The following is a 56,600-nucleotide window of genomic DNA, read 5'->3' as shown; positions in this document are numbered from 1 at the left end:
CCCGACATCGCCAGCCAGCAGGAGCCGCCCGGCGACGATGCCCTGATGCAGGCATGGGTCGAAGGCGATGTCACGGCGTTCGAGACGCTCTACCGCCGTCACCGCGACAAGCTCTACCGCTTTCTGGTGCGCCAGCTGCGTAACAGCGCGCTGGCCGACGAGATGTTCCAGGACATCTGGCAACGCGTGATCACCGCGCGCGCGGGATGGCAGCCGGATGCGTTGTTCACCACGTGGCTTTATCGCATCGCCCACAATCGCCTCGCCGATCACTGGCGCGCCGCGCAGCACCGCCCGCCGCCGCCCGAGGACGCGGACCTGCGCACCGCGCGGATCGTCGATCCGGACTCGCCCGAGCGGCAGTTGTCCCAGTTCGAGCAGCGACGCCAGTTGCAGCTAGCGCTCGAGGCGCTGCCTGAGGAGCAACGCGAGGTGGTGCTGCTGCGGCTGGAGCAGGAACTGACGCTCGAGGAGATCGGCGCGATCACCGGCGTCGGCCGCGAAACCGTGAAATCGCGACTGCGCTATGCAATGGACAAACTGCGCACGTTATTGAACCCATGACCCCCACCGACCGCCAACCGCTGACGCCCGAAGAACGCCTGCTGGCCGATCGCCTGGCCCGTGACGGCAGTGCCGTGTCGCCGTCGGCCGCGCTCGACGCGGCCATCCTCGGCGCTGCGCGCGAAGCCGCGGATGCAGGCGCGCCGCAGCCACACGTCGCCGTCGCACACCGACGGACACCGCCCCGACGCCGAGGATGGCCGTTCGCCGCCGGCATTGCCGCGTCGCTGGCGCTAGCGGTCGGCATTGCCTGGCAGTTGCGCCCGGCTCCCGAAACGGAAATGCGTGCGGCATCCGAGCGGCCCGGTGTGGCTGCATCCGATACCGCACCTGCACCGGAAGTGCTCCGGTCCCACGAAGAGACAGCGCCGGCCCCCATGCAAGCGCCAATGCCGGCACGCGCCAACCCCCGGGTGCCGGCTGCAGATGCAAGCGTGGACGAAGCACCACGGCCTGCGGCAAGGCAGCGGGAAGCGGTCGCGGTCGAATCGGTAGAGGCGACATCGACGCCTGCGCCCGCAAACGCCCAGCAGCAGGCCGCGGCCGCGCCGGCACCCTCGGTACCCGCACCTGCACGACCGCCTGCACCGCCCGCCCCGCCCGCGCCGATGCAGGCGCCTGCGGCGGAGGCGACAGCACGTTCGGCGGCGGCTCCAGCGGCGAGTGCGGCTGTGCAACAGCGCCGCGCGGAATCGCAGGCGCTGATGCTCGACACGATCGACGACGTGCCCGATGACGGCGATCCCCCCGCCTCTGCCGATGCGCCCGAAGTGCGCGCCGCCTGGCTGGCGCGGGTGCGTGAGCTGCTCGATGCCGGGCGCATCGCTGAGGCCAAGGCGAGCCTGGCCGAGTTCCATCGCCGGCATCCGCAGGCCGAACTGCCGCCGGATCTGCGCGCGTTGCTGGACTGATGCCGCTCGACACCCTGGCCGGCCCCGTCAGCCACACTCTCGACGTCAAGCACAGCCGCTTCATCGCGCACGCGGCGCCGGTCGACGATGCTGACGGCGCCGCCGCTTTCATGCAGCAGGTGCACGTGGCCGATGCCACCCACAACTGCTGGGCCTGGCGCATCGGCGATCAATACCGTTCCAGCGACGATGGCGAGCCGGCCGGCACCGCGGGGCGCCCGATCCTCGCCGCGATCGATGGTCAGGGCTTCGACCGCGTCGCGGTCGTCGTCGTGCGCTGGTACGGCGGCATCAAGCTCGGCGCTGGCGGGCTTGTCCGTGCTTACGGCGGCTGCGCAGCCGAATGCCTGCGCACCGCGCCGCGCGTCGCGCTGATCGAAATGGCGACGCTGCGGCTGCATGCGCCGTTCGACGCGATCGGCAGCGTGCACGCTGCGCTGCCGGCCGCACTCGCGGTCAAGCGCGAAGAGACCTTCGACACCCAAGGCGTGTCAGTGGTGCTGGACCTGCCGGCCGATCGCGTCGACGACTTGAAAACCCGCCTGCGCGATGCCACCCGTGATCGGGTCCGCATCGACGACAATGGCTGATGGCATTCCAATCCCCCCGCTCGACGCCTGACGCCGGCGAACCGAAGGCGCGCATCGGCGCGCTCAAGACCCTGTGGCCGTTCGTGATGCGCCAACGCGGCCTGTTCGCCGCCTGGATGGTCGCGCTCGCGCTGTCATCGGCGGCGACGCTGAGCCTGCCGATGGCGGTCAAGCAGATGATCGACCACGGTTTCACCGGCGGCGACCAGATCGACCAGGCGTTCGCCCTGCTGCTGCTCGTCGCGATCGCGCTGGCGGTGTTCACCGCGGCGCGGTTCTTCTTCGTCTCGCTGCTCGGCGAGCGTGTCGTCGCCGATCTGCGCAACCGGCTCTACGGTCATCTGCTCGATCTCGACCAGACCTTCTTCGAGCAGACCCGCAGCGGTGATCTGGTTTCGCGGCTGAGCGCGGACACCGAACTGCTGCGCGCGGTCGTGGGCTCGACGATGTCGGTCGCGCTGCGCAGCACGGTGATGGTGATCGGCAGCGTCGCGATGCTGGTGGTCACCAGCCCACGGCTCGCGGCGTTCACCCTGATCGGCATTCCGTTGTTCGTACTGCCGCTGGTGCTGGGCGGGCGCAAGCTGGCGAAGATCTCGCGCCAGAGTCAGGACCGCGTGGCCGATGCCAATGCGCTCGCCAATGAGACCCTGACCGCCATCCGCACCGTGCAGGCGCATGCGCGCGAGCCTTGGGAGCGCGGACGCTTCGGCGAGGCGGTCGCGCAGTCGGTCGCCACCGCGCGCCGGCGCATCGGCCTGCAGTCGATCATCACCGCGGTCGCGATCACCCTGATCTTCGGCGCGGTGACGGTGGTGCTGTGGTCGGGCGCGCACGATGTGATCGAAGGCCGCATGACCGCGGGCACGCTGGGCCAGTTCGTGCTCTATGCGCTGTTCGGTGCGGGCTCGGTCGGTGCGCTCGCGGAAGTGTGGAATGAACTGCAGCGCGCCGCCGGCGGCATGGGCCGGATCGGCGAGCTGCTGGTCGAGCACCCCGGCATCCGCGCGCCGGACGCGCCGGCCACGCTGCAGGAACCCGTGCGCGGCGAACTGCGCTTCGAAGACGTGCGGTTCCACTACCCGTCGCGTCCAGACGCGCCGGCACTGGAGCACTTCAACCTGCACGTCGCACCCGGCGAGACCGTCGCCCTGGTCGGCCCGTCCGGCGCCGGCAAAAGTACGGTGCTGTCGCTGCTGCTGCGTTTCCATGACCCTGCCGAAGGCACGGTGTCGATCGACGGCGTCGATATCCGAGGGCTCGATCCCGCCGCGCTGCGCGACCATCTCGCGCTGGTGCCGCAGTCGCCGACCATCTTCGCCACGACTGCGCGCGAGAACATCCGTTATGGCCGCCTTGATGCCAGCGATGCCGACATCGAAGCAGCGGCGCGCGCCGCTGAAGCCGATGCCTTTATCGGTGAACTGCCCGACGGCTACGACGCCCAGCTCGGCGAGCGCGGCGCGCGCCTGTCCGGCGGCCAGCAGCAGCGCATCGCGATCGCCCGCGCCCTGCTCCGCGACGCGCCGGTGCTGCTGCTCGACGAAGCGACCTCCGCGCTTGATGCGCAGAGTGAGTTCGCCGTGCAGGAGGCGCTGGCGCGGCTGATGGAGGGCCGCACGACGCTGGTCATCGCGCATCGGCTGGCGACGATCCTCAAGGCCGACCGCATCGTGGTCATGGATCGCGGCCGCATCGTCGCCCAGGGCACGCATGCGGATCTGCTGGCGCAGGGCGGGCTTTACGCGGAACTCGCGCGCTTGCAGTTCATCGACTAAGCCGATTCCGCTTCACCTGTACGAGCGCGCTTGCGCGCGACGGAACTGCCGGGAGCCGCGTCATCGCGCGCAAGCGCGCGCCTACAGCGATCGCGAGGCGTGTCGCGTGTTCGCGTTCCGCTGTAGCGATTCCATCGCGTGGTCCACCGCATGCCGCAACATCGCCGGCGCGATATAGCGGCGGTGCACGCCGCTGATCGCGGCCATGTAGACGCGACCGAACAGGTTGCGGGTGCGCACGCGCGTCGCCATCGTGCAGACGAGCCTGTCGTCGGCGCCAATACGCACCCCGATGCAGGTGCGGAACATCAGGTGTCTGTCGTCAGCGCCCAGCACCACTTCCACCCGGCGGCCGTCGCTGCTGCGTCGCTCAACCAGAACCGGATGTCGGCCGGCGAACTTCAATGGCGCCTCGACCGACAGCAGCGAAGATGCCGGACACCCCAGGGGCGACGTGCGCAGGCCCGCAGGGCGCACCAGCACATTGCGCAGCGCCATCAAGCGCGACACGCCGTCCGGCGGATTCTCGACGAAGCCGGCCAGCAGATGGTCCATCACGTCCGCAGGGGCGATGCCGGCGAAGGCCGCTGGGCCTGTCTGCAAGACCACCTGGTCCTCGTGGGCGATCGGGCCGGGCAACTGCGCCTGCAGCAGCGAATCCACATCGACTGCGCCTGTGATCAGCGCGTGGCCGCCGCGGGTGTCGGCACAGAATCCTGCTGCCTCGCGACGCTGGGCGCCTGCCGCGCGCAGGCGGCCCATCGCGCCGCGCGCAGCGTTGCAGCATCGCGCAGCAAACGAGGCAGGCGGCACATGCAACGACAGCGCGGTCGTCGCGATTGACGCCGGCTCGCGCAACGCGTCATCGAGCAGCACCTGCACCGATGACGGCAGCACCTCCGTCAATGCCGGAATGTCCGCCGTATTGCCGAGCACGCGCGCCTGCGTAGCTGCATCGAGCGCACCGGCGGTTTCATCAGGGTGGCAAGACATCGCGAACAGCGCGGGATGCGTCCCGCCCGGGCGTGCGGCGATGAACTGGTGCCAGGTGCCGCCGCCGAAGCGCACCGAGAACAGGCAGTCCGGCGGGACCTCGACGACGTGCAGCGCGTCGAGGAATGCGCGCGGATCGGCCTCGATCTGCGCCTGCGACGCGGTGGAAAAGCGCAGGTGCGCGCCGGCGCTGCCGGACACCGCGGTGAACATGCGGCTGCCGGCATGCCGATGGAACGGGTGCCCGTTGCCGCCCACGCCGAAGGTGTACAGCGATGACGGATCGCCGCGGGCGAGGTCCATTCCGCCGATCCGCGCGGACGGCTCGTCGAGCGCATCGACGAATGCGGGATGCGCCCGCTGACGCCGCAGGGCGTCGCCGATCACCGCGTCACCCTGTCCGGACGCGAACTGCGCGATCAGCGTGACTTCGACCGGCAGTCCACTGCAATAAGACGGCAGACGCACCGACGGAAACGTGGCCGATGCGCTGATCGCAGCGAAAGAGGCGGACGCAGAGGACCCCGCACGCCGCGCAGCCCCGGCTGCGGCGCTCACGCCGCGCCTGCCTTGCGCCGCTCGCGCTTGAGCGGTCCCCCGACCGGACACACCTCGGCCGCCCAGGCGAAGATCGTATTGGCCAGCCTGTCCGGCACCAGCCGGAAGAACACGAACTGGCCGCGCTTCTCGCGCTCGATCAGGCCGGCCTGCTCCAGCACACGCAAGTGACCCGACAGTGCCGGTTTGCTGAACTCGAACCGCGCGCCGATCTCGCCAGCGGTCAGCTCGCCGGCATTGAGATACGCCAGGATCTGACGACGCGGCGTCGATGCGAGGGCTTCGAAGACCCGTTCCATGGTGGCATCCAGTTAACTAATTACCTAATTAATTACGCCGTTGGTGAAATGGTGTCAAGGCTGCTCTGCGCGAGCGGCGACTGACACGGCCTGGCACGGCCATCAGGCAGCGGCTTGCCGGACGAATGTGCTGGCTGCTATCGGTTTCAACTGCGCTTTGCGGTAAGTTCCGGCTCCGGCTCCCGCTTGGCTTCGACCTCGGTTTTGGCTTTTACCTTCGCATTTACCTTTGCCTTTGCCTTTGCCTTGCCTTTGCCTTGGCTTTGGCTTTGGCTTTGGCTTTGGCTTTGGCTTTGGCTTCCAGCTTTTGATTTGAATCGAGCCGTAAAGCGAGCCGAGCATCGCAGGACGGCGGGGTCGAAGAGCAGCCCATGTCTGAGCGCAGCGAGTTTGGGCTGCGTGCCCCGTCGTCCGAGAAGCGCAGGGAACCGGCACGGCATAGCCGTGTCGGATCGCGTCCGGCGAAGACGGTTTTGCTTACTTTTGCCAAGACAAAAGTAAGCCGCGCGACAGCGCGGAAGCCCTGTACTTGATCTTCGCTTTGCGAGAATTTTGTCTGGCGGCGCATCGAAATCGAGCGCCAAGGCTGAAAAGCGAAAAGCAAGTGCAGGGCTTTCGCCCGCTGCGCGTGCGAGTCCCTTTTGGATGGACCCAAAAGGAACCGAAAGGTCCCTTCGCCGGACGCGAGCCGATGCGATGAAGCCGCATCGGTCCCCTGTGCTCCTCGCCTGACGCGGCACGCAGCCCAAACTCGCTGCGCTCAGACATGGGCTGCTCTTCGGCCACGCAGGCTCCGGTGCTCGGCTCGCTCTACGGCTCGATTCAAGTCAGAAGCTGGAAGCCAAAACCAAAAGCAGATCCGAGACCCGAGGCCAAATCCGAAAGCCTGAGCAACAACAAGAGCAAGACAGAAGCACGAATGGCGCGCCTAGCGCGAAGAAACCCCTGGCGCCCAGAATCCACCCAAGGCCTCCACGAATTCCGGCGCCAACGCCAGCGATCCAAACGCGCCGTGCTGCGTGCCGCTGAGCACCCGCAACATGTGCCCGCGCCCGCCAGGCAGGCGGCCCATCGGCTGGAACGCGACGTCGCGCGCCTTCGCGATCACGTCGCGTTCGGACTGGAACACCGGCGTCAGCCAGCGGCTCCAGAACTGGTAGATCGCCACGTGCCGGCGACGCACGCGGGCGTACGTGCTCAACGCATCCGCAAGTGCTTCCGCGCGCAAGGCATCACGCAAGGCTTCGGCATCGAGCAGGGCCATGTTGACGCCCTGCCCCAGCTGCGGACTCATCGCATGCGCGGCGTCGCCGAGCAGCACCCAGCGGCCGCGATGCCACTGCGTCAGCGTGACATCGCGATAGGTCGCGCGTGCCAGCTGCGCGTGTGTGGTCGTCGTCGCAAGCAGACGCGACGCCTCGGGCCAGATCGAGGTCACCGTGTCGCGCCAGTCATCGAGCGCGGCGGACTGCCAACCATCGAACGCCGCGACCGGCAGACTCCAGAAGAAGCTGAGCCGGGGGGTGGCATCGCCCGGACGCGTGCCGACCGGCAGCAGGCCGATCATCCGGCGCGCGGCGACGTAGCGCTGGCGCAGCTCGTTGAGGTACGGCCAGTCGTCGGCATCGAGCAGGCACCACAGCGCGCCCCACGGATACACCGCGTCACGACGCACGCCGCCGAGCCTGCCACGCAGGCGTGAGGCCGCGCCGTCGGCCGCGAGCATCAGATCGAATGGACCATGACGCCCACCCTCAGCGTCGCGCAACCAGCGGTCGTCCGTATCGTCCGGCCCTTCGATGGTGATGCCCGCGTGCAGCCGCACCATATCGCCGCACGCCTGGTCGAGGATCGAGAACAGCGCGCCGCGCTGCATGCCGACGCCACACAAGCGCGGGTCGAGCCCCGCGTAGCGCATGTCCATCACCGCGCGGCCGCAGGGCGTGTCGCCATACAGCCGTTCGACACGCGCGCCATGCGCGCGCACAGATTCGAGCAGTCCCATGCGCCACAGCACCTGCAGGCCGGTGGGCTGGAGCAGGAAGCCGGCGCCGACCGGTCCGGGCTCGGAGGCGCGTTCGAAGACCTCCACCCGATGCCCATCGCGGGCGAGCAGGACCGACGCGGCCTGCCCGGCCGTGCCGTAACCGACGATGGCGATATGCAATGGCCTCATGTGGGCTCCGGAACGGGTCGCCAGCATAACGGGGCGTCCGCGGGGCCGGCAGCGACCGAAGCGCGCGCCACCTGCGAAGGGCCGCCCTGTTGCCGGGGCGGCCCTTTCAGATCAGAGGTTGCGGCAATCAGTGCGCCGGTCGCTCGTCACCATCGTGTTGCAGACGACGGTCGTGCTCGCCTGTGTCGAGACGCGGATCCGGCTCGTCGAGCTTATCGCCCAGCACGCGACGCACGATGATGAAGAACACGGGGATCAGCAGCAGACCGAGGAACGTCGCGAACAGCATGCCGCCGATCACGCCGGTGGCCAGTGCATGACGTGCGCTGGAACCGGCGCCGCTCGACAGCGCCATCGGCGTGACGCCCATGATGAAGGCGAACGAGGTCATCAGGATCGGGCGGAAGCGCAGGTTCGCCGCTTCCACCGTCGCATCGCGCAGCGTCTTGCCTTCCTTGTACTGCTGCACCGCGAACTCGACGATCAGGATGGCGTTCTTCGCCGCCAGACCGATCACCGTCACCATGCCGATCTTGAAGAAGATGTCGTTCGACAGACCCGGGCGCAGCATCGTGAAGACCACCGCGCCGAGGATGCCCAGCGGCACCACCAGCAGCACCGCGACCGGTATCGACCAGCTCTCGTAGAGCGCGGCCAGACACAGGAACACCACGACCACCGAGAGCAACAGCAGCAGCGTCGCCGTATTGCCCGCGATGATTTCCTGGTAGGACATGCCCGCCCAGTCGTAGCCGAAGCCTTCCGGCAATTCGTTCTCGACGATCTCTTCCATCGCCGCCATCGCCTCACCCGTACTGCGACCGGGCGCCTGCGAACCGACGATGTTGATGGCCGAATAACCGTTGTAGCGCGTCAGCGACGGCGTGCTGGCGCCCCACTCCGGGGTCACCACCGTGCTCAGCGGGATCATCGTGCGGGTACCGTCGCTATTGGCCGCGGTTGCACTCGGCGTGTAGAAGCGGCCGATCGACCCCGGGTCGGTGCGGTACTGCGCATCGGCCTGCATGTTGACGCGCTTGATGCGGCCGTCGGACACGTAGTCGTTGACGTACACCGGCGCCAGCATCAGCTGGATCGCGCCGTAGATGTCGGTCACCGACAGGCCCATCGACTGCGCCTGCACACGATCGACGTGCAACTGCAGCTGCGGCGCGTCTTCCAGCGTGTTCGGGCGAACGCCCTGCAACACGTCGGTCTTCTGCGCGGCCGCGCCCAGCAACTGGTTGCGTGCCTGCTGCAGCGCCGCGTTGCCGGCGCCGGTGCGGTCCTGCAGATACATGTCGAAGCCGCCGAACTGGCCCAGGCCCTGCACGGTCGGCAGATTCACGACGAAGATCGTCGCGTCCTGCACGCCCTGCAGCGCACCGTTGGCTTCGCCGAGGAACTGGTTGATGTCGGCGTCGCGCTCACCCCAGTCCTTGAGCTTGATGAAGCCCATGCCGACGTTCTCGCCCTGGCCGACGAAGCTGAAGCCCGCGACCTGCAGCATTGCTTCGTACGAGGGGTTCTGCTCCAGGCGTGCGCGCACGTCCTCGAACACCGCGTTGGTGCGCTGCAGGGTCGAACCCGGCGGCAACTGCACGATCGCCAGCGCGTAGCCCTGGTCCTCGTCGGGCACGAAGCTCGTCGGCAGCTTGATGTAGAGGAAGCCGCAGACCACGCACAGCACCGCGAACACCGCCATCCAGCGCGGTGCATGCCGCACGGCGCTGCCGATGTGACCGACGTAGGTCCGGTTGACCTTGTCGTAGTACTTGTTGAACGTGCGCACGACGACGTTGCTCTTGCGCTCGCCGGGCGGCGCATGCTGCTTGAGGAACGTCGCGCACAACGCCGGCGTGAAGCCGAGGGCGAGGAACGCCGAGAAACCCATCGAAATCGCGATCGTGATCGCGAACTGCTTGTAGATCTCGCCCGAGGCGCCGCCCTGCAGGGCGCTAGGAATGAACACGGCGGCCAGCACCACGGTGATCGCGACCACCGCACCGGTGATCTGGTCCATCGCCTTCATCGTCGCTTCGCGTGGCGGTAGATGTTCCTCCGCCATGATGCGTTCGACATTCTCGATGACCACGATCGCGTCATCGACCACGATACCGATCGCCAGCACCATCGCGAACAGGGTCAGCTGGTTGATCGTGTAGCCCAGCATGCTCAGGCCGAGGAACGTGCCGAGCAGCGCGATCGGGATGACCAGCGTCGGGATGATCGTGGCGCGCAGATTCTGCAGGAACAGCAGCATCACCAGGAACACCAGGACCACGGCTTCGATCAGGGTCACGATGACCTCCCTGATCGACAGCGTCACGAACGTCGTCGTGTCGTAGGGCTTGAACCACTCGATGCCCTGCGGGAACGTCGGCTGCAGCTCGTCCATGCGTGCTTCCACGGCACCTGCCACCGTCAGCGCATTGGCGCCGGGCAGCAGCTGGATCGCGAACGCACCGGTGGCCTGGCCGTTGTACTTGGTGTCGAAACCATAACCCGACGCGCCGATCTCCACCCGCGCGACGTCCTTCAGCCGCACGGTCGCGCCTTCGTTGTCGGCGCGCAGGATGATGTTCTCGAACTGCTCGGGCGTGCTGAAGCGACCTTCGGCGGACACGGTCGCGGTGAAACCCTGGCCTTCGGGCGCAGGATCGGAGCCGACCGAGCCGGCGGCGAACTGCACGTTCTGTCCGCGCACCGCGGCCATGACTTCGGTCGCCGACATGCCATAGCCCTGCAGCTGGTCCGGGTTGAGCCAGATGTTCATGGCGTACTCGGAACCGAACTGCTGGGTGCTGCCGACGCCCGGCACGCGGGCGATCTGTTCGAGCACGCGCGAACCGATCAGGTCGTTGAGCTGGTTGCGGCTGACGGTGGGATCTTCCGAGCGCAGGCCCACGACCATCAGGAAGCCGGCATTGGCCTTGGCCACCACCACGCCCTGCTGCACCACTTCACTGGGCAGGCGAGGCGTGGCCAGCGAGACCTTGTTCTGCACCTGCACCTGCGCGATGTCGGCGTCGGTGCCGGTCTCGAACGTCAGAGTGACGCTGGCGCGGCCCGAGGAGCTCGAGGTCGAGCTGAAATACAGCAGGTTGTCGATACCGGTGAGCTGCTGCTCGATGACCTGTGTCACCGCGCGCTCGGTGGTGTCGGCGCTGGCGCCGGGATAGGTCGCCGAGACGGTGACCTGCGGCGGTGCGACGCTCGGATACGACTCCACGCCCATGTTCAGCAGCGAGATCACACCCGCGAGCGAAATCAGGATGGAGACGACCCAGGCGAAGACCGGGTGGTTGATGAAGAACTTGGGCATGGCGGATCAGTCCTGCGTGTCGTTCGCAGCGGGTGCCTGGCCAGCGGCGTCCTGCGGGGGAGCCGCAGTGGCGTCGTCGGTTGTCGCAGGCGCGCCGGCGGCGTCCGCAGGCTGTCCAGCAGGGGGTGCGCCTGCACCTGCGGCGGGCGCGGCCTGGGCCTGTTCCGGCGTCCAGGGCTTGGGCGCGACCACCGCGTCGGGACGCGCCTTCGGCACACCGCTGACGATCACCCGATCACCGGCCGTCAGACCTTCGGTGATGACCCACTGGCCGTCCTGCGCGCGGTCGGTACGGACCGACTTGCGGACCACCTTGTCGCCTTCGCCCGCGACCAGCACGTAGGCCGTATTGGCGTCGCGCAGCACTGCGGCCTGCGGCACCAGGAACACGCCGCTCTGCTGACCCATGTTCGCGCGCAGCGTCACGTAGACGCCGGGCAGCAGGCGCCGGTCGGGGTTGGGCACCGTGGCGCGCAGCTGGATGGCGCCCGACGCCGGATCGACGACATCGCCGGAGAAGTCGAGCGTGGCCATCTGATCGTGGACAGACCCGTCTGCGAGGACGATCTCGACCTGGCCGCCACCGGCCTCGCGGTCGAGCGGCATGGCGCGGATGCGATTGAACTCGGCGGCGCTGATCGAGAAGTTGATATACAGCGGATCGATCTGGTCGACGGTCGTCAGCAGGGTCGAATCGCCCTGCCCGACCAGTGCGCCCTCGGTGACCTGCTGCTTGCCGGCACGCCCGGAAATCGGCGCACGCACCGTGGCGTAACCGAGGTTGATCTGCGCGGTCTGGGTCGACGCACGTGCCGCCTGCAGCGCGGCCTCGGCGCTGCGCTCGGCGGCAATCGCGTTGTCGAGATCCGACTTGGAGATGAAGCTGGTCGGCGCCAGCTGGCGCGCGCGATCGGCCGCGGTCTTCGAATTCGCATAGTTGGCCTGCGCCTGCGCCTGCGCGCCTTGGGCCGTGCCCAGCGCCGCCTGCAACTGGGCCGGATCGATGCGGAACAGCACATCACCTTCCTTGACGTCACTGCCTTCCTGATAGACGCGGCGCTCGAGCACGCCCGGCACGCGGGCCCGGACATCGGCGCTTCGGTAAGGCGCCAGCCGGCCCACCAGTTCCTGCTCCAGCGCGATGCTGGTCGGCTGCACGGTCAGCACGCCCACTTCGGGCGGCGGTGGCGCGGCTTGCTCCTCTTGTTGACCGCAGGCGGAAAGTGCCGCGGCGAGGACGGCAATGGAGAGGAGTCGGCGCATGGGGGTGACCTGGGAAGGGGTGGGACGGGATTTACTATACCGGCGAGTATAGCAAATTCAGATTCCGGTTCGCACGGGGACGGAAGTCATCGATTTCGCTCATAGCCGCGACGCAGCGTTGCGCGTGAGAGCATTCCGAATCTTGCTCACGTAATGAACCAGGTTCATACTCCGCGCCGCTTCTGATGCATTCAGGTTCTTGATGTCGCCCCTCTCCCCCGCCATTGCACGCCGCCAGCGCGAGATCATGGCCCGCGAGCGTGTCCTGCTCGATACCGCCCAGGCGCAGATCCAGCGCGATGGGCTGCTGTCGCTGCAGATGGCGCGTGTGGCCGAGGAATGCGGCTACGCGATCGGCACGCTCTACAAGCATTTCGCCAGCAAGGAAGACCTGTTGGTCGCGCTCGCCACGCGCAACAGCTTCGACCGGGTCGAACTGTTCGAGCGCGCAGCGAAGTGGAACGGCCCGACGCGCGAACGCATGCTTGCCGTCGTGCTCGCCGACATGCTGATCATCCGCGAGCAACCCGAGCACTTCCGCCTCGCCCAGTTCGTCTGGACCGACGTGGTCTGGGGCGCGGCCTCGGTCGAAAGCCGGCGGCGTGCGCTGGCCGCCTGCGAGCCGCTGGCTTCGCTGATCGACGGCATCGTCGCCGAGGGGCGTGCACGCGGTGAACTGCCCGCGTCGGCGCTGCCCGATGGCGCGCTGACGATGGGGCCCTGGATGATGACCGTCGGCATGCACGCGCTCGTGCAGCAGCAGGGGCTAGTCGACACCGCCGTGACCGGCGATCCCTACCGCCTGCTGATCCGCCAGCTGCAGTACCTGTTCAACGGCTACAGCTGGCAACCGCTGATCGATGCCGAGGACGACGCCGCGCTCGATGCGCTGATCGCCCGCGTCAGCCGTGATGTTTTCGATACCGACTGGTCCAGCATCACGCCCGACCTGCCCCCTTCCCTTCCTCTTTCCTGACGGAAACCGCCCATGTCCAGGACCGAAACCCAGCCCGCAGCGCGCAAACCGCGTCCCCGCTTGCGGATGATCGTGATGCTGATCCTCGTCGCCATGATCTTCGGCGGGGTCTTTCTTGCCAAGGCCCTGATGGGCAAGGGCATGAACGACTTCTTCGACAACATGCCGCAGCCGCCGGTCGCGATCACGACCTTTGATGCCGCGCAGCAGTCCTGGTCGACACCGCTGGAAGCGGTCGGCACGCTGGTCGCGGTCAACGGCACCGATGTCACGACCGAAGCCGGCGGTGTGGTCCGCAAGCTGTCGTTCGAGCCCGGCCAGCCGGTCAAGGCCGGCACCGTGCTGGTGGAACTCAACACCGACAACGAACTCGCGGTGCTGCGCTCGAGCGAAGCCGCCGCCAAGCTCGCCGTCGTGCAGCGCGATCGCTGGCGCGAACTCGGCGAGACGCAGCTGGTGTCGAAGGCCGAAGTCGAGGAACGCGCGACCCAGGCGGCGACATCGATTGCCCAGGTCGAGGCGCAGCGCGCCCTGATCGCGCAGAAGACCATTCGTGCACCGTTCGACGGCGTGCTGGGCATCCGCAAGGTCAACCTCGGCCAGTTCGTCTCGCCGGGCACGCCGATCGTCAGCCTGCAGCAGCTCGATCCGATCTTCCTCGACTTCACCCTGCCCGAGCAGCAGTTGCCGTTGATCAACACCGGCGCGACGCTGCAGGCGGTCGTCGATTCGCTGCCCGGCGAACAGTTCGAAGGCACGATCACCGCGATCGAGCCTTCCGTCGACGCGGGTACGCGCAACTTCATGGTGCAGGCGACGCTGTCGAACGCCGATGGCAAGCTGCGCCCGGGTGCGTTCGCACGCGTCGGCCTCGCGGTCGGTGGCGAACAGGATGTCGTGGTGATTCCGCAGACCGCGGTCACCTTCAATCCCTACGGGAACGCGGTGTACGTGGTGTCCGAGCAGCCGGTCGATCCGGAAGCGCCCAGGGCCGAAGGCGAGGACGCGCAGCAGGGTCCGACCCTGATCGTGCGCCAGCGCTTCATCAAGACCGGCGCGACCCGTGGTGACCTGATCGCGGTCACCGAAGGCCTCAAGCCGGGCGAGCGCGTCGCGACCAGCGGCCTGCTCAAGTTGCGCAACGATGCGGTGGTGACGATCAACAACCGCGTGCAGCCGAGCGCGGATGCCGCGCCGACGCCTGAAAACCGTTGAGCCATCGCCGCTTCCCGATCGATGCGTCCGGGCACCCTGCGCCCGCCCCGCTCCCTGACCCGCGCGACGCCGCGCGGGGGAGACCGAGATGAAATTCACCGACATCTTCATCCGTAAACCCGTGCTGGCGATGGTCGTCAGCCTCTTCATCCTGCTGTTCGGCCTGCGCGCGTTCTCCGAACTCAACGTGCGCCAGTACCCCGAGCTGCAGAATGCGGTCGTCAACATCAGCACGACCTACTTCGGCGCCGACGCCGACCTGATCCAGGGCTTCATCACGACGCCGCTGGAACGCGAGGTCGCGAGCGCCGAAGGCATCGACTATCTGACCTCGACCAGTTCGGCCGGCGTCAGCGTGATCCAGGCCTACATCCGTCTGGATTACGACCCGAACGAAGCACTCACGCAGATCGCCGCTAAGGTCAACAAGCTGCGCAGCGAACTGCCGGCCGAATCGGAAGATCCGGTCATCGACCTGCAGCAGGGGCAGCAGGTCGCGGCGATGTACGTCTCGTTCGCCAGCGATGCGCTGAACGACAACCAGATCACCGACTACCTCACCCGCGCCGTCGAGCCGACGATCGCGACGATCCCCGGCGTGCAGCGTGCCGAAATCATGGGTCCGGGCTCGTTCGCGATGCGCGTGTGGCTCAAGCCCGATCGCATGACCGCACTCGGCGTGACCGCGAGCGACGTGTCGACCGCGCTGCAGTCCAACAACGTGCTGTCCGCGCTGGGCTCGACCAAGGGCCAGATGGTCTCGGTCGATCTGACCGCACGCACCGATCTGCGCACGCCCGAGGAATTCCGCGCGCTCGTCGTGCGCGAGGCCGATGGCGCGATCGTGCGCCTGGGCGACATCGCCGATGTCGTGCTGGGCTCGGAGAACTACGGCTCGTCGGTGCGCATCAACGGCGCCGCGGCGACGTTCATGGGCATCTTCGTCTCGCCCGACGCGAACGCGCTGGACGTGATCGCCGAGGTGCGCAAGGCCTGGGACGAGGAAATCGTGCCGCAGCTGCCTGAAGGCATCGAAGCGACGATCCCCTACGACAGCACCGAGTCGATCCAGGACGGCATCAACGAGGTCATCCGCACGATTATCGAGGCGGTGATCATCGTCATCGTGGTGATCTACCTGTTCCTCGGCTCGTTCCGCAGCGTGCTGATTCCGGCGGTCACCGTGCCGCTGTCGCTGGTCGGCGCCCTGTTCCTGATGCTGCTGATGGGCTTCACGATCAACCTGCTGACGCTGCTGGCGATGGTGTTGGCCATCGGCATCGTGGTCGATGACGCGATCATCGTGCTGGAGAACATCCACCGCCACATCGAAGAAGGCATGACGCCTTACGACGCGTCGATCCGCGGCGCGCGCGAACTCGCGTGGCCGGTGGTCGCGATGACCACGACGCTGATCGCGGTGTACCTGCCGATCGGTTTCCAGGGTGGTCTGACCGGGGTGCTGTTCACCGAGTTCGCGTTCACGCTGGCGGGCGCGGTGTTCCTGTCGGGCATCATCGCGCTGACGCTCACGCCGATGATGTGCGCGAAGATCCTCAAGCCGCACGGCGAGCACAGCAAGAGCCGGCTGGAAAAGTGGCTCGACCGCCGCTTCGACTGGCTGCAGCAAGGCTACCAGCGCAGGCTGCACGGCGCGCTGCAGACGCGCGCGGTGATTCTGACCTTCGGCGGCATCGTGCTGGTCTCGTGCGTGTTCCTCTACATTGGCGCGCCGAAGGAACCGGCGCCGCCGGAGGACGAAGGCTTCGTCTTCGCGATCGGCAGCGCCGATGCCGCCAGTACGCTCGACTACGTCGAGGGCTACACCGAAGAAATGACCGCGGTCGTCGAACAGATCCCCGAGATCAACGACTTCTTCCTTTTCAACGGCGGCATGGGCGGCATGGGCGGCAGCAACAGCGCGATGGGCGGCTTCGTCATGAAGCCGTGGAGCCAGCGCGAGCGCTCGACCAACCAGATCCTGCAGCAGGACCTGCAGCCCAAGCTTGCCGAGATCACCGGTCTGAACATCTTCGCGCTGGTGCCGCCGTCGTTGCCCTCGGCCGGTGGCGATGGCGGCGGTGAGTTCCTGATCGGCGGCATCGGCTCACTGGAACAGTTGTCGGAAATTGCCGACGAAGTGGTCGCGCGGGCGCAGGCCAGCAGTCGCTTCATCTTCCTCGACAAGGACCTGAAGATCGACAAGCCACGCGTGGAGGTGCAGATCGACCGCGACAAGGCGGCGTTGCTCGGCATCGACATGCGCACGCTGGCCGCGGACATGAGCGCCCTGCTGGCCGGCGGCTACGTCAACCGCTTCGCGATGCAGAACCGCTCCTACCGCGTGATCCCGCAGGTGCAGCGCAGCGACCGGCTCAATGCCGAGCAGCTGGGCAACTACTACACCCGCACCCGCGACGGTGATCTGATACCGCTGTCGACGGTGATCTCGTTCAAGGAAAGCGCGCAGCCGCAATCGCTGAAACGCTTCCAGCAGCTCAACGCGGTGGGCATCACCTTCGCCCCGCGTCCCGGCGTGACCAAGGGCGAGGCGCTGCGCGTGCTCGACGAGATCGCCGCCGAGGTGCTGCCGCAGGGCTACAGCGTGGACTACGCCGGCGAGTCGCGGCAGTTCAAGCAGGAAGGCACGACGATGCTGATCACCCTCGCCTTCGCGCTGGTGATCATCTTCCTGGTACTGGCCGCGCAGTTCGAGAGCTTCCGCGATGCGGTGATCATGCTGGCCACGGTGCCGATGGCGATCAGTGGCGCGCTGCTGGTACTCAATGCGCTGGCATTGCTGTCGGGCGTGCTGCAGTTCGCCGGCATCGAGGCCTTCCCCGGCATGTCGATCAACATCTACACGCAGGTGGGTCTGGTGACGCTGGTCGGCGTGATCTCCAAGCACGGCATCCTGATCGTGGAGTTCGCGAACAAGCTGCAGGTCAACGAAGGCGTGCCGAAGGCCGAGGCCATCGAACGCGCTGCGGCGATCCGTCTGCGCCCGGTGCTGATGACGACGGCCGCGCTGGTGTTCGCGATGGTGCCGCTGCTGATCGCCAGCGGTCCCGGCGCCGCGGCCCGTTTCTCGATGGGTCTGGTGATCGCCGCCGGCATGTCGATCGGTACCGCGTTCACCCTGTTCGTGCTGCCGGCGTTCTACCTGCTGCTGGCCCGCGACCACAGCCACGACCGCGATGCCACAGAGGCACGGCAAGCGGAACGTCGCGACGGCGACGATCTGGAGCCGGCGCCGCAGGGACATTGAGTTCCGGCGACAGGTGAAACGGAAAAGGCGCGGCATCGGCCGCGCCTTTTTCTTTAGTTGGATCGCGTCGGATCTGATGGCGATGATGGGTCTCGCTGCGCTCTACCCCTCCTACAAAGGCGCCGGCACACCCACCGTATGACGGGTAGAGCGCAGAGAAATCCATCGCGCAACTCGCTAAAGGCTCGCAACCCACTCCGCATCAAGCGACAACGTCGCAGGCAGATCGCGCACATCCGCAACGAACGGCAACACCCCAAGACACGGCGCCGGCAAGGCGTCCGTCAGCAGGCCAACGTAATCGTCCGCGCGCGCGAAGTCCGGATCGATGCGATTGCCGATCCATCCGACCAGCCGGCAGCCGTCCGCTTCGATCGCACGCGCGGTCAGTCGCGCATGACTCAGGCAACCGAGCTTCAAGCCGACCACAAGCACCACGGCGGCGCCGATGTGCCGCGCGAGATCCTGGTGTTCGAGTCCTTCGGCGAGCGGCGCATCCCAACCGCCGGCGCCTTCGACCAGCACCACGTCCGCTTTCGATGCGAGACGCGCATGTGCGGCATACAGGTCCGCGATGTCGACCGTCACACCCGCCGCGATCGCAGCCAATGTGGGTGCCGTGGGTTCGGGCAATGCGACCGGATTGATGTCGGCATAGTCCGGCCGCGGGTCGCTGGCTGCCTGCAAGGCGAGCGCATCTTCGTTGCGCCAGCGCCCGTCGACCCATTCGCAACCACTCGCGATGGGCTTCATGCCAACCGCACGCAGACCGGTCGCGCGGAGTGCGTGCAACAAGGCCACGCTCGAGTGTGTCTTGCCGATGCCGGTATCGGTCCCGGTCACCAGCACACTGCGCGCGCTCATGCGGATTCCGCGCGCACGCGCGCCAGTTCACGCGCCGCGCGGACGCCGTACCACGGCATCAGCACCGCCAGGGTGCAATAGACGATGCCGGGCAGGCCCTGCCACCACGTCCCGGGCGGCATCGGCAACAGCGACAGCGCGATCGAAGCGGCGGTCGGAATCAACAGCCACGCCATCGCGCCGGCCTCCTGTCGCAATACGCAGCGCTCGACCGAATCGAGCGCAAGCGCGTCGGCGCGCGCTAGGCCGTGCCGGTTGAGTAACAGCATGATGCTGCACATCGCGGCGAAGCCGATACCGTAGATGACGTAAAGACTGCGGAATTCTCCTTCGGTGAAGCCGATCGGCATCGGCGACGGCGCCCAGCCACCGGTCAGGAAATGCAGCGCGACGCCCATGATCAGGCGCAACGGGTAGACGTACAGCAGCGCTACCGCGATCAGCAGCAGGCCGAGCGTGGTCACTCGCGCATCGGTCAGCCCGGTACGGCGGCTGAAGCGATGGTGGGTCGCCCAGAACATGGCGAGAATCGCAAAGCCCGCCAGAAACGCGGGCGCGCGGCGGAGCGCTTCATGCAGCTCGGGCACATTCGCTGGCATCGCATCGAACGACACGACCAGCAGCGTCACCGCGAACGCGAATGCGGCATCCACGAACGTCTCCAGGCGCGAAGCCTGCCGGCCTCGCAGCCGGAACCCGTCCGCATCCCGCGGCAGCGCATCCAGCGCCATCGGGCCCGTGGGGGCCGCTGCTACACTTCGCGACATGTTCACGTCATCTCCCCTGACCGGCTCCAAGGCCGAACAGTATGCCGCGCTGGCGGCACAGGCACGGGCGCTGCTGCACGGCGAACGCGATGCGATCGCCAATGCGGCGAACCTCTCGGCGCTGGTCTATCACGCGCTGCCCGATCTCAACTGGGTCGGCTTCTACCTCTTCGACGGCACCGAACTCGTGGTCGGGCCGTTCCAGGGTCTGCCGGCTTGCGTGCGCATTCCACTCGACAAGGGCGTCTGCGGGGCCGCGGCGCGGACGCGCCAAACACAACGCATCGACGATGTGCATGCGTTTCCCGGGCACATCGCCTGCGACAGCGCCTCGCGTTCGGAACTGGTCGTCCCGCTGTACATCGGCGAGCGCCTGATCGGCGTGTTCGACATCGACAGTCCGGTACCGGCGCGTTTCGACGTTGAAGACCAGACCGGTATCGAGTCCCTCGCTGCCGCCTATCTCGAATCGATGCAATGACCGCACCGACGCCGCTGAAGCTGCGCAACATCGGACCCAAGTCCGCGGCCTGGCTGCGTCAGGTCGGCCTGCGCACGCGCGAGGATCTGGAAGCGGCCGGCGCGGTGGACGCGTTCGTCAAGGTGCGCCGCGCCGGCTTCAAGCCGAGCCTCAATCTGCTGTATTCGCTGGAAGGCGCCCTGCTCGACTGCCATTGGCAGGAGGTGCCCGAAGCGCGTCGCGTGCAACTGGTCGAAGCCGCGGAGGCTGCGACCGCCCTGCTCCCCGATCCGCGCGCGCGCCAGGCCGCCGGACCGGTGACGACGACCGTCACCGAGGCGTTCGAATCCGAGTCTCTGCTGGACAGCCTGTTCGACCGCCGCGACGATTGACCGCCACTCCGGCGCGCCCTGCCCGCGCCCGCAGCCCCGCGCTCACGTACAATCCGCGCCAGCTTCATGGTGACCCGCCGGCGTTCTGCCGTCCGGGTTGAAACGGGAAGCCGGTGACGCGCGTATGCGCCAGTCCGGCACTGCCCCCGCAACGGTAAGCGTGTTCAAGGCATCGCATCCGCCACTGTGCTCCGGCACGGGAAGGCGCGACGCCCGGGAGAACTCTCCCACGCGCGAGTCCGGAGACCGGCCACGAAGTCTTCCTCGATTGCGATGCGGCGGGCATTGCGGCGGCGTTCCGGACGGCTTGTGCGCGTCCGGCCGGCAGCCGTGTCCGTCCTCGCGATCTCCCGACACACCGCGTGCGTGGGTGCACGCGACCAGGAGACTGCAATGCCGTTCCGTACTCTGACCGTGGCGATCGTCGCCGCACTCGCATCCCCGATCGCCGCAGCGGCGACTGCCGCCGACACGCGCGATCTCGACACCGTGCTCGTGACCGCCAACCGCGCTGAAAGCACGCTCGGCGACACCATCGTGCCGGCGCAGGTCATCGACCGCGCCGAGATCGAACGCACCCAGGCGCGTGATCTGCCCGAACTGCTGCGCGGCCGCGCCGGCATCCAGATCGCCAACCAGGGCGGTCCGGGCAAGCTCAGCTCGGTGTTCATGCGCGGCAGCGAGTCCGACCACGTCCTGGTCCTTGTCGATGGCGTGCGCATCGGTTCGGCGACCGCCGGACTGGCGTCGTTCCAGGACATCCCGGTCGACCAGATCGAGCGCATCGAGATCGTCCGCGGCCCGCGCTCCAGCCTCTACGGCTCGGAAGCGATCGGCGGCGTCATCCAGATCTTCACGCGCCGCAACACCGGTGCGGTCCGCCCGCACGCGCGTATCGGGATCGGCAGCCACAACCTGCGCGAAGCCAGCGCCGGCCTCGGCGGCCGCGCCGGTCGCGGCTGGTTCGGTGTCGACGCGGCGTTCCAGCGCACCGATGGCATCAATGCCTGCCGGGGCCGTGGTCCATTGAACGGCGACTTCGGGGCCGGCTGCTTCGTCGACGAACCCGACCGTGACGGCTACCGCAACCGGTCGTTCAATCTGCGTGGCGGTGTCGAACTCGCGGACAGCCTGACGCTCGAGGGCAATGCGCTGCGTGCCGACGCCTTCAACGAATACGACGGCAGCTACGGCAACGAGGCAGAAAACGTGCAGCAGGTCGCCGGCGGCAAACTGACATACGCGCCTTCCAACGTGGTGCGCCTGACTGCGCAGGCCGGCCGTTCGTACGACAAATCGATGACCTACCAGCGAGATGCGAACGCAGGAACCCGCAGTGATCTTGGTCATCTGGATACCCGCCGCGATACCGCATCGTTGCAGGCGGACTTCACCCTCGCCCCGACACAGGCCTTGAGCCTCGGGTTCGACTGGCTATCGGACAACGTGGAAAGTCAGACCGTCTACGCGGTGACCCAGCGCGACAACTTCGCGACGTTCGCGGAGTACCAGGGACGAGTCGGTGCACACCGCCTGCAGGCGAGCGCGCGCTATGACGACAACGAACAGTTCGGCGGCCACGGTACCGGCAGCATCGGCTGGGGCATGGATCTTGAGCGCGGTCTGCGCTTCAACGCCAATGTCGGCACGGGATTCAAGGCGCCGACGTTCAATGACCTTTACTACCCTGGTTCGGAAAGTCCGGACCTCAAGCCAGAGCGCTCGAAGAGCGCGAACATCGGTGTCTCGCAATATTCGGACGACTGGAACTGGTCATTCAACGTATTCGAAAGCCGGATCGACGACCTGATCGTGTTCGTCTATCCGCCGCCGGATTACGTCGGCACCGGCATGAACATCGATGAAGCCCGTATTCGCGGCGCCGAACTGACGTTCGCGACCACGCTTGCCGGTTTCGACCTGTCGACCGAACTGAGCCACGTCGATCCGCGCGACCGCAGCGACAGCGCCAACAACGGCAACCTGCTCGCCCGTCGCGCGCGCAACAGTGGTCGTCTCGACATCGACCGCAGCCTGGGCGACTTCCGCATCGGCACCACGCTGCGCGCCAGCAGCAGCCGTTTCGACAACGCCGCCAATACCGTGCGCGTCGCCGGCCACGGCACGCTGGACCTGCGTGCGGCGTGGGCATTCAACCCGGACTGGACGCTGGAAGCCCGCGCGACCAACGTGCTCGACAAGGCGTACGAGACCATCGCGTGGTACGGCCAGCCCGGCCGCGAGTACGGTCTTGCGCTGCGCTGGTCGCCGACGACGCGCTGATCAAGAAAGAAACCCCGCATTTGCGGGGTTTCTTCTTCTGCGGCAACCATGAAGAAAGCGGTCTGGTCTCTATGCTGCGCGGATGGCAGCGGCAGGCCGTCAAAGCAAATCGAAAAGTGCAGCACCGGCACGCGGCGCCGGCTGGGCGCTCGGTCGGCGCGCCGCTAGGAGATCAGCCCGCAAGCACCGCCCGCAACAGCGGAGGAATACCCGACGATGCCGCGGCGACGTTGTCGAGCACGTCCTCGAACGTGATCACCTCATCCACCTGCGGGCCCGCGCCGGCCGCCCAGTTGGCGACGATCGCCAGACAGGCGTAGTCGAGCCCCAGCTCACGCGCGAGGCCGGCCTCCGGCATGCCGGTCATGCCGACCAGATCGCAGCCGTCGCGGCGCATGCGGGCGATCTCGGCGCGCGTCTCCAGCCGCGGGCCCTGGGTGGCGCCGTAGCAACCGCCATCGACCAGCGTCACCCCGGCAGTCGCCGCCGCATCGAGCACGCGCCTGCGCAGCGTCGGCGTATAGGGATCGCCGAAATCGACATGCTGCACCTCGGTGCCCTCCTCCTCACAAAAGGTCGAGACCCGCCCCCAGGTGTAGTCGATCAGCTGGTCCGGACACGCAAGCACGCGCGGCCCGAAGCGTTCGGTGATGCCACCCACCGTATTGAGCGCCAACACCCGCGTCGCACCCAGCGCCTGGAGCGCGGACAGGTTGGCGCGGTAGTTCACGCGGTGCGGCGGCACCGAGTGCCCCTCGCCATGACGCGCGAGAAACGCGACGCGCTTCCCGTCGAGCGTCCCCACCCGCACAGGCCCCGACAGCGCGCCGTAGCGTGTGACCGGCTGATGCGGCTCCACTTCCTGCAGGTCGGCCAACTGGTAGAGACCGGTGCCGCCGATGACGGCCAGATCGATGTCGAGGTGCATGGGGGTTCTCGCAATGAGGATGGGGCCAGGACGAGAGTGTCCTCCGACCTACCTTAGAACGGCGGCAAAGGGCGCCAGACGGACAAATCAGGACCCGATTCCGAGTGGGACGCGGCATCGGCCACCGTCAGAGCCGAAATGCGCTCAGCCAGTCACTCCGCCAGCGCGTAGATCCCGGGCAGATTCCGGCCCTGCTCATGGAAATCCATGCCGTAGCCGAATACATACCGGTCCGGTACTTCGACGCCGACGTAGTCAGCTTCGACGCCGTCCACGCCGCGGTCGTGGACCTTGACCGCGAGTACGGCGACGCGGACGTCAGCCGCGCCCTGGTCTTCGACCCACTGGCGCACCGCCTTGAGGGTGTGGCCTTCGTCCAGAATGTCGTCGACCAGCAGCACACGGCGGCCCTGCAGCGGGGTCGCGGGGCGATGCAGCCAGGCGAGGCCAGATCCTGTGGTGTTGCCGCGGTAGCGGGTGGCGTGCAGATAGTCGAACTCGAGATCGACTTCGTTCTCGCCGATCGCGAACGCGAGCTGGGTGGCGAACGGCATGCCGCCGTGCATGATCGTGATGTAGACCGGTGGCACGTCGTCGTCGCCGTACTCGTCGGCGATCTCTTCGGCCATCGTCTCGATGGCGTCTTCGAGCGCGTCGCGGTCGAACAGCAGGTCGGCGGTGTCGATCACGTCGTCGAGGCGTGGGACGTTCATGCGATGTCTCCAGTGCGGGGGGCGGACGCGTCGCCGGCGATCGCGCCGTCCCAGCCGAGCGGACCGCGTCCGATCAGGCCGGTCAGGGCCATGGTGTTGAGGGCGCGGCCTTCGACCGCGGCCAGCGATTCGGCCACGAGTTCGGGATGGCAGACGAGGACGACGTCGCAACCGGCGTCGAGGTGCGCGTCGACGCGCGACTTGATGCCGCCGGCCGAAAACGCGGCGGCCATGCCGATGTCGTCGGAGAACACGACACCGCGGAAGCCCATCTGCTCGCGCAGGATCGTGTTGATCCACAGCGGCGAATAGCCGGCCGGTTCTGGCGCGACCTGCGGATAGACCACATGGGCCAGCATCACGGCATCGGCGCCGGCATCGATGCCGGCGACGAACGGCACCAGATCGTGCGCGCGGATGGCATCGAGACTTCGGTTGTCGACCGCGTCGTCGAAATGCGTGTCCTCGCGCACCGAGCCGTGTCCGGGGAAATGCTTGAGCGTCGCGGCCATACCGGCCTCGTGCATGCCTTCGACATAGGCACGCGTGAGCGCTGCGACGATCTTTGGATCCTCAGAAAAGGAGCGATCCCCAATCGCGAGATTGCCGTGGCCCACATCCACCACCGGCGCGAAGCTCAGATCGACGCCGCTGGCGCGCACTTCCTGCGCCATCAAGCGCGCGTGCGCACGCGACGCGGCCATCGCAGCGTCCGGATCGGCGAGATACTGCGCGCCGAAACCGGCGAGCGACGGCAGTTCGGAATAGCCGTCCTGGAAGCGCTGCACACGGCCGCCTTCCTGGTCCACGCAAATCAGCTGCGGACGCGGCGCGGCGTCGCGGATCGCGGCCGAGAGTTCGGCGATCTGCGCGCGCGAGGCGAAGTTGCGTTTGAACAGGATCACGCCGGCGCAGGCATCGTGCTGCAGCCAGTCGCGCTCCTGCGCGGTGAGTTCGGTGCCGGCGACGCCGATCACGAGCATTGCGGACCTCTCCATCGAACACGCCCCATGGCGCGGACGGGCATTGTCGCAGATGCGGGCGCGCGTGCCGTCGGGCGAGGCGACGTGTTCAGTCGCAGTCGGAGACTCGCGATGGATGCCGCTGCCCGCGCGTCACGCACCGCTCGGTGCTTCAGCTCGGCTTCGCGCACCAGCCAGCCACGCGGTCCGAAGGCAGCGGTCAGCCGCGTTCCGCCGCGTCCCAGCGCGAGAACGGACGCGCGGCCAGCGCGAGGTTGAAATAGCGTTGGTGCGCGGTGACTTCGACGCCCAGCCAGTCGGGCCTATCGAAGGCTTCATCGGCATCGTCGAGTTCGATTTCCGCCACAACGAGACCGGCGTTGTCGCCGAGAAACTCGTCGACCTCCCACAGATGCACGCCCTGGCGCACGAGGTGCCGGCGCTTCTCCACCAACCCACCGACGCACAGCTTCAGCAACGCCTGCGCATCGTCGACCGGCAGCGGCAGTTCGAACTCCTGCCGCGTGGTACCGGGCTCGCGCGACTTGATGTTGAGGAACGCCACATCGCCCTCGATGCGTACGCGCACCGAAGCGTTCTGCGCGCCGCTGGCGATCGACGCGGCATCGTTGAGATAGCCCTGCGCCATCGGCACCACCGCATGCGCGGCCGCGCGCCAGGCGTCGGACACGACGAGGAATTTGCGTTCGATCTCGATGCCCATGCAGTCCTCAGCGTTTCTCAAACAGGGCGATGGATTCGACGTGCGCGGTCTGCGGGAACATGTCCATGACACCCGCATCCGAGAGCGTCCAGCCACGCTCGTTGACCAGGTAGCCCGCATCGCGCGCCAGCGATGCCGGGTGGCAACTGACATAGACGATGCGCTTGAAGCGTTCCAGGGGCAGCTGGCGCAGCACGTCGATCGCGCCCGAGCGCGGCGGATCGAGCAGCAGTTTGTCGAAACCCTGCCGCATCCACGACGCGCTGCGCTGGTCCTGGGTGAGATCGGCGGCATGGAGCTGGGCATTGAGAAGTCCGTTGTGGACCGCGTTCTCCTTCGCCCGCGCCACCAGTCCGGCCTCGCCTTCCACGCCGACGACCTCGCGCACGCGGCGCGCCAGCGGCAATGTGAAGTTGCCCAGGCCGCAGAACAGGTCTAGCACGCGGTCGTCGGGTTGCACATCGAGCAGCTCGAGCGTGCGCGCGATCATCGTCCGGTTGAGGCCGGCATTGACCTGGATGAAATCTAGCGGCCTGAACTTCAGCTCGATGTCCCAGTCTTCAAGCCGGAACGACAGCGCCGGTGCCTCCGGCCACAGCGGATGCACGCTGTCGTTGCCGCCGGGCTGCAGGAAGATCGCCATGCGGTGCTGCTGCCCGAACGCGAGCAGCGCTGCCACATCGGATTCGATCAACGGCTGCAGATGGCGGAACACCAGCGCGATGCCGTCGAACTCCGGGCGCGGATCGCCGGCGATGAACTCGATCTGCGGCATCGTGCTGCGCGCGTCCATGCCGTCGACGAGCTGCGCCAGCGCCGGAATGATCGCGGCGATCGGCTCGATCACGGTGTGGCATTCCTGCAATTCGGCGACGAAGCGCGGATCGCGCTCGCGGAAGCCGACCAGCGTCTTGCCCTTCTTCTCCACCCGCTTGACCGAAAACCGGCCCTTGCGCCGGTAGCCCCAGGCGCGATCGACCATCGGTGCCATCCAGCGCTTCGGCGTGACATGGCCGATGCGTTCGAAGTTCTCGCGAAGCACGCGCTCCTTGGCAAGGATCTGCTGCTCGGCGTCGAGGTGCTGCAGCACACAGCCGCCGCAGGTACCGAAATGCGGACAGCGCGGCGTGATGCGATGTTCGGAGGCGCGCAGGACTTCGAGCGTCACCGCCTCGTCGAAACTGCGCGAACGCGCAAAGCGCTGGGCGACGACCTGCTCGCCCGGCAGCGCGCCGGTGACGAACAGCGCCTTGCCATCGGGCAAGCGCGCGACGCCGCGGCCGTCGTGGGTGAGGTTGAGGACATCGACCTCGAAGGGGGTCTGATCGAGACGTTTACGGGCCACGTGGCGAAGGCTGCGGGCAGAAGGGCCGCGCATTGTCGCAGATGCATTACTGCGCAGCCCGTCCTGTAGGAGCCCGCTCGCGCGCGATGGGGATCTACCGCGAACACCCATCGCGCAAGCACGCGCCTAAGCTTCGGCGTCTGCCTCCAATCCACGTCCCTCGCAGCGAATTCGCAGCCGGGGATTACTTCTGCGTCCAGCTCCCGCCCTGCTGATACCACCAGCCCGGACGCGCACTCGCAATCCACTGGCGTGCGAACACGTCGCGGATCTGCGATTCCCACTCGGGATGCCCGTTCGCGACCGCGATCTCGCGGTACACGGCCTGCCGATCGCGGTTGTCGTCGGCGACAGCCGAGTTCACCGCGACGCGGTCCTTGATCGGCAACTGCGAGGCGTCGCGCACGACGATCATGCCGTTGCCGCCGAAGCCCAGCGCGCCGGAATCGAAATGGGGGCGCAGGGTGCCGTTGAAGCGCTGCTCCATGCGCGCCTGGATCGCCTGGATCGCCGGCGTGCGAATGCTGATATCCGGGGCCTGCGCGTGCGCGCTGCCGATGCCGATCAGCATCCAGGGATCGAAGCGCGGCGTGGTCTGCGCCATGCCGCCGCCGGGCCCGCTCGCGGGCGGCGTCTCGGTCGCGGGCGCCTGATCGCCGATCACGTTTTCGACGAACTCGCGCGCCGCTTCCTTGGCCTCGGCCGCGGGAAAATACACATTGATCGTCACGCAAGCGGTCAACGCCAGTGCGGCCACGGCCGGCAAACCCATCCAACGCGCCATCGACACTCTCCTGTCAGAAATCCGGAGCGCCGGTCATTCGATGACCGGCGCGACATCACCACCTGCGGCAGCTGCAAGGCGTTCGACGAGCACAGGCCAGTCGACGTCCCGATTGAAACCCACCACGTTCAGACGCGGCAGGCCGGCGCCCTGGACGATAGTAAAGGCGTTGCCCTCTGAACGCAGGCCGCCCATCCGGCAGACTGCATTACGCAAGCGGCACGAGATGCCGATGCCGCGGTAGCCGAAGTCGTCGAACAGCGCGATTGCCCGGCCCTGCAGGGTAGTCACGAACGAGGCATCGCCGACGCTGGAGATGTCCTGCACGGCGCGCTGGCTGATGCGCTGGCGCACGCCCGGCGCAGCCTCGGTGTGCAGTTCGGCATCGAAGGCGGTGGCGTTCCAGTCGACCAGACGCAGACCGTCGATGCGCCCGTGCAGGCGCCCTTCAATGCTGCCGAAACCGAACACGCCGGTCAGCGCATGCAGATCCAGCGACGAGAGCGCAAGGTCACCGGTCACTGTCGGCAGAACACCGAACGGTCGCTCGATCGCCAACGACGACACATCGATGCGGCCGTCGAACAAGGTCATCGACAGACCGCCATCGAAATCGATGCGGTTATCTGCATAGCGCACAGTGGGAATTCGCCCGGCAAGCGCGCCTTCGAACGCAGGCCACTCGAGCGTTTTCGCGAGCATGCCGATGTCGAGCGCATCGAGCCGCAGCGCGGTCTGCATGCGCAGGCCGCTATCGCCGGAGGGCGGCTGCAGCTGCAGCGATTCGAAACCGATCTCGCCGCCAAGAAACGAGAACGCGACCGGCTCGCGCAGGCGCAGCACTCCGTCGCCGCTCTCAAGGCTCCACGCCGCGGCATCGAACGGCAGGTCATAAAGCGCCCCGCCGCGCCAGGCAAACGCGCTGCGCACGGGTGTCGACGCCGAGTAGCGCACCGTGCCATCCAGCCTGTCGAGCCGGAACCGGCCACTGACATCGCTGATATCCAGCCGGCGCAAGGCGACGTCCGCACTGCGCAAGATCGCGTCCTCGAGCACCATGCCCGCACGGAAGCCTCCCGAGAGCGACAGCCCCTGCACGCCGGCGAGTCCCAGCCAGCCGGAGAGATAACGGCCGGGCAACGCCGTGGCGTCGTCACTGGCCAGCGTGAGCGCGAGCGCGCCGATGCCGAAGTCCGGCGTCAGGCGCGCATTGCCATCGACGCGCAAGCTGTCTCCGTCGCGCCAGGCCAACCGCGACAGCGACCAGTCGCCCTCACCGACGCGCGTCATGTCCATGCCGATGCCGACCGGCGTCTCCGGCAACGACACGTAGGCGTTGCCGAACAACAGTTCGCCGCCGCGCAGGCGGCCGTCGATGCGTGCATCCAGGGCATCGTCGGGCAAGCTCAGACGCACCGCGAGATCGCCATCGACATCGCCGGCGGCGATGCTGCCGTCCTCGGTTTCCAGGGCCAATCCCGCGATCACGATATCCGCCTCCACACGCATTGGCTGGCCGGTGGGCGTTTCGATGCGGACGGCGCCGTCGAGCGTGCCGCCGGTCAGCCGCGAAGAGGGCCAGCCCGCGCGGACCAGCGCCTCGACCCAGGCGGTCGGTGCCCGTCGCAGGTCGATCCGGGTGGCATCGGGCGCCACCGCACTGCGCGCCAGGCCAACGCGTGCGTCGCCGCCGGACAACGTGGCCGTCGTGGTCGCCGCATCCAGCACCAGCGACAACTGCAGTGGGGCGCCCTGCCCGCTGCGCAGCGGCCCGTCGCAGCGCCAGCGGGTGTCGTCGCCGGTTGTGTCGCGACGCAGGGGGCAGCGCCAGTCGACGTTCCGGAAACGCCAACCCAAGGCACCCGCGTCGATGTCGCCGGCCTGCAGCCGCAGCCGGCCATCGGGCGCATCGGCCGGCCAGTCCAGCGCCAGGCGCACGTCGTGCAGGGTCACGCCGGCCGCTTCGACCTTCTGGATACGCGCCTGCATCGATTGCGCCTGCACCGCAATCGGCACACAGGCGAGAAACAGGGGTAGGATCGTCAGGACGGGCCGCGGCATCGCCGCAGGATACCCGCGACATCGAGGACGCGATGAATCGATTGCTGCTGGTCGAGGACGACCCCACAAGCCGCAGTTTCCTGCAAGCCGCAAGTGCTGCCCTTCCCGCCGAAGTCGACATTGCCGACTCGGTCGAAGCCGCGTACGCCTTGGCCACAGTAAACGCCTACGACGCCTGGCTGATCGATGCCAACCTGCCCGACGGCACCGGCGGCGCCCTGCTCGCCCGCCTGCGCGCGGAGGGACGCACGACGCCTGCGATCGCCCACACCGCCGCGCGGGAACGCCGCGAGCTCGACGCCCTGCGCGCCGAGGGCTTCGCGATCGCGGTCAGCAAGCCGGTAGCCGCCGACGCGTGGCTGGGCGCGATCCGCCGGGTGCTGGTACGTCGCCCCGGCACGCGCCCGGCGCAGCCTTCAACACCGCTGCCCGACGCGCGTCGCAGTGGCGAAGCGCCGTTGTGGAATGGCGAAACCGCGCTTGCCGCGGTCGGCGGCGACAGCCGCAACGTACGTGGCCTGCGTGAGCTGTTTATCGGCGAACTCGACGGCACCCGGGCACGGATCGCGGCCGCGGCGGCCGCCGGCGACGAGACTGCGGTGCGCGGCGATCTGCACCGGCTGCGCGCGGGCTGCGGTTTCGTGGGCGCCGAACGCCTCGGGCTGGCGGCGCGCGTGCTGCATGTCGAACCTGCATCGGCCACGGCGCTGCGCGCATTTCTCGAAACACTGGACGCTACGCGCGCGAGCGCCTGAAGGCTCAGCGCCGGGGCAGCTGCGCGGCCAGCTCCCAGGACTTCAACCCACGCGGCCCGAGGTGGTGCGACAGCACCGCACGCAGCGCCCGCCGCAAGCTGGCCATGTCGGCAGCCTCCGGCGCTGCGTCGGCCGCGAGCGCCAACAGCGCATGCCCGGTTGCAGCTGCGCTGCGATCGGCTGCCTCGCCATCGCGCTGCAGACGCCGCGGGCCATGTTCGGGGTCGAGTCGATAGCGCGCAGCCGGCTCGATTTCGTTGCCGTCGCCATCGGTGTCAAAGGCGAACCCCAGGCCGATCGCATCGAGCAGGTCACGCTCGAACCGGCGCAGCGTCCAGGCCAGGCCTTCGAGCCCCAGCCGCTGTCGCACATCCGCGAATGCCGCGTAGAGCTCGGGCGCGGGATCCTGGCGCGGTGCGAGCCGGAGCACGAGTTCGCTGATATAGAAGCCGGCGAGCATGGCATCACCGGTGAGCCGGGGTGCCGCATCGAGCGCTTCGGCCGAACGCAGCTGCGCCAGTTCGCCGCGCAGCACTGCGCTCAGACGGATGTGCTGCAACGGCTGCAGCGCGGCTCGCAGCACGTGTTTCTTCGGCCCCTGTACGCCGCGCGCCACCAGGCCGAGCCGGCCATGGTCGAGACTCAGGACTTCGACCAGCAGGCTGGTCTCGCGCCAGGGCCGTGTGTGCAGCACGAACGCCGGCTGTTCTTCGATGCGCACCGTCGGCCCGCGGGCTGCGTCAGCCGGCGCCGATACGGGCGAAGAACGCCTCGCCGGTCAGATGTTCGTCCGGTCCGTCGAGCGCGTACCACTCCGGTTTGGCATCAATGAAGATTTCGGACTCGAAGCGCGCACCGGGAATCGCATCGAACAGACCGGCGGCCACGTAATACTGACCGTCGCCGGTGGTGCGGAAAAACAGACTGCTGCCGCAGGCGCCGCAGAATGCGCGCTCGGCCCAGTCCGAGGACGCGAACCTGCGCACCAGCGCGTCACCCGTTTCGATGCGCAGGTCCCCGCCCGCTGGCAGCACCATCGCCGGACCGCCATGCCAGCGACGACAGGCACCGCAGTGACAGGCGTGCACGTCGTGCGCCGTCGCCGGCACGCTGAGCGTGACGCCGCCGCACAGGCAGTGCCCGTGCAGACGGTCGGCGCTGTCGATGGCTTCACTCATACGTGTGCGTCTCTTATTCGCCGTAGCCCAGTGCCTTGAGCGCGGCTTCGTCGTCAGACCAGCCTTCACGCACGCGCACCCAGGTTTCCAGGAAGACCTTGGCATCGAACAGACGCTCCATGCCCATCCGCGCCTTGGTGCTGATGTCCTTGAGCCGGGTGCCGGCCTTGCCGATGACAATCGCCTTCTGGCCTTCGCGCTCGACCCAGATCACCGCGCCGATGCGCAGCATCGTGCCGTCGAGGGCGAAGCTCTCGATCTCGACCGTGGTCGCATACGGCAGTTCGTTGCCGAGCTGACGCATCAGCTGCTCGCGCACCAGTTCGCCGGCCAGGAAGCGCTGGCTCTTGTCGGTAATCTCGTCTTCGCCGAACAGCGCGTCCTGCGCCGGTATCAGCGGAAACACGGTCGACTTCAGCTGCTCCAGGCCCTTGCGCTTGAGCGCGGACAGCGGCACGACGCCGGCAAAGTCCCGGCCTTCGGTGACCTTCTGCAGATACGGCAGCAGGGCCGTCTTGTCCTTGATCCGGTCGACCTGGTTGACGACCAGCACCACCGGCACGCCGGCCTCGTGCAGCGCGTCGAAGGCCAGACTGTCCTCGTCGTCCCAGCGGCCGGCAACCACCACCAGCAAGGCCGCATCGACGCCTTCCAGTGCGCCGCGCGCCGCACGGTTCATGATCCGGTTCATCGCGCGCTTCTGCTCGCGGTGGATACCGGGCGTGTCGACCAGCATCAGCTGGCCTTCCGGGAATGTCGCGATGCCGAGCAGACGATGGCGCGTGGTCTGCGGACGGTTGGAGACGATGCTCACCTTGGCGCCGACGAGGGCGTTAACCAGGGTGGACTTGCCGACATTGGGTCGGCCGATGACGGCAACATAGCCGGCATGGTGGGGCGTGGTGTGGGGTTCGGTCATGCCGGCATTCTACGGAAATGCCGGTGGTGCGACGCGGAAACCACTGCAACCGGCTCGAGCGGGCTCAGGGCGCCGCTTCGAGCAGTCCCATCACCGCCTCGGCCGCCCGCTGCTCGGCCGCACGGCGCGAACTGCCCTGGCCTTCGGCGACAACGCCGGCATCGTGCAATGCGCAACGCACCAGGAACGTCTTGGCATGTTCCTCGCCGCTTTCAGACAACAGTTCGTAGACCGGCAGCGCCTTCTGCCGCCCTTGCAACCACTCCTGCAGACGTGTCTTGGCGTCCTTGGCGACGCGGCCACTGGCCAGCGCCACCATGGTCTTCTCGAACAGCGGCAGCACCACGGCGCGGCAGGCCTCGAGGCCCGCGTCGAGATAGATCGCCGCGATTACTGCTTCGAGCGCATCGGACAGGATCGAATCGCGGCGATGGCCACCCGACTTGAGTTCGCCCGGGCCCAGCACCAGCCGCGCGCCGAGGTCGAGCTCCCGCGCTACCGCGGCCAGCGAGGACTCGCGTACGAGTTCTGCGCGGGCCCGGGTCAGGGTGCCTTCGTCGGCGCCCGGCCAGCGGGCATACAACGACTCGGCGACCAGCGCGCCCAGCACGGCGTCGCCGAGGAATTCCAGACGTTCGTTGTGCGGAGCCCCGGCACTGCGATGCGTCAGCGCCTGGATCAGCAGGTCGGGATCGCGGAACACGTGCCCGGCGAACCGACCCTGCTGACGATCAAACTCCGTCGCCACCGCGGGTCAGCGTCTGCGTCGCGTGGAACTTGCCCACGACGTCGAGGTTGAAGATCAGCGGACGACGCACTTCGTACTGCACGTCAATCTGCCAGCCGCTGTCGGCGCGGCGGATCTTGAAGTGCTCAGGTTTCACATTCGATGTGTAGTCGATCATCATGCGACGAAAGAACAGTTCCTGGATGCGCGCCGGGTCAGCTGACGCCGTATCCGGCTCACTGGACATACCCTTAAGAGCGGACTTCACGCTGTAGTACTCCGAATACATCGGAAACAGCTTCATGCCCACATAGGCAAAAAAGCCTATGAGCCCCAGAACAATGATGAATCCCAGCAGGGTGATGCCGCGTTGCGTGCGTTTCATGGACGTCCCCTCGAGCCGATGCCGTTGGTCATTTGATGCTCTGACCGATCCTTCCCCAATCGACCCAGCCGGGCGCGGCGGGATCGAGATTCATCCACACCAGGTACGCCTTGCCGCGCAGCTGCGTCTCGGGGAGCGTACCCCAGAAGCGGCCGTCGTCGCTGCGGTCACGGTTGTCGCCCATGACAAAATAATGGCCCTGCGGCACATGGAACGTGCCCTCGCCCAGATGGAACGGCGCGGCCTGGTCGATGTGCAGGATGTCGTGGCTGCGGCCCGGCATCTGCTCGGTGTAGAGCGAAGCACCGGTCATTTCGGCGCCACGGCCCGCGCCCTCGTAGGTGCCGACGCGCTGGTATTCGAACGGCGTGCCGTTGACGAAGACCTGGTTGTCACGGAATTCCACGGTATCGCCCGGCAGGCCGATGACACGCTTGATCCAGTCCTGGTCGGGATGCTGCGGCGGGCGGAACACCACCACATCGCCACGCGCCGGCTCGCCGATGTCGATGATCTTCTTGTTGGTGATCGGCAGGCGGATGCCGTAGCTGAACTTGTTGACCAGGATGAAATCCCCGATCAGCAGCGTCGGCATCATCGAACTGGACGGAATGCGGAACGGCTCCGACACGAAGCTGCGCAGGATCAGCACGACGAACAGCACCGGGAAGAAGGCCTTCGCGTAGTCGACGACGATCGGTTCCTTTTCCTCGAGCAGCCCGGCGCGGCGCGCGCGCGCCTTGGCCAGCACCAGCTTGTCGAGCAGCCAGATGACGCCGGTGAGCAGCGTCAGCACGACCAGAACGGTCTCAAACCATTTCATGCAGCATCCTCGGACACGGGATCGGGCGGCCGCGCTGGGCCGCCGCTATGAAAACACGAATCAGGACTCTCGCGACGAGCTCAGCACCGCCAGGAAAGCTTCCTGCGGAATCTCCACGCGGCCGACCTGCTTCATGCGCTTCTTGCCTTCCTTCTGCTTTTCCAGAAGCTTCTTCTTGCGCGAGATGTCGCCGCCGTAGCACTTGGCCAGCACGTTCTTGCGCAGCGCCTTGACCGTCGTGCGGGCGATGACCTGCGCGCCGATCGCGGCCTGGATCGCCACGTCGAACTGCTGGCGCGGAATCAGTTCCTTCATCTTTTCGGTCAGTTCGCGGCCGCGGCGGTCGGCGTGGCTGCGATGCACGATCAACGACAGTGCGTCGACCTTGTCGCCGTTGATCAGCGTGTCCACGCGCACGAACGGGCCGGCGTCGAAGCGCACGAAGTGATAGTCCAGCGAGGCGTAGCCGCGGCTGGCGGACTTGAGCTTGTCGAAGAAGTCGAGCACCACTTCGGCCATCGGCAGCTCGTAGCTGATCTGTACCTGGCTGGCGAGGTACTGGATGCCGATCTGCATGCCGCGCTTGTCTTCGCAGAGCTTGATGATCGCGCCGATGTAGGCCTCGGGCGTCAGGATGTTGGCGCGGATGATCGGCTCGCGCACTTCCTGGATCAGGTTTGCCTGCGGCAGCTTGGCGGGGTTGTCCAGCGGCATCACTTCGCCGTCGGTCTTGAGCACCTCGTAGATCACCGTCGGCGCGGTGCTGATCAGGTCGAGGTCGTATTCGCGCTCCAGACGCTCCTGCACGATCTCCATGTGCAGCATGCCCAGGAACCCGCAGCGGAAGCCGAAGCCCATGGCTTCCGAGCTTTCGGGCTCGAAACGCAGCGCGGCGTCGTTGAGGCGCAGCTTGTCGAGCGCTTCGCGCAGGTCCGGGAAATCCTCGGCATTGACCGGGAACAGACCGGCGAACACGCGCGGCTGCATCTCCTGGAAGCCGGCGAGCGGCTTGTCGGCGGGCTTCGCGGCCAAGGTGAGCGTGTCGCCGACCGGCGCGCCATGCACGTCCTTGATCGACGCGGTGATCCAGCCCACCTCGCCCGCACGCAGCGCCGGCAATTCCTTGCGCTTGGGCGTGAACACGCCGACCTTGTCGACGTCGTGCGTGCGCCCGGTCGACATCACCAGGATCTTGGTCTTGGGCGTGATCTCGCCCTGCATCACGCGCACCAGCGACACGACGCCAAGATAATTGTCGAACCAGGAGTCGATGATCAGCGCCTGCAGGCGATCGGTATCGCGCGGTTTGGGCGGCGGGATGCGATGCACGATCGCCTCGAGCACCTCTTCCACGTTGAGCCCGGTCTTGGCGCTCACCGCCACGGCATCTTCGGCATCGATGCCGATCACCGCTTCGATCTCGGCCTTGGCCTTTTCGATGTCGGCCGTCGGCAGGTCGATCTTGTTGAGCACCGGAATCACTTCGAGACCCTGCTCGATTGCCGTGTAGCAGTTGGCGACCGACTGCGCTTCCACGCCCTGCGCCGCATCCACCACCAGCAGCGCGCCTTCGCACGCGGCCAGCGAGCGGCTGACCTCGTAGGAGAAGTCGACGTGGCCGGGCGTGTCGATGAAGTTCAGATGGTAGATCTGCCCGTCGCGCGCCTTGTACGGCAGCGAGACCGACTGCGCCTTGATCGTGATGCCGCGCTCGCGCTCGATCGGATTCGAGTCGAGCACCTGCGCTTCCATCTCGCGCGCCTGGAGGCCGCCACAGATCTGGATGATGCGATCGGCGAGCGTCGACTTGCCGTGGTCGACGTGGGCGATGATGGAGAAGTTGCGGATGTTCCGCATCGGATCGTGGGTCATTGGGCGGCGGCCGGGCCGTCGTCGAAAAGGTAACGGGCGATTATCGCACAGCGCCCGCATCGCACGCGGCCGGCGGATCCGGCAAGTTGCGCCGTTCACCCCGGATGCCGGCGCGCCTACGAAAACAGCCCGCGGAGTACGCGGGCCGTGGATTTCGCACCCCGGAGCAGGCGATCAGCGCTCGTCGGCGTCCGGCACTGAAACAGCGCGGTACTGCGTCGCACCGCCGCGTCCGCGGACGAGCAGCATCACCGTGTCACCCGGCTTGACGTCACGCAGGGCCCTGTCGAGGGCCGCGGCGCTGCCCACGGGCGTACGGCCGACGCGCAGGATTACGTCGCCCTGGGCGATGCCTGCATTCGCCGCCGCGCCACGACCGGCGCTGGCGACCAGCACGCCTTCATCGCCGGCAAGTCCGAACTGGCGCCGCTGCGCGGCATCGAGATCGCGGCCGGTCAGACCCAAGGGATTGCCGCTTGCAGCCGAGCCGGGCGCTGCCGCCGATTCGCCGCGCGTCGCCGCAGTTGCCGTACCCGCATCGAGGGCGGTCAGGGTGACGTCGAAATCGCGCGTACGGCCTTCTCGCAGAACGGTCATACGCACCTTGGTGCCGGGCGTCTTGCCACCAACCAGCGGTGGCAGCTCGCTCGATGCGATGATCTCGGTGCCGTCGACCGCGCGGATCACGTCGCCGGGCTCGAGGCCCGCACGTTGCGCCGGACTGCCCGGCAGGACCTCCTGCACCAGCGCGCCCTTGGTATCGGGCAGCTTGAAGCCGGCTGCGACTTCGGAGGTCACATTAGAGACCTGCACGCCGAGCGAACCACGCTGCACGCTGCCGGTTTTCTTGATCTGCTCGGCCACGTTCGCCGCAAGATCGATCGGAATCGCGAAACTCACGCCCATGTAGCCGCCGGAGTTGCTGAAGATCTGTGAGTTGATGCCGATCACCTCACCCGCCACGTTGAGCAGTGGACCACCCGAATTGCCCTGGTTGATCGGCACGTCGGTCTGGATGAAAGGCACGTAGCGCTGGTCGGCGTACTGGTTGGCACGCTGCACCGCGCTGACGATACCGGCGGTCACCGACTGCTCGAACCCGAACGGCGAACCGATCGCCACCGCCCACTGGCCGGGCTTCACGCTGGCGCCATCGCCGAAACGCAGCGTGGGCAGGCCTGTGGCGTCGATCTTGAGCACGGCGACGTCGGATTCGGCGTCGCTGCCGACCACCTTGGCGGTGAACTCGCGACGGTCGGAGAGCCGCACCTTGACCTCTTCCGCGCCATCGACGACGTGGTGGTTAGTCAGCAGATAGCCGTCGGCCGAGATGATGAAACCGGTGCCCATCGACGTACCACGCGGCGCATTGCCACCGCGGCCCGGACCACCCGGACCTCCCGGCATCTCGAAGCCGGGGCCGAAGAAACGGCGGAAGATCTCGGGTATCTGCGCGTCGTCGGGCATCTGCTGCCCGCGTGACTGCCGCGGCCCAATCGTCGATTCGATACTGACGACGGCCGGTGCCACGCGCTCGACCAGGCGGGTGAAATCGGGCAGACCCGAGACCAGGGGCGCTTCGGGGGTCGACGACACGCTGGCGGCGGCATCGGCCGGCGTCTGCGCGCCGGATTGCGCGGTGGCGCTCGGCAGGAGGAATGCGGTGGTGCCGGCCGAGAGCACGGCCACGAGCGACACCGCGAGCAGGGACTTCTTCATCGAGGACATGACGGACTCTGAGGGGAATATGCGATGCAAAACGATGCAGCGGTCGCGGCATGGCCGCGCGTGGCGTCAGGACACTTCAGAGAGGGCTCAGGGGACGGCGCGCAGCTGCGGACGCGCGGCGTCGGCAGGATCGACCGGGAAGCTCGGAAGTACAGAGCCGCCCGACACCGGCGGCGCATCCCAGGACGGTGCGGCGAACGAATCGCCGTAGCGCACCGAGAAACTGCTGTTGGCCGACAGCGACGACGCCTTCGGCCAGGGTCGCGCGCCGATGGGGGCGTCCGGTAGACCGGCGGCGATCACCGGCGCCGCAACCAACGTGGTCGCAACCGTGTCACTCGTGACGGCCGGTCGCGACGACGCAGCGGAGGCCACCATGCGCGTCTCCGTGGCCTGACGGGCCTGCGTATTCCGCAACGCAGCGCGCTGCGACTGACCGCGAGAGGCGCGCTCGCCGTTGCCACGACGCGGCACTTCGGCCGCGGCCAAGGCGGCCGCACCGGCCACCGCCGCTGTCGCTTCCACCGGCGATGGGGATGGGATTGCGGATGCATCAGCCACCGCGTCCGATGCGCGCGGAGCGGCCGGCGGAGCAGCCGGCGCAGCAGACGCCGCATCGGCAACCACCGGCAACACGTCGTCGGCGTCGTCGAAGGATGCGCCCGGGCGACCGACGAACAGCGCCACCAGTGCGACGGATGCCGCCAACGCGGCCCCGCCACCCCAGCGCAACAGACGCGGACGCCTGGCCGCCGGCACCTGCGCGATCACCACATCGCCGGCAGCGATGCCGCGCGCGACACGATCGGCGAAATCCGGCGGCAGCAGCGAGACCTGACGACCCCGCAGTACATCGCCGCAGACCTGCCAGCGCTCGAAGCAGCCGGACAGTTCCGCGTCATGCTCGAGTCGGCGGCGCAAAAAGCGCGCCTGGTCCTGCGACAGCTCGCCATCGAGCATCGTCGACAGCTGCTGGCGGTGGAACCGCTCGAGCTTGTCGGGGTCGGGGCCGATCTGCAGGGTATCGATGTCGTCGGCAGTGTTCATCGGGTCACGCGCTCCACTTGTGTTTCGTTGTCCATCAAAGGCCGCAGTTCGCGATCGATCGCCTCGCGTGCCCGGAAGATCCGGGAACGCACGGTGCCGATCGGACAACCCATGCGTTCGGCGATTTCGTCGTAACTCAGGCCGTCCACTTCGCGCAGGTTGATCGCCACCCGGAGTTCCTCGGGCAGGGCTTCGACCGCGCGCATCACCGTTTGTTCCAGCTGCTGGCGCATCAGCTCACGCTCGGGTGTATCGCTGTCACGCAGGCGGATGCCGCTGTCGAAATGCTCGGCGTCCTCGATGTCGATGTCATCAGTCGGAGGCCGACGGTTGTGCGCCACCAGATGGTTCTTCGCGGTGTTGACCGCGATCCGGTGCAGCCAGGTATAGAACTGCGCATCGCCGCGGAAGTTCCCCATCGCGCGATAGGCGCGGATGAAGGTTTCCTGGGCGACGTCCTGGACTTCACTCCAGTCGGAGACGTAGCGCCCGATCAGCGCTGCGATCCGGTGCTGGTACTTGCGCACCAGCAGATCGAAGGCCGCGGTGTCGCCCGCTTGTACCCGCTTGACCAGTTCCTCGTCCAGTTGAATCCGCTCCTGGCTGTCGTGTTCTTCGACCATCGGGCCGGATCTCCTTGGGGACACCCGGCCTGGCTCGGGTAGTTAGGACAGGTCACTGCGCGAAAAGTTCCGTCACAGGCGGTGTGGCATCGTCGCCGCGTCACCGTGCTGCCTGTTCTTGGGGCGGCGCCCGCGCCCTGCAAGACGTGGATGCGCTCCAATCTGCGGCGCACGCGGCGATCGATTCAAACGCAGCTTTCAAGCGCCGATTTGACGGCGTCGAAGCAACCTCGGGATCATAGACAGATCCCACATACCTACAAGAATGGTGTCGTATGTTCGCAGGCCTCGACGGGCTTCGCTTCAGTCACTGGCAAGCCGAGCCGCGCGAAGACGGTGTGCTCGTGCTGTCCTTCGACCGTGCCGACGAATCGGTCAACACCTTTGCGCAGGATGTGCTGATCGAGCTCGATGCCTTGCTCGAACGCCTCGCGCTCGATCCGCCGAAGGCGCTGGTCATTCGCTCCGCCAAGGCTAAGGGCTTCATCGCCGGCGCCGACATCCGTGAGTTCCAGGCATTCGATGCCAAGGGCACGATCGGCGATTCGATCCGCCGCGGCCAGATGACGTTCCAGCGCCTGGCCGAGTTGCCCTGCCCCACGGTCGCCGCGATCCATGGATTCTGCATGGGCGGCGGCACCGAGATCGTGCTGGCCTGCGACTACCGCGTCGCCAGCGATGATCCGTCGACGAAGATCGGCCTGCCCGAAGTCAAGCTGGGCATCTATCCCGGCTGGGGTGGCAGCGTGCGCTTACCGCGGCTCGTCGGCGCACCGGCCGCGTTCGACATGATGCTCACCGGTCGTGCGCTGTCAGCGAAGGCCGCGCGCGGCATCGGCCTGGTCGACAAGGTCGTCGAACCGGCGCTGCTCGTCGATGCGGCGATCGCGCTTGCCCGCAAGGGAACCACGCGTCCGTTCAAGCAGCGCTTCATGGGCTGGGCGACGAACCTGTGGCCGGTGCGCCAGGCGTTGGCGCCGGTGCTGGTCAAGCAGGTCGCGCGCAAGGCGAAGAAGCAGCACTACCCTGCCCCTTACGCGATGATCGAAACCTGGCGCCGCGCGTCGGGCGATATCCGGAGCCTGTTGGACGCCGAACGCAAATCCGTTGTCAAGCTCGCCGGCACGCCGACCGCCCGCAATCTCACCCGGGTGTTTTTCCTGATGGAGCGCCTCAAGGGCCTCGGCGGCAAGGCCGCGAGCGGCCAGGCGCCCATCCGGCGCGTCCACGTTGTCGGCGCCGGCGTCATGGGCGGCGATATCGCCGCGTGGTCGGCCTACAAGGGATTCGATGTCACGCTGCAGGACCGCGAGCAACAGTTCATCGACAAGGCGCAGACCCGCGCCGCGACGCTGTTCGAGAAGAAGGTTAAGGATCCCGCCAGGCGCCCCGAAGTCGCCGCGCGTCTACGTTCCGATCTCGCCGGTGACGGCATCGCCGATGCCGATCTGGTGATCGAAGCGATTGTCGAAAACGCGGACGCCAAGCGCAGCCTCTATAGCGATGTCGAACCGAGGCTGCCCGCGGGCGCGCTGCTGACCACCAACACCTCGTCGATTCCGCTCGACGAACTGCGCAGCGGCGTGCAGCGTCCGGGCCAGTTCGCCGGCCTGCATTATTTCAATCCGGTCGCCTCGATGCCGCTGGTCGAAATCGTCCATCACGACGGCGTCGACGAGGTCACCACGCAGCGTCTGGCCACGTTCTGCAAGTCGATCGACAAGCTCCCCGTGCCGGTCGCCGGCACGCCGGGTTTCCTGGTCAACCGCCTACTGTTTCCGTACATGCTCGAAGCCGCGAGCGCCTATGCCGAAGGCATTCCGGGCAAGGCGATCGACAAGGCCGCCGTCGACTTCGGCATGCCGATGGGGCCGATCGAACTGATCGACACCGTCGGCCTCGATGTCGCATCGGGCGTCGGCCAGGAACTCGCGCCGTTCCTCGGGCTGCGCATCCCCGCGTCGCTGGCCACGCCGCCCGAACCGGGCCAGCGCGGCAAGAAGGACGGCCAGGGCCTCTACACCTGGGTCGAAGGCAAGGCGCAGAAGCCCGAGCTGCCGAAGGACTACAAGGCGCCGGAAGATCTGCAGGATCGCCTGATCCTGCCGCTGCTCAACGAGGCCGTGGCCGCGCTGCACGACGGCGTGGTCGCCCATGCCGATCTGCTGGATGCGGGCGTGATCTTCGGCACCGGCTTTGCCCCCTTCCGCGGTGGCCCGATCCAGTACATCCGCGAAACCGGCGCCGACGTCATCGTCGAACGCCTGCGCACACTGCAGGCGCGCCATGGCGACCGCTTCGCGCCCCGTCCGGGCTGGGACAATCCAGCGTTGCAGCCGGTGCCGCGCACGGCCTGAATCAGCTCGAACAGGTCGCGCCCGCTCGGGCGCGGCCTTGCCGGCTTGTAGGAGCGCGCTAGCGCGCGAAAGGCTGTCCGCCACGCACTGCTGGCGCGCCACTCACGAATCAACGTGCCCCGATCAATCTCCGCGACGACACGCGCGGCAATGGCGACCTCAGCCCGGATGCCGCGCCGCCAGCGCCGCGGCCCGCGACTCCAGCGCTGCAATCAGCGCCGCACGCTCCGACGCGGTCAGGTCGAGCATCTCGAACGCATCGCCGAAGAACAGCCCGTCGAACGCGAGCGTGACCAGCAGCGCCTCGACGAAATCCGGTCCCAGCTTGCGCAGCCGCTGCGCATGGGCGACCGCGTACTGCCGCGGCGAATCCATCAGCTCGGGCGTATTGACCGCCGCCGCAATGAAGGATTGCGTCGCCTTCGGGCCGCCATGCAGCTTGGCCTCCAGCCCCTGGCGCTGCGCATGCACGAATGCCTGCAGATAGCCGCCCGGCGTGCTTGGAAACATGGTTTCGGCCAACTCGAGGTCGCGCTGATGCTGGTCCATGTGATGCTCGACCACGCCTTTGAGCAGCAGGTCCTTGCTCGCGAAGTGGTACAGCAGCCCCCCCTTGCTGACGCCAGCCTCGGCGGCGACGGCGTCGAGGGTCAGATGCGCGGCACCGACGCGATCGGATACGGCGAGCGCCGCATCGAGGATGCGCGCGCGGGCGTCGCTGCGGGGCTTGCGGGTCATGAAGAGAAGTCTTGACGAGGGGATCTAGATTCTAGACTATACCGTCCAGCCGGTTTAGATAACCTGAAGGATCTTCTCATGCATGGCGTCCCGACCCTGTCGAACCGCGAGCCGCGTCAGGGACATCCCGCCGCACCGGATGCCTACGCGGCAATGGGCTGGATCGAAGCATTCTCGGAACTCGCGCAGATGGCGATCGCCGAGGAAGACGACGAAAGCCTGCGCCGCGGTTACGAAGACGAACTGCTGCGCCGCGCGGTATATCTGCGCGCAGCGGGTCTGTTCGACGTTGTGGAGATCCGGCACCCCGCCCTGCGCGCGATGCTCGACGACGCACGTTGAGCGCGTCGGAGTGAACGCAAGCCCGCGCGATGCGGGCGACGGACTCACATCGTGTGGGTCGATTTCTCGGACTGCAGCGTCCCGGCAAGCAAGGTTTCGATCCGGTTCTTGACCGCTTCGCCTTCCGGCGTATCGGCGAACTGCACCCCAACGCCTGCGGTGCGGTTGCCCTGCGCGCCGGCCGGCGTCACCCAGACCACCTTGCCGGCGGTCGGTAGGCGATCACTGGATTCGGGCAGCGTGAGCAGCAGGAACACCTCGTCTCCGAGGAAGTAGCGCTTGGGCGTCGGCACGAAGATGCCACCGTGCTTGAGAAAGGACATGTACGCGTTGTACAGCGCGGCCTTGTCCTTGACGGCGAGCGACAGGATGCCCTGTCGTGCCCCAGCAGCGGTTGCGCTCATGGCTCGGTTTCCAGCGAAGAAGTCAGTTGCGGGCGACGGTGCCGCGCCAGGCCAGCAGCAGCTCGGCGATGGCGAGATCGGCGCGTACCGTGGTCCTGAGTAGATCACGTGTGCGATTGGCAGCGTCGAACCACGCAGCCAGCTTCCCGATTCCCGCGACATCGGTCAAGCCGGATGCGCGCGCGAGCGCGAGATCGGCCGCATGCGCGACGCGCTCCGATGCATCCTCACCGCCCGCCCAGCGCTGCGCGGTGGCGACGACAGGCAGGTCGCCCTTCGCCACACCGGCGAGATCCTTGGCCACCTCGCGCCGCAAGGCCATGCCGCCACCGTCAAGCCATTCGGACGCAAGGCCGGGATGCCCACGCGCCGCGTCCAGCGCTTCGACTGCGTCGGCTTCCCGATGGCCGCGCCCTGCCAGCCAGACCAGCGCTTCCTCGCGCGGCGGCAGGCGGAACTCGATGCGCTGGCAGCGGCTGCGGATCGTCGCCGGCAGGCGCAGCGGATTGGCCGCCACCAGCCAGAGGTGGCGGCCTGGCTGCGGTTCCTCGAGCGTCTTCAGCAGCGCATTACAGGCGGATGTGTTGACCGCATCCGCCGGATCGACGATCGCGACCTGTGCGCTGCCGTACTGCGGCGTCAGCGACAGCTTGGCCGAGAGTTCGCGAATCTGGTCGATGACGATCTCGGTGCGCAGCTTGGTGCCGTCCTTGGTCGGCACGAACGACACTGCGTGAAAATCGGGATGCGTACCGGCCGCGAGCAGCTGCGCGCTGCGCACCTCGCGATCCAAGCCGAGCACGTGCGCGGCGAGCGCATCGGCGACCGCGCGCTTGCCGAGACGCGCCGGTCCACAGAACAACAGCGCATGGCCGAGCCGGCCGCTGTCGAGCGCGCTACGCACCTGTTCAAAGATGCGCGCCTGCCAAGGCGCGAAGACGGGCTGCGCGCTCATGCCGCCGCCCGCGCTGCGTGCAGTGCCTGCACCGCATCCGCTGCGACGACATCGGCTGCGCGCGTTGCATCGATGACGCGGATGCGCTGCGGATTGGCCTGCGCGCGCGCCAGGAATGCAGTGCGGACGCGCTCGAAGAATGCGTCCTGCTCCGCTTCGATGCGATCGGGAAACGCATCGCGTCCACGCGCGCGTTCGCGCCCCTGCGCCACGCCGAGATCGAGCAGCAGGGTGATCGCCGGCGCGATGCCGACATGCGCGGATTCGAGCGCGGCGATACGCGCCGGATCGATGCCCCGACCACCGCCCTGGTAGGCATAGCTGGAATCGGTGAAGCGGTCGCTGATGACCCAGGCGCCGCGTTCGAGCGCGGGCAGGATGGTCTCCTGCACATGCTGGGCGCGCGCAGCGAACACCAGCAGCAGTTCGGTGTCCGGGCGTGCGGGCTCGTGCCCGGGGTCGAGCAACAGGCCACGGATCAGTTCGGCCAGCGGTGTGCCGCCGGGCTCGCGCGTACACACCACCTCGTGTCCATCGACGGCCAGCGCGTCACGCAGGGCGCGCAGCACCGTGGTCTTGCCGGCGCCCTCGCCGCCTTCGATCGTCACGAAGCGCGGATACGTTCGCAATGCGCTCACTCTTCGCCGTCCGCTGCGCCGGTGGCCGCTTCCACTTCGATCGCATTCGGCGGCGCGGCGTCGCCGCCCGCGGCCGCTTCTGCCGCATTGCCACTGCTGGCATCGCCCTGTCCGAACTTCGAACGGTAGCGACGCACGTATTCCCGCACCGCGACGTTGTGCGCCGCGTAAGTCGGCGAGAACACATGACGGCCGCTGCCGTCACCGACCGCGACGAAATACAGCGCATCGCCATCGGCAGGATGCGTGGCCGCGTGGATCGCGGCGGCACCGGCCATCGCGATCGGCGTCGGCGGCAGGCCGTCGCGGGTGTAGGTGTTGTAGGGCGTATCGGTCTGCAGATCGCTGCGGCGGATGTTGCCGTCGTAGGCAGTGCCCATGCCGTAGATCACGGTCGGATCGGTCTGCAGCCGCATCCCGATCTTCAGGCGCCGATTGAACACGCCCGAGATCGCCGGACGTTCTTCGGCAATGCCGGTTTCCTTCTCGATGATCGAGGCCAGCACCAGCACCTGCTCGCGGTCCTTCAGCTCGAGCCCTTCGGCGCGCGATTCCCAGGCGCGGTCGACCGCAGTTTCCAGCGCGGCATTCGCGCGTCGCAGCAGATCCACGTCGCTGTCGCCGGTGGTGTAGAGATAGGTCTCGGGCAGGAAGCGGCCCTCGGGATGCACGCCGGGCTTGCCGAGTGCATCCATCAGCGCGGCGTCGTCGATGTCCTGCAGCGTCTGCACCAAGGGCGTCGCACGGCCGAGCGCGGCGCGCAGCTCGCGGATGTTCCAGCCTTCGACGATCGTAAAGCGGTGATGGATCACCTTGCCGTCGCGCATGCGCACCAGCAGATCGCGCGGTGTGGTCGCCGGATCGAGCGGATATTCGCCGACCTGGATGCGCGCATCGGCGCCCAGCTCGCGCGCCAACAGGCGCCACTCGAGTTCGTGACCCTCCACTGCGCCCGCCTCGCGCAGACGGCCGAGCACGCGCTGGAACGAATCGCCACGCGCGACCACCAGTGTGCCGTCGCTGGACAGGCCGGCCAGTGGCGTGTCCGCGAAACGGGTGTAGCGCGCATGCAGGAACCAGGCGGACAGGCCGGCCAGCAGCGCGACGATCACGAGCCCGCCCAGCAGGATCTTGCCGATGCGGCGACGGGGACGTGGCGTTGCGGAGTCGGTCATGGGCGGCGTGGGCCGTCGATGCGGGAGGGCGTGCAGGATACCGTGGCAGGCGCAAGACCATGCAAGGCATGGCCGGTGCGCACGGCTTCCGCCGTCTGAGACGGACACAGCACGTCCACGCGGAGCACGCCATGCAGCAGACCCGGATCACCGGTTACCAGGTGATGTATTCGGCCAACCGTTTCCCGCCGCGCATCTGGCTGCACGGCGACAACGGCTCGATCGGCCAGTTGGTCTTCCACGCCAACGGCGACGTGCTGCCCGAGGATGCCATCCAGGGCACCGCGCCATCACTGCATTACCACCTCGACGATTTTCACAACGCGCTCGACGTGCTGCGCAACGAAAGTCCGGTGTGGCTGCTGTACTCGGGCAGTGGTGGCGGTTACGAAAACGGGTTGCGGACGGACCTGGAAGGGGTCGGCGAAGGCGAGCCCCGGCTGCGTGCGCTGGCGCGGATCGACTGACGGGGGTGTAGGAGCGCGCTTGCGCGCGAATGCAATCCGGATTGAGTCTCATCCCGCGCAAGCGCGCTCCTACGGGGATCAGTCGGCGACGCCGAGCGCCCGCAGCGTGCCGCGGGCCTTGGCCCGCGTTTCTTCCAGTTCACGATCCGGATCGGAATCGGCGACGATGCCTGCGCCGGTGCGGAAGCGCGCGGTGTCGCCTTCGATCTCGGCGCTGCGGATCAGGATGTTGAGGTCGAGATCACCGTCGCGGTTGAGCCAGCCCATCGCACCGGTATAGGCGCCGCGGCCCTGCCCTTCGAGCTCGGCGATGATCTGCATGCAGCGGACCTTCGGGCAGCCGGTGATCGTGCCGCCCGGGAACACCGCGGCGATCGTGCGGCCCGGCGTCGCATCGGGGCGCAAGCGCCCGCGCACGTTGCTGACGATGTGGTGCACGTGGGCGTAACTCTCCACGCACATCAGTTCGTCGACCTCGACGCTGCCCGGCACGCAGACGCGGCCCAGATCGTTGCGCTCAAGATCGACCAGCATCACATGCTCGGCGCGTTCCTTCGGGTGCCCAACGAGTTCCTGCACGCGCGCGGCATCGTCGTCGCCGTCGAAACGCGCACGGGTGCCGGCGATCGGGCGCGTTTCGACCAGATCGCCGCGTACGGAGACCAGACGTTCCGGCGACGCGCTGGCGACTGCCCAGCCATCGCCCTGCAGCAGACCGGCGAATGGCGCGGGGTTGTGTTCGCGCAGGCGCGCGTACAGCGCAGCGGGATCGAGCGCGCCGTCGAAACGCGCGTGCCAGCCGCGCGACAGGTTCGCCTGGAACACGTCGCCGGCCGCGAGGTAGTCGAGCACGCGGCGCACGCCATCGGTGAAGCGCGCGGGCCCGTCCTCGTCGAGTGCCCCGGGCGGATACCACGGCGGGGCTGGTTCGACTGCAGCGCCGGCAGCAGCCACGAGCTGGGCGAGCAACGCCTCCGCACCAGCTTCGGCGACCGCGATGCATTCGCCGGTCGCGTGATCGCGCAGCACCGCGGCGGGACAGCGCCAGGCCACGGCCACCGGTAGGCCACCGACGGCGTCTGGCAGCTTCAGCACCGGCTCGACCTGCCCCGCCAGCTCGTAGCCCAGATACAGAGCCCAGCCGCCGCGGAACGGCCAGCGCGGCTCTTCGCGCGGCGTGCGCAGATCCGTCCACGCGGCATCCAGCGCAGCGAGGAAATCGCCGTCGACGATCGCGCCGGCGGTATCACGGGTGATGCTGTCGACATCCAGCTGCAGGCGCGTGCCGTCGGTCGCCAGCAGCAGGTCCCAGCGCGCATGCGCGGTACCGTGCGCGACCGACTGCAGCAGCAGCGGATGACGCGCGGGCGCCGCGCGTTGCAGCGCCAGCAGGTCGGTCTCGGCAGGCAGCGGACAGGTGATCAGCACGGCGACGGTTTCCAGTGGTCCGCCGACGCGGCGGCAGCGATCAGGCGTCGAGTTCGGTCCAGCGCAGATAGGCCGCATCGAGCGCGCTCTGGGCCTCCTGCAGCTGCTGCCCGTGCGCGGCAATGGCTTCGGCGTCGCGCTGGTAGAACGTCGGCGCGTGCATGTCAGCGGTCAGACGCGCGACGTCCGCTTCCAACTGCTCGATACGGGCCGGCAGCAGGTCGAGTTCACGCTGGTCCTTGTAGCTGAGCTTGCGCCTGGCGACCGGCGCCGGAGTCGCCGGCGCAGCAGTCGCCGCGGCCGTGACTGCAGCCTTCGGTGCGAGTGTCGTGCCCGGCAACGCCGCGCCCGGTTGCGGCCGCTGGCGCAGCCAGTCCTCGTAGCCGCCGATGTATTCGCCGACGCGGCCCTCGCCTTCCATCACCAGGGTCGAAGTCACCACGTTGTCGAGGAAGTCGCGGTCATGACTGACCAGCAGCAGCGTGCCGGGATAGTCGCCCAGCAGCTCTTCTAGCAGTTCCAGAGTTTCGACATCGAGATCGTTGGTCGGTTCGTCCATCACCAGCAGGTTCGACGGCTGCGCGAACAGCTTGGCCAGCAGCAGACGGTTGCGCTCGCCGCCCGACAGCCGGGTGATCGGTGCGCGCGCGCGTTCCGGCGTGAACAGGAAGTCCTGCAGATAACCGATCACGTGCTTGCGCGTGCCGTTGATCTCGACGAAATCCTGACCTTCGGCGACGTTCTCCAGCGCGTTCCAGTCCTCGCGCAGCGTCGCGCGATACTGGTCGAAGTAGGCGATCTGCAGCTGCGTGCCGGTCTTGACCTCGCCCGCCTGCGGCTGGAGTTCGCCGAGCAGCAGCTTGAGCAACGTGGTCTTGCCGGTCCCGTTGGCGCCGATCAGGCCGATGCGGTCGCCGCGGAAGATCGTCGTCGAGAAGTTCTCGATCAGCGTGCGCTCACCGAACGAGAACGAGACGTCCTGCATCTCGACGACCTTCTTGCCCGACGCATTCGCCGAGGCGGCGGCCATGCGCACGTTGCCGGTCAGGTCACGACGCTGACTGCGCTCCAGGCGCATCGCCTTGAGTCGCCGCACGCGGCCTTCGTCGCGGGTGCGGCGGGCCTTGATGCCCTGACGGATCCAGACCTCCTCCTGCGCCAGCATCTTGTCGAAGCGCTGCTGCTCCTGGGCTTCGGCGTGCAGCCGCTCCTCGCGGCGGCGCACGTAGTTGTCCCAGTCGCCGGGCCAGCTGGTCAGCCCGCCGCGCTCGATCTCGACGATCCGCGTCGCCAGTGCGCGCAGGAAGCGCCGGTCATGGGTCACGAACACCAGCGCGCCGGGCCACTGCTTGAGGAAGCCTTCGAGCCAGTCGATCGCGGCGATATCGAGGTGGTTGGTCGGCTCGTCGAGCAGCAGGATGTCAGGTGCCGACACGACCGCGCGCGCCAGCAGCACGCGCCGCTTCATGCCGCCCGACAATTTGGTGAACGCCGCATCGCCATCGAGCTGCAGACGTTCCAGCACTTCAGTCACGCGCTGGTCGATGCGCCAGCCATCGAGTGCTTCGACGCGCGCCTGCACATCGGCGAGCGCGTCGTAGTCTTCCGCATGCAGCAGCCGGTGATACTCGGCCAGCGCCGCGCCGGCATCGCCGAGTCCGCCGGCGACCACGTCGTAGACGCTGCCGTCCGCGCCCGCAGGCACTTCCTGCTCCAGGCGCGTGACGCGTACGCCCTGCTCGCGACGGATCTCGCCATCATCGGGTTTGAGCTCGCCATCGATCAGGCGCATCAGGGTGGACTTGCCGGCACCGTTGCGGCCGATCAGGGCGATGCGCTCGCCGCGTTCGATCGAAAGCTCGACACCGTCCAGCAGCAAGGGTCCGCCGACGCTGTAGTCGACGTCATTCAAGGTCATCAAAGGCATCCGGGCATTCTACCGGGTCGGGGTGGATGGGATGCGGGTTCGCCTGGACGGAAACGACGCGGTAACGACGAGACGCGACTCAGCTGTCGAGGGGGAGGCCTCAACCGTAGCGAAAAATCGAGCCCCTCTCCCTCTGGGGTGAAGCGGCACGATTGCGAGCCATTGGCTCGCGTGCCGATAAACGCGCTCGCGGCGACGCGAGGGCCGGGGCGCGGAGCGGGGGTTGGGGTGAGGGCGCGCGGACGAGTCGCCGAACGTGAAAAGGCAGATCCCGCGAGAGCCCCAGCCCCCCCATCGGCATCCGCCGATGGTCCGCCCCTCTCCCCGGGGGAGAGGGGCGTATGCGTTCCGCCTGCGGCGGAACGTCAACTCATCAGGAACTGCAGGACAGCATCGAACACCCCGCCTTCGTCCGCGCCCAGTCCGGGCGCTTGCCGGCAAATGCGTCGCGGCCGGGCTGTTCGTCGTAAGGGCGGCGCATCACATCGAGCAGTTCCACGATCCCGGACGGATTCCCCGCCTCCGCTCGATCGATCGCCTGCTGCGCCAGATAGTTGCGCATCACGAAGCGCGGATTCGCTGTGTGCATCCGGTTACGCCGCGTATCGCCCGTCTCACCCGTCTCCTGAAATCGGCCCGCGTAACCGGCGAGCCAGGCGTCGAATTCGCCCTGCACATGGGTCCGTTTCGCGGCGTCATAGAACGCGTCCGCCACCACGTCCAGCGACGGCGCGGCCGTGTCGAGGTCCGCCAGCCCGCGGAAGAACAGCGTCATGTCGACCTCGCCTGCCTGCAGCAGACCGTGCAGGCGCTGCATGCGTTCGACATCGTCGTCGCGGCAGTCGGGCAATCCGAGCTTCGCGGCGATGGTCTCGCGGTCCAGGCGCGCATAGGTCTCGGCATACGCATCCAGCCCGGCCTGCAACGGCGCGACATCGCCGAACAGCGGCGCAAGTGCCTGGGCCAGACGGCCCAGGTTCCAGTGCGCGACGCGCGGCTGCCAGCCGAAGCGGTAGCGGCGGCCCTGGGCGTCGGTCGTGTTGGGCGTCCAGTCCGGATCAAAGTCGTCGACCCAGCCGTAGGGGCCATAGTCGATCGTCAAACCGAGGATCGACATGTTGTCGGTGTTCATCACGCCATGCACGAACCCGACCCGCATCCAGCCGGCGACCATTACAGCGGTGCGCGTGCAGACCTCGGCGAACCAGGCGCCGTAAAGCGCCTCGCCTTCGCCGGCCAGATGCGGGAAATCGCGAGCGATCGTGAAGTCCACCAGCTGCTGCAGCAGCGCGACATCGCCGCGCGCAAACGGCAGCTCGAAGTGGCCGAAGCGGATGAACGACGGGGCGACCCGGCATACGATCGCGCCGGGCTCGGGCGCGGCATTGCCGTCATAGAACATGTCGCGCATCACTGCGTCGCCGGTGCCGACCAGCGACAGCGCCCGCGTCGTCGGCACGCCCAGATGGTGCATGGCCTCGCTGCACAGGAATTCGCGCACCGACGAGCGCAGCACCGCGCGGCCATCGGCGGTGCGCGAGTACGGCGTCGGGCCGGCGCCCTTGAGTTGCAGTTCCCAGCGTCGCCCGTCAGCAGCGAGCCCTTCGCCCAGCGTGATCGCACGGCCGTCGCCGAGCTGCCCGGCCCAGTGACCGAACTGGTGACCGCCGTAGTTCGAGGCATACGGCTTCATGTCGGGCACCAGCGCGTTGCCGCCGAACACCGCCGCAAACTCGGGAGAGGCGACGGTGTCGGCATCGAAACCGAGCGCGTCGGCCATCTCCGCCGAATAGGCCAGCAGGCGCGGACTTGCCACTGGCGTCGGCAGCACCGGCGACCACAGCGCGCCCTCGACCTGCCTGCGTCGCGCACCGGCTTCCGGATCGCCCGGCAGCGCTTGAACGAAGCGGTTGTCGAAGCGCAGCGTGTGCGCGAGCGGCACCGAGGCCGGCACCTGCGGGGCCTCGGTCATCGACCCAGCTCGAACGGACCGCCCGTTTCCAGCGCCCGCTGATAGGCCGGCCGCGCATGGATACGCTCGACGAAGCGGCGAATGTTCGGCCCGACGCGTTCGGCGGCGCGCACGACGGCCGCTTCCAGCGGAAAACTCATCTGGATGTCGGCCGCGGTGAAGCGGTCGCTTGCGAACCACTGGTAGGCACCGAGCTCGCGCTCGACGTATTCCAGGTGAGTCTGCAGCTGCGGGCCGATGAAGCGCTGCATCGCCTTGTCGGCAATACCCCGCGCGATGGGCCTGGCGAAGAACGGCATCGGCGCGCTGCGCAGGCGCCCGAACACCAGCGACATCAGCAACGGCGGCATCGCCGAGCCTTCGGCGTAATGCAGCCACTGGCGATACCGCAGGCGCTCGTCCTCGTCGTCCGGGGATGGCGACAGCGTGTGGTCGGGGTCGAACCGCTCGACCAGCGCCTCGATGATCGCGCCCGATTCCACCAACCTGCGCCCGTCCAGTTCGAGCACCGGCGACTTGCCCAGCGGATGGACGTCGCGCAGGGCCTGCGGCGCCAGCATGGTCTTGGGATCGCGGGCGTAGCGCACCACCTCATAAGGCTGACCGAGCTCTTCCAGCAGCCAGAGCACGCGCTGCGAGCGGGAGTTGTTCAGATGGTGCACGCGGATCATGGGCGGACTCGAGACGGAATGTCGTCATGATGGGGGCGGCATCGGCCCGACCGAAGCGCCTCGGCGCCCGCGCGTTTGCATCTGTTACCGCAAGTGAACGGTAGCCATCGGCGTCCGTGCATCCCGCCCTGCGCGACTGCGGCGTCGCGGCCCGCCCGCTACACTATGCGGTTCCCCGACCGGCCCTGCCGGCGCTAAAAGAGACCGAATCATGAGCGCCGAGTCGCCCATCACGCCTGCCGATGCCCCCAAGTTCACCGATCTCGCGCTGCCCGAGACCCTGCTGCGTGCATTGACCGCAGTCGGCTACGAGTCGCCGTCGCCGATCCAGGCCGCCACCATCCCGCCGCTGCTCGAAGGCCGCGACCTGCTCGGCCAAGCCCAGACCGGTACCGGCAAGACCGCCGCGTTCGCGCTGCCCGTGCTGGCGCGCATCGATCCTGCCCAGCGCAAGCCGCAGGCGCTGGTGCTCGCGCCGACCCGCGAACTGGCGATCCAGGTCGCCGAAGCGTTCCAGAAGTACGCGGCCTTCATGCCCGGCTTCCACGTACTGCCGATCTACGGCGGCCAGGGCTACGCCCAGCAGCTGAGCGCGCTCAAGCGCGGCGTGCAGGTGATTGTCGGCACGCCCGGCCGGGTCATCGACCACCTTGAGCGCGGCTCGCTGGACCTGTCCGAACTGCGCGCCCTGGTGCTCGACGAAGCCGACGAGATGCTGCGCATGGGCTTCATCGACGACGTTGAAGCGGTGTTGAAGAAGACGCCGGAAACGCGTCAGGTCGCGCTCTTCTCGGCAACGATGCCCAGCCAGATCAAGCGCATCGCCCAGACCTATCTGAAGAATCCCGTCGAGATCGCGATCAAGGCGACCACGACGACGGCCGCCAACATCCGCCAGCGCTACTGGATGGTCAGCGGCGTCAACAAGCTCGACGCGCTGACGCGCATTCTCGAGGCAGAACCGTTCGACGCGATGATCATCTTCGCGCGCACCAAGCTGGCGACCGAGGAACTGGCGCAGAAGCTGGCGGCGCGGGGCCTGTCGGCGGCCGCGATCAATGGTGATCTTGACCAGAAGCAGCGCGAGCGCGCGATCCAGAATCTCAAGGATGGCCGTCTCGACGTGCTGGTGGCGACCGACGTCGCCGCGCGCGGCCTGGACGTGGACCGCATCAGCCATGTGCTGAACTACGACATTCCCTACGACACCGAGAGCTACGTCCACCGCATCGGCCGCACCGGCCGCGCCGGTCGCAGTGGCGAGGCGATCCTGTTCGTCGCGCCGCGCGAGCGCGGCATGCTCGGCGCGATCGAGCGCGCGACGCGCCAGAAGATCGAGCAGATGCAGCTGCCGAGCGTCGAGATCGTCAACGAGGCGCGCGTGGCGCGTTTCCTCGAAAAGATCACCGGTGCGCTGGAAAGCAGCGAGCTTGGCATGTTCCGCGAACTGATCGAGCGCTACGAGCGCGAGCACAACGTGCCGGCCGCCGAGATTGCCGCAGCGCTGGCCAAGGTGGTCCAAGGCGATACGCCGCTGCTGCTGGAGCCGCCGCGCAAGCCTGAGAAGCCCGCGTTCGAGCGCGAGTTCGTCGAGCGTCCGGGTGGCCGCGAGGCGTCCCGCACGGCGCGCGAACCCCGTGAGGCCCGCGAACCGCGTGCGCCGCGTCCCGATACCGGCCCGCGCGATCCGGACGTCGGCATGGAGACCTTCCGCATCGAGGTCGGCTACGTGCACGGCGTGCAGCCGGGCAACATCGTCGGCGCGATCGCCAACGAGGCGGATCTCGAAAGCAAGTTCATCGGCCGCATCGACATCCGCGACGACTACAGCCTGGTCGACCTGCCGGAGGGCATGCCCCGCGAGTTGCTGGAGCACCTGAAGAAGGTCCGCGTCGGCGGTCAGCCGATCCGCATTCGCCGGGCCGAAGACGCCGACATGACCGCGGCCCCGCCGCGCGCGAAGCGTCCGTTCGGTGCCAAGCCGCCGGGTCACAAGCCGGGCGGATTCAAGCCGGGCGGCCCGCGCAAGGGTCCGCCGCCGCGTCGCGATCCGCGCTGAGTCTCCAGCTCCGCGCATCGTGGTCGTCATTCCGGCGATCTTCAACGGACGAATGTCCGGTCACGCCGGAATCCAGTGACGCTCTGCCTTCCGTAGAGTTCCAGGGCACTGGATCCCGGCCTACGCCGGGATGACGGAGTCAGCGTCCTGAGGTTCGGCTTTCAGTAGAGGTGCAAGCCTTGGAGCCCGGCTTGACCGGGCGCCCGTCTCTGAAAGCCGACGGACGACGAGCAAGGAGATCAGGTCGAGCAGCAAGGCGTCGCTCGACCGTGTCCTAGAATCCCCCCATGCCCCGCATCCTCGTCTTCCAGCACGTCGCCGCCGAACCGCTGGGCACGCTCGATCCGCTGATCCGCAGGCGCGGGCATCGCATCCGTTTCGTCAATTTCGAACGCGAACCCGACGCGCAACCGAATGTGGACCGCTATCGCGGCCTGGTCGTGCTCGGCGGACCGATGAATGTCGAGGAACGCGGCGTGCGCCCACACCTGCTGACCGAGTTGCGCGCAATCGAACGCATGCTCGAACTCGGCCGGCCGGTGCTCGGCATCTGCCTTGGCGCGCAGCTGCTTGCGCACGTGCTCGGCGCACCGGTACGGCGGATCGAACGTCCCGAGATCGGCTGGTATCCGCTGCTGACGACCGAGGCAGGCCAGGCCGATCCCGTGCTCGCGCCACTCGGCGCCGCATCGCCGGTGTTCCAGTGGCACGGCCGCCATTTCGAAGTGCCCTCGACGGCAGTGCATCTGGCCCGCACCGACAGCTGCGAACAACAGGCCTTCCGCTACGGCGACAGTGCCTACGGCTTCCAGTTCCATCTGGAAATGGATGCGCCACTGATCGAACGCTGGCTGGCGACGCCGGCATATCGCGACGAGCTCGCGGCCTCCGGCCTGCCGCACGACGACGCGGCGATCCGCGCACTGACGCAGACCCATATCGCCCCGATGCAGGCGAAGGCCGAAGCGGTGTTCAACAATTTCCTCGATCTCGTCGGCCGTCCCGACCGCCGCTTCGTGCTGCCGTCGCGCGAGTTCGGCTGACGCGTCGGCTTCTGTAGGAGCGCGCTCGCGCGCGACGGGGCCTGCCTCGGGACTGCCCAATCGCGCGCGAGCGCGCTCCTACAGACGCGGGCAGTGCATCGCGGCTGATGTCTACGGAAGCTTGAATTCCGGCATCGGTACGTCCGGCAGGCGCACATCCGGCCCCAA

50 protein-coding genes and 1 riboswitch (1 of these 51 running past the window's edge) are annotated in these 56,600 nt (G+C 67.6%); of the genes, 16 read left to right on the top strand and 34 right to left on the bottom strand.

The window, feature by feature from the left end:
- The 4 genes in view from J2W68_RS09555 to J2W68_RS09540 are tightly spaced (each overlapping or abutting the next) and all read left to right on the top strand, a layout consistent with a single transcriptional unit that may run on beyond the window.
- Positions 1–564 carry the 3' portion of an RNA polymerase sigma factor gene (locus tag J2W68_RS09555; RefSeq protein ID WP_310235080.1) on the top strand. Its footprint begins 3 nt before the window's first position, so 564 of the gene's 567 nt are visible here — the last part of the coding sequence; the start codon falls outside the window, past its left edge; it ends in the stop codon at positions 562–564.
- The gene (locus J2W68_RS09550; RefSeq protein WP_310235078.1) at positions 561–1,475 is read left to right on the top strand and encodes a hypothetical protein; all 915 of its coding nucleotides are present in this window, start codon (positions 561–563) and stop codon (positions 1,473–1,475) included. Before J2W68_RS09555 ends, J2W68_RS09550 begins: the two co-directional genes overlap by 4 nt.
- The gene (locus J2W68_RS09545; protein WP_310235076.1) at positions 1,475–2,065 is read left to right on the top strand and encodes an IMPACT family protein; all 591 of its coding nucleotides are present in this window, start codon (positions 1,475–1,477) and stop codon (positions 2,063–2,065) included. Before J2W68_RS09550 ends, J2W68_RS09545 begins: the two co-directional genes overlap by 1 nt.
- Positions 2,065–3,843: an ABC transporter transmembrane domain-containing protein gene (locus J2W68_RS09540; RefSeq protein WP_310235075.1), complete on the top strand. Its 1,779-nt coding sequence runs from the start codon at positions 2,065–2,067 to the stop codon at positions 3,841–3,843. Before J2W68_RS09545 ends, J2W68_RS09540 begins: the two co-directional genes overlap by 1 nt.
- An 81-nt stretch (positions 3,844–3,924) precedes the next feature.
- Here the strand turns inward: J2W68_RS09540 and J2W68_RS09535 are convergent, their stop codons facing one another.
- From J2W68_RS09535 to J2W68_RS09510, 6 genes are all read right to left on the bottom strand, one after another.
- A complete protein-coding gene (locus tag J2W68_RS09535; protein WP_310235073.1) occupies positions 3,925–5,304 on the bottom strand; it encodes a DUF2867 domain-containing protein in 1,380 nt (459 codons plus the stop codon).
- 86 nt (positions 5,305–5,390) lie between these two features.
- Positions 5,391–5,693 carry a metalloregulator ArsR/SmtB family transcription factor gene (locus J2W68_RS09530; RefSeq protein ID WP_310149978.1) on the bottom strand — a complete coding sequence of 101 codons (303 nt, stop codon included), beginning with the start codon at positions 5,691–5,693 and terminating at the stop codon, positions 5,391–5,393.
- A 223-nt stretch (positions 5,694–5,916) separates the two neighbouring features.
- Positions 5,917–6,261, bottom strand: coding sequence for a hypothetical protein (locus tag J2W68_RS09525; protein WP_310235070.1), 345 nt, complete (start codon positions 6,259–6,261; stop codon positions 5,917–5,919).
- Positions 6,262–6,621: 360 nt separating this feature from the next.
- Entirely contained in the window at positions 6,622–7,869 is a 1,248-nt protein-coding gene (locus J2W68_RS09520) for an FAD-dependent oxidoreductase (protein ID WP_310235067.1), read from the bottom strand.
- 127 nt (positions 7,870–7,996) lie between these two features.
- Positions 7,997–11,194 carry a multidrug efflux RND transporter permease subunit gene (locus J2W68_RS09515; protein WP_310235065.1) on the bottom strand — a complete coding sequence of 1,066 codons (3,198 nt, stop codon included), beginning with the start codon at positions 11,192–11,194 and terminating at the stop codon, positions 7,997–7,999.
- Between the two features lie 6 nt (positions 11,195–11,200).
- Complete coding sequence (locus J2W68_RS09510; RefSeq protein WP_310235062.1) at positions 11,201–12,457, bottom strand: efflux RND transporter periplasmic adaptor subunit; 1,257 nt, start codon at positions 12,455–12,457, stop codon at positions 11,201–11,203.
- A 202-nt stretch (positions 12,458–12,659) separates the two neighbouring features.
- Here J2W68_RS09510 and J2W68_RS09505 point away from each other — a divergent pair, with 202 nt between their 5' ends.
- The 3 genes from J2W68_RS09505 (at position 12,660) to J2W68_RS09495 (ending at position 17,916) form a co-directional block, all read left to right on the top strand.
- Positions 12,660–13,433, top strand: a complete 774-nt coding sequence (locus J2W68_RS09505) for a TetR/AcrR family transcriptional regulator (protein WP_310235060.1) — start codon at positions 12,660–12,662, stop codon at positions 13,431–13,433.
- A gap of 12 nt (positions 13,434–13,445) precedes the next feature.
- Positions 13,446–14,648 carry an efflux RND transporter periplasmic adaptor subunit gene (locus J2W68_RS09500; RefSeq protein ID WP_310235059.1) on the top strand — a complete coding sequence of 401 codons (1,203 nt, stop codon included), beginning with the start codon at positions 13,446–13,448 and terminating at the stop codon, positions 14,646–14,648.
- An 88-nt stretch (positions 14,649–14,736) separates the two neighbouring features.
- Entirely contained in the window at positions 14,737–17,916 is a 3,180-nt protein-coding gene (locus tag J2W68_RS09495) for an efflux RND transporter permease subunit (RefSeq protein WP_310235057.1), read from the top strand.
- Positions 17,917–18,093: 177 nt separating this feature from the next.
- Here J2W68_RS09495 and bioD read toward each other — a convergent pair whose 3' ends face one another.
- Positions 18,094–18,780: a dethiobiotin synthase gene (gene bioD, locus J2W68_RS09490; protein WP_310235055.1), complete on the bottom strand. Its 687-nt coding sequence runs from the start codon at positions 18,778–18,780 to the stop codon at positions 18,094–18,096.
- The gene (locus J2W68_RS09485; protein WP_310235054.1) at positions 18,777–19,547 is read right to left on the bottom strand and encodes a TMEM175 family protein; all 771 of its coding nucleotides are present in this window, start codon (positions 19,545–19,547) and stop codon (positions 18,777–18,779) included. Before J2W68_RS09485 ends, bioD begins: the two co-directional genes overlap by 4 nt.
- On the opposite strand from J2W68_RS09485, the gene J2W68_RS09480 reads away from it, so the two are divergent.
- From J2W68_RS09480 to btuB, 3 genes are all read left to right on the top strand, one after another.
- Positions 19,546–20,028 carry a GAF domain-containing protein gene (locus J2W68_RS09480; RefSeq protein WP_310235051.1) on the top strand — a complete coding sequence of 161 codons (483 nt, stop codon included), beginning with the start codon at positions 19,546–19,548 and terminating at the stop codon, positions 20,026–20,028. The genes J2W68_RS09485 and J2W68_RS09480 overlap by 2 nt on opposite strands.
- On the top strand, positions 20,025–20,399 hold the full coding sequence (locus tag J2W68_RS09475) for a TfoX/Sxy family protein (RefSeq protein WP_310235049.1): 375 nt from the start codon (positions 20,025–20,027) through the stop codon (positions 20,397–20,399). The genes J2W68_RS09480 and J2W68_RS09475 overlap by 4 nt, the downstream gene beginning before the upstream one ends.
- A 50-nt stretch (positions 20,400–20,449) precedes the next feature.
- A riboswitch (cobalamin riboswitch) is annotated at positions 20,450–20,668 on the top strand.
- Between the two features lie 124 nt (positions 20,669–20,792).
- A complete protein-coding gene (gene btuB, locus J2W68_RS09470) occupies positions 20,793–22,682 on the top strand; it encodes a TonB-dependent vitamin B12 receptor (protein ID WP_310235047.1) in 1,890 nt (629 codons plus the stop codon).
- 172 nt (positions 22,683–22,854) lie between these two features.
- Here btuB and J2W68_RS09465 read toward each other — a convergent pair whose 3' ends face one another.
- The 7 genes from J2W68_RS09465 to J2W68_RS09435 form a co-directional block, all read right to left on the bottom strand.
- Positions 22,855–23,610 carry an S-methyl-5'-thioinosine phosphorylase gene (locus J2W68_RS09465; protein ID WP_310235046.1) on the bottom strand — a complete coding sequence of 252 codons (756 nt, stop codon included), beginning with the start codon at positions 23,608–23,610 and terminating at the stop codon, positions 22,855–22,857.
- A 152-nt stretch (positions 23,611–23,762) separates the two neighbouring features.
- Positions 23,763–24,323 carry a hypoxanthine-guanine phosphoribosyltransferase gene (locus J2W68_RS09460; RefSeq protein WP_310150014.1) on the bottom strand — a complete coding sequence of 187 codons (561 nt, stop codon included), beginning with the start codon at positions 24,321–24,323 and terminating at the stop codon, positions 23,763–23,765.
- Complete coding sequence (gene nagZ / locus J2W68_RS09455) at positions 24,320–25,306, bottom strand: beta-N-acetylhexosaminidase (RefSeq protein WP_310235043.1); 987 nt, start codon at positions 25,304–25,306, stop codon at positions 24,320–24,322. Before nagZ ends, J2W68_RS09460 begins: the two co-directional genes overlap by 4 nt.
- Positions 25,307–25,505: 199 nt before the next feature.
- Entirely contained in the window at positions 25,506–26,009 is a 504-nt protein-coding gene (locus J2W68_RS09450) for a CYTH domain-containing protein (protein WP_310235041.1), read from the bottom strand.
- 7 nt (positions 26,010–26,016) lie between these two features.
- Positions 26,017–27,354: a 23S rRNA (uracil(1939)-C(5))-methyltransferase RlmD gene (rlmD, locus tag J2W68_RS09445; RefSeq protein WP_310235039.1), complete on the bottom strand. Its 1,338-nt coding sequence runs from the start codon at positions 27,352–27,354 to the stop codon at positions 26,017–26,019.
- A gap of 184 nt (positions 27,355–27,538) precedes the next feature.
- Positions 27,539–28,138, bottom strand: coding sequence for a YdbL family protein (locus J2W68_RS09440; RefSeq protein WP_310235036.1), 600 nt, complete (start codon positions 28,136–28,138; stop codon positions 27,539–27,541).
- 33 nt (positions 28,139–28,171) lie between these two features.
- Positions 28,172–30,199: a hypothetical protein gene (locus J2W68_RS09435; protein WP_310235034.1), complete on the bottom strand. Its 2,028-nt coding sequence runs from the start codon at positions 30,197–30,199 to the stop codon at positions 28,172–28,174.
- 32 nt (positions 30,200–30,231) lie between these two features.
- Between J2W68_RS09435 and J2W68_RS09430 the strand changes: the two genes are divergently transcribed.
- Positions 30,232–30,954 carry a response regulator transcription factor gene (locus tag J2W68_RS09430; RefSeq protein WP_310235033.1) on the top strand — a complete coding sequence of 241 codons (723 nt, stop codon included), beginning with the start codon at positions 30,232–30,234 and terminating at the stop codon, positions 30,952–30,954.
- 4 nt (positions 30,955–30,958) lie between these two features.
- On the opposite strand, the gene recO is transcribed toward J2W68_RS09430, so the two are convergent.
- From recO to rpoE, 10 genes are all read right to left on the bottom strand, one after another.
- Positions 30,959–31,675 (bottom strand): DNA repair protein RecO, encoded by a 717-nt coding sequence (gene recO / locus J2W68_RS09425; RefSeq protein WP_310235031.1) that lies wholly within the window; start codon positions 31,673–31,675, stop codon positions 30,959–30,961.
- A 19-nt stretch (positions 31,676–31,694) separates the two neighbouring features.
- Positions 31,695–32,132: a GFA family protein gene (locus tag J2W68_RS09420; protein ID WP_310235029.1), complete on the bottom strand. Its 438-nt coding sequence runs from the start codon at positions 32,130–32,132 to the stop codon at positions 31,695–31,697.
- 13 nt (positions 32,133–32,145) lie between these two features.
- On the bottom strand, positions 32,146–33,051 hold the full coding sequence (era, locus tag J2W68_RS09415) for a GTPase Era (protein WP_310235028.1): 906 nt from the start codon (positions 33,049–33,051) through the stop codon (positions 32,146–32,148).
- Between the two features lie 64 nt (positions 33,052–33,115).
- Positions 33,116–33,799, bottom strand: a complete 684-nt coding sequence (gene rnc / locus J2W68_RS09410) for a ribonuclease III (RefSeq protein WP_310235026.1) — start codon at positions 33,797–33,799, stop codon at positions 33,116–33,118.
- A complete protein-coding gene (locus J2W68_RS09405; RefSeq protein ID WP_310235024.1) occupies positions 33,783–34,163 on the bottom strand; it encodes a DUF4845 domain-containing protein in 381 nt (126 codons plus the stop codon). Before J2W68_RS09405 ends, rnc begins: the two co-directional genes overlap by 17 nt.
- A 28-nt stretch (positions 34,164–34,191) precedes the next feature.
- A complete protein-coding gene (lepB, locus tag J2W68_RS09400; protein ID WP_310235021.1) occupies positions 34,192–34,986 on the bottom strand; it encodes a signal peptidase I in 795 nt (264 codons plus the stop codon).
- 60 nt (positions 34,987–35,046) lie between these two features.
- Positions 35,047–36,843: a translation elongation factor 4 gene (lepA, locus tag J2W68_RS09395; protein ID WP_310235569.1), complete on the bottom strand. Its 1,797-nt coding sequence runs from the start codon at positions 36,841–36,843 to the stop codon at positions 35,047–35,049.
- 189 nt (positions 36,844–37,032) lie between these two features.
- Complete coding sequence (locus J2W68_RS09390; RefSeq protein WP_430539710.1) at positions 37,033–38,577, bottom strand: Do family serine endopeptidase; 1,545 nt, start codon at positions 38,575–38,577, stop codon at positions 37,033–37,035.
- Between the two features lie 96 nt (positions 38,578–38,673).
- Complete coding sequence (locus J2W68_RS09385) at positions 38,674–39,633, bottom strand: sigma-E factor negative regulatory protein (protein ID WP_310235015.1); 960 nt, start codon at positions 39,631–39,633, stop codon at positions 38,674–38,676.
- A complete protein-coding gene (rpoE, locus tag J2W68_RS09380; protein WP_310235012.1) occupies positions 39,630–40,256 on the bottom strand; it encodes an RNA polymerase sigma factor RpoE in 627 nt (208 codons plus the stop codon). Before rpoE ends, J2W68_RS09385 begins: the two co-directional genes overlap by 4 nt.
- A gap of 275 nt (positions 40,257–40,531) precedes the next feature.
- On the opposite strand from rpoE, the gene J2W68_RS09375 reads away from it, so the two are divergent.
- Positions 40,532–42,613 carry a 3-hydroxyacyl-CoA dehydrogenase NAD-binding domain-containing protein gene (locus tag J2W68_RS09375; RefSeq protein WP_310235010.1) on the top strand — a complete coding sequence of 694 codons (2,082 nt, stop codon included), beginning with the start codon at positions 40,532–40,534 and terminating at the stop codon, positions 42,611–42,613.
- A gap of 159 nt (positions 42,614–42,772) precedes the next feature.
- Here J2W68_RS09375 and J2W68_RS09370 read toward each other — a convergent pair whose 3' ends face one another.
- Positions 42,773–43,351 (bottom strand): TetR/AcrR family transcriptional regulator, encoded by a 579-nt coding sequence (locus tag J2W68_RS09370; RefSeq protein WP_310235007.1) that lies wholly within the window; start codon positions 43,349–43,351, stop codon positions 42,773–42,775.
- 78 nt (positions 43,352–43,429) lie between these two features.
- On the opposite strand from J2W68_RS09370, the gene J2W68_RS09365 reads away from it, so the two are divergent.
- The gene (locus tag J2W68_RS09365) at positions 43,430–43,693 is read left to right on the top strand and encodes a hypothetical protein (protein ID WP_310235004.1); all 264 of its coding nucleotides are present in this window, start codon (positions 43,430–43,432) and stop codon (positions 43,691–43,693) included.
- Positions 43,694–43,737: 44 nt separating this feature from the next.
- Here J2W68_RS09365 and J2W68_RS09360 read toward each other — a convergent pair whose 3' ends face one another.
- From J2W68_RS09360 to mltG, 4 genes are read right to left on the bottom strand one after another with little or no spacing between them, the layout of a single operon-like run.
- Positions 43,738–44,097, bottom strand: coding sequence for a PilZ domain-containing protein (locus tag J2W68_RS09360; protein ID WP_310235001.1), 360 nt, complete (start codon positions 44,095–44,097; stop codon positions 43,738–43,740).
- 22 nt (positions 44,098–44,119) lie between these two features.
- Positions 44,120–45,052, bottom strand: coding sequence for a DNA polymerase III subunit delta' (locus J2W68_RS09355; RefSeq protein WP_310234998.1), 933 nt, complete (start codon positions 45,050–45,052; stop codon positions 44,120–44,122).
- On the bottom strand, positions 45,049–45,690 hold the full coding sequence (tmk, locus tag J2W68_RS09350) for a dTMP kinase (protein WP_310234996.1): 642 nt from the start codon (positions 45,688–45,690) through the stop codon (positions 45,049–45,051). Before tmk ends, J2W68_RS09355 begins: the two co-directional genes overlap by 4 nt.
- On the bottom strand, positions 45,687–46,865 hold the full coding sequence (gene mltG / locus J2W68_RS09345) for an endolytic transglycosylase MltG (protein ID WP_310234994.1): 1,179 nt from the start codon (positions 46,863–46,865) through the stop codon (positions 45,687–45,689). Before mltG ends, tmk begins: the two co-directional genes overlap by 4 nt.
- Before the next feature lie 131 nt (positions 46,866–46,996).
- Here mltG and J2W68_RS09340 point away from each other — a divergent pair, with 131 nt between their 5' ends.
- Positions 46,997–47,332: a hypothetical protein gene (locus J2W68_RS09340; RefSeq protein WP_310234992.1), complete on the top strand. Its 336-nt coding sequence runs from the start codon at positions 46,997–46,999 to the stop codon at positions 47,330–47,332.
- 78 nt (positions 47,333–47,410) lie between these two features.
- Here the strand turns inward: J2W68_RS09340 and J2W68_RS09335 are convergent, their stop codons facing one another.
- The 4 genes from J2W68_RS09335 to J2W68_RS09320 form a co-directional block, all read right to left on the bottom strand.
- Positions 47,411–48,760, bottom strand: coding sequence for an aminodeoxychorismate synthase component I (locus J2W68_RS09335; RefSeq protein WP_310234990.1), 1,350 nt, complete (start codon positions 48,758–48,760; stop codon positions 47,411–47,413).
- A 40-nt stretch (positions 48,761–48,800) separates the two neighbouring features.
- A complete protein-coding gene (locus J2W68_RS09330) occupies positions 48,801–50,687 on the bottom strand; it encodes an ATP-binding cassette domain-containing protein (RefSeq protein ID WP_310150093.1) in 1,887 nt (628 codons plus the stop codon).
- A gap of 373 nt (positions 50,688–51,060) precedes the next feature.
- On the bottom strand, positions 51,061–52,659 hold the full coding sequence (locus J2W68_RS09325) for a protein adenylyltransferase SelO (RefSeq protein WP_310234988.1): 1,599 nt from the start codon (positions 52,657–52,659) through the stop codon (positions 51,061–51,063).
- On the bottom strand, positions 52,656–53,330 hold the full coding sequence (locus tag J2W68_RS09320; RefSeq protein WP_310234986.1) for a glutathione S-transferase: 675 nt from the start codon (positions 53,328–53,330) through the stop codon (positions 52,656–52,658). Before J2W68_RS09320 ends, J2W68_RS09325 begins: the two co-directional genes overlap by 4 nt.
- Before the next feature lie 211 nt (positions 53,331–53,541).
- Here J2W68_RS09320 and J2W68_RS09315 point away from each other — a divergent pair, with 211 nt between their 5' ends.
- On the top strand, positions 53,542–55,389 hold the full coding sequence (locus J2W68_RS09315) for a DEAD/DEAH box helicase (protein WP_310234984.1): 1,848 nt from the start codon (positions 53,542–53,544) through the stop codon (positions 55,387–55,389).
- 287 nt (positions 55,390–55,676) lie between these two features.
- Positions 55,677–56,432: a type 1 glutamine amidotransferase gene (locus tag J2W68_RS09310; protein WP_310234983.1), complete on the top strand. Its 756-nt coding sequence runs from the start codon at positions 55,677–55,679 to the stop codon at positions 56,430–56,432.
- Positions 56,433–56,600: the final 168 nt, after the last annotated feature.

The organism is Luteimonas terrae (assembly GCF_031457535.1).
GTDB lineage: Bacteria > Pseudomonadota > Gammaproteobacteria > Xanthomonadales > Xanthomonadaceae > Luteimonas > Luteimonas terrae_A.
The sequence above is the reverse complement of the archived record's forward strand: the minus strand, read 5'-3'. Positions and strand labels throughout refer to the sequence as shown.

What these genes read in the sequence shown, in the direction of transcription:
- J2W68_RS09360 (WP_310235001.1), bottom strand. Translation starts at nt 44,097, where the DNA reads ATGAGCGCAACCGCTGCTGGGGCACGACAGGGCATCCTGTCGCTCGCC.
- J2W68_RS09340 (WP_310234992.1), top strand. Translation starts at nt 46,997, where the DNA reads ATGCAGCAGACCCGGATCACCGGTTACCAGGTGATGTATTCGGCCAAC.
- J2W68_RS09385 (WP_310235015.1), bottom strand. Translation starts at nt 39,633, where the DNA reads ATGAACACTGCCGACGACATCGATACCCTGCAGATCGGCCCCGACCCC.
- J2W68_RS09480 (WP_310235051.1), top strand. Translation starts at nt 19,546, where the DNA reads ATGTTCACGTCATCTCCCCTGACCGGCTCCAAGGCCGAACAGTATGCC.
- J2W68_RS09545 (WP_310235076.1), top strand. Translation starts at nt 1,475, where the DNA reads ATGCCGCTCGACACCCTGGCCGGCCCCGTCAGCCACACTCTCGACGTC.
- J2W68_RS09435 (WP_310235034.1), bottom strand. Translation starts at nt 30,199, where the DNA reads ATGCCGCGGCCCGTCCTGACGATCCTACCCCTGTTTCTCGCCTGTGTG.
- J2W68_RS09370 (WP_310235007.1), bottom strand. Translation starts at nt 43,351, where the DNA reads ATGACCCGCAAGCCCCGCAGCGACGCCCGCGCGCGCATCCTCGATGCG.
- bioD (WP_310235055.1), bottom strand. Translation starts at nt 18,780, where the DNA reads ATGAGCGCGCGCAGTGTGCTGGTGACCGGGACCGATACCGGCATCGGC.
- J2W68_RS09390 (WP_430539710.1), bottom strand. Translation starts at nt 38,577, where the DNA reads ATGAAGAAGTCCCTGCTCGCGGTGTCGCTCGTGGCCGTGCTCTCGGCC.
- J2W68_RS09440 (WP_310235036.1), bottom strand. Translation starts at nt 28,138, where the DNA reads ATGGCGCGTTGGATGGGTTTGCCGGCCGTGGCCGCACTGGCGTTGACC.
- J2W68_RS09475 (WP_310235049.1), top strand. Translation starts at nt 20,025, where the DNA reads ATGACCGCACCGACGCCGCTGAAGCTGCGCAACATCGGACCCAAGTCC.
- J2W68_RS09525 (WP_310235070.1), bottom strand. Translation starts at nt 6,261, where the DNA reads ATGCGCCGCCAGACAAAATTCTCGCAAAGCGAAGATCAAGTACAGGGC.
- J2W68_RS09485 (WP_310235054.1), bottom strand. Translation starts at nt 19,547, where the DNA reads ATGTCGCGAAGTGTAGCAGCGGCCCCCACGGGCCCGATGGCGCTGGAT.
- J2W68_RS09505 (WP_310235060.1), top strand. Translation starts at nt 12,660, where the DNA reads ATGTCGCCCCTCTCCCCCGCCATTGCACGCCGCCAGCGCGAGATCATG.
- lepA (WP_310235569.1), bottom strand. Translation starts at nt 36,843, where the DNA reads ATGCGGAACATCCGCAACTTCTCCATCATCGCCCACGTCGACCACGGC.
- J2W68_RS09540 (WP_310235075.1), top strand. Translation starts at nt 2,065, where the DNA reads ATGGCATTCCAATCCCCCCGCTCGACGCCTGACGCCGGCGAACCGAAG.
- J2W68_RS09495 (WP_310235057.1), top strand. Translation starts at nt 14,737, where the DNA reads ATGAAATTCACCGACATCTTCATCCGTAAACCCGTGCTGGCGATGGTC.
- J2W68_RS09355 (WP_310234998.1), bottom strand. Translation starts at nt 45,052, where the DNA reads ATGAGCGCGCAGCCCGTCTTCGCGCCTTGGCAGGCGCGCATCTTTGAA.
- mltG (WP_310234994.1), bottom strand. Translation starts at nt 46,865, where the DNA reads ATGACCGACTCCGCAACGCCACGTCCCCGTCGCCGCATCGGCAAGATC.
- btuB (WP_310235047.1), top strand. Translation starts at nt 20,793, where the DNA reads ATGCCGTTCCGTACTCTGACCGTGGCGATCGTCGCCGCACTCGCATCC.
- J2W68_RS09500 (WP_310235059.1), top strand. Translation starts at nt 13,446, where the DNA reads ATGTCCAGGACCGAAACCCAGCCCGCAGCGCGCAAACCGCGTCCCCGC.
- lepB (WP_310235021.1), bottom strand. Translation starts at nt 34,986, where the DNA reads ATGAAATGGTTTGAGACCGTTCTGGTCGTGCTGACGCTGCTCACCGGC.
- era (WP_310235028.1), bottom strand. Translation starts at nt 33,051, where the DNA reads ATGACCGAACCCCACACCACGCCCCACCATGCCGGCTATGTTGCCGTC.
- J2W68_RS09520 (WP_310235067.1), bottom strand. Translation starts at nt 7,869, where the DNA reads ATGAGGCCATTGCATATCGCCATCGTCGGTTACGGCACGGCCGGGCAG.
- J2W68_RS09375 (WP_310235010.1), top strand. Translation starts at nt 40,532, where the DNA reads ATGTTCGCAGGCCTCGACGGGCTTCGCTTCAGTCACTGGCAAGCCGAG.
- J2W68_RS09330 (WP_310150093.1), bottom strand. Translation starts at nt 50,687, where the DNA reads ATGCCTTTGATGACCTTGAATGACGTCGACTACAGCGTCGGCGGACCC.
- J2W68_RS09310 (WP_310234983.1), top strand. Translation starts at nt 55,677, where the DNA reads ATGCCCCGCATCCTCGTCTTCCAGCACGTCGCCGCCGAACCGCTGGGC.
- J2W68_RS09405 (WP_310235024.1), bottom strand. Translation starts at nt 34,163, where the DNA reads ATGAAACGCACGCAACGCGGCATCACCCTGCTGGGATTCATCATTGTT.
- J2W68_RS09550 (WP_310235078.1), top strand. Translation starts at nt 561, where the DNA reads ATGACCCCCACCGACCGCCAACCGCTGACGCCCGAAGAACGCCTGCTG.
- J2W68_RS09515 (WP_310235065.1), bottom strand. Translation starts at nt 11,194, where the DNA reads ATGCCCAAGTTCTTCATCAACCACCCGGTCTTCGCCTGGGTCGTCTCC.
- J2W68_RS09510 (WP_310235062.1), bottom strand. Translation starts at nt 12,457, where the DNA reads ATGCGCCGACTCCTCTCCATTGCCGTCCTCGCCGCGGCACTTTCCGCC.
- J2W68_RS09420 (WP_310235029.1), bottom strand. Translation starts at nt 32,132, where the DNA reads ATGAGTGAAGCCATCGACAGCGCCGACCGTCTGCACGGGCACTGCCTG.
- J2W68_RS09430 (WP_310235033.1), top strand. Translation starts at nt 30,232, where the DNA reads ATGAATCGATTGCTGCTGGTCGAGGACGACCCCACAAGCCGCAGTTTC.
- J2W68_RS09365 (WP_310235004.1), top strand. Translation starts at nt 43,430, where the DNA reads ATGCATGGCGTCCCGACCCTGTCGAACCGCGAGCCGCGTCAGGGACAT.
- J2W68_RS09450 (WP_310235041.1), bottom strand. Translation starts at nt 26,009, where the DNA reads ATGGGCATCGAGATCGAACGCAAATTCCTCGTCGTGTCCGACGCCTGG.
- J2W68_RS09320 (WP_310234986.1), bottom strand. Translation starts at nt 53,330, where the DNA reads ATGATCCGCGTGCACCATCTGAACAACTCCCGCTCGCAGCGCGTGCTC.
- nagZ (WP_310235043.1), bottom strand. Translation starts at nt 25,306, where the DNA reads ATGCTCGTGATCGGCGTCGCCGGCACCGAACTCACCGCGCAGGAGCGC.
- J2W68_RS09460 (WP_310150014.1), bottom strand. Translation starts at nt 24,323, where the DNA reads ATGAACGTCCCACGCCTCGACGACGTGATCGACACCGCCGACCTGCTG.
- J2W68_RS09530 (WP_310149978.1), bottom strand. Translation starts at nt 5,693, where the DNA reads ATGGAACGGGTCTTCGAAGCCCTCGCATCGACGCCGCGTCGTCAGATC.
- J2W68_RS09465 (WP_310235046.1), bottom strand. Translation starts at nt 23,610, where the DNA reads ATGCACCTCGACATCGATCTGGCCGTCATCGGCGGCACCGGTCTCTAC.
- J2W68_RS09315 (WP_310234984.1), top strand. Translation starts at nt 53,542, where the DNA reads ATGAGCGCCGAGTCGCCCATCACGCCTGCCGATGCCCCCAAGTTCACC.
- rpoE (WP_310235012.1), bottom strand. Translation starts at nt 40,256, where the DNA reads ATGGTCGAAGAACACGACAGCCAGGAGCGGATTCAACTGGACGAGGAA.
- J2W68_RS09325 (WP_310234988.1), bottom strand. Translation starts at nt 52,659, where the DNA reads ATGACCGAGGCCCCGCAGGTGCCGGCCTCGGTGCCGCTCGCGCACACG.